The 57,671-nt window shown below is 31.7% G+C and carries 51 protein-coding genes, 1 tRNA gene, 1 other RNA gene and 1 pseudogene (1 of these 54 running past the window's edge); 30 read left to right on the top strand and 24 right to left on the bottom strand.

Features of this window, described 5'->3' with window-relative positions; translation table 11 throughout:
* Nucleotides 1-383 carry the 3' portion of a T9SS type A sorting domain-containing protein gene (locus H6578_11275; GenBank protein MCB9227732.1) on the top strand. Its footprint begins 103 nt before the window's first position, so only the last 383 of its 486 coding nucleotides appear in the window; the start codon falls outside the window, past its left edge; it ends in the stop codon at nucleotides 381-383.
* A 5-nt stretch (nucleotides 384-388) separates the two neighbouring features.
* Nucleotides 389-2,188 (top strand): DUF1566 domain-containing protein, encoded by a 1,800-nt coding sequence (locus H6578_11270; protein ID MCB9227731.1) that lies wholly within the window; start codon nucleotides 389-391, stop codon nucleotides 2,186-2,188.
* Between the two features lie 118 nt (nucleotides 2,189-2,306).
* Here the strand turns inward: H6578_11270 and H6578_11265 are convergent, their stop codons facing one another.
* Nucleotides 2,307-3,185, bottom strand: a complete 879-nt coding sequence (locus H6578_11265) for an NAD kinase (GenBank protein MCB9227730.1) — start codon at nucleotides 3,183-3,185, stop codon at nucleotides 2,307-2,309.
* Between the two features lie 78 nt (nucleotides 3,186-3,263).
* Nucleotides 3,264-4,619 (bottom strand): sigma-54-dependent Fis family transcriptional regulator, encoded by a 1,356-nt coding sequence (locus tag H6578_11260; protein ID MCB9227729.1) that lies wholly within the window; start codon nucleotides 4,617-4,619, stop codon nucleotides 3,264-3,266.
* Between the two features lie 368 nt (nucleotides 4,620-4,987).
* Here H6578_11260 and H6578_11255 point away from each other — a divergent pair, with 368 nt between their 5' ends.
* From H6578_11255 to H6578_11245, 3 genes are all read left to right on the top strand, one after another.
* Nucleotides 4,988-14,890 (top strand): T9SS type A sorting domain-containing protein, encoded by a 9,903-nt coding sequence (locus H6578_11255; GenBank protein MCB9227728.1) that lies wholly within the window; start codon nucleotides 4,988-4,990, stop codon nucleotides 14,888-14,890.
* 80 nt (nucleotides 14,891-14,970) lie between these two features.
* Complete coding sequence (locus H6578_11250; protein ID MCB9227727.1) at nucleotides 14,971-16,314, top strand: gliding motility-associated C-terminal domain-containing protein; 1,344 nt, start codon at nucleotides 14,971-14,973, stop codon at nucleotides 16,312-16,314.
* Nucleotides 16,315-16,321: 7 nt separating this feature from the next.
* Nucleotides 16,322-17,245 (top strand): type IX secretion system membrane protein PorP/SprF, encoded by a 924-nt coding sequence (locus H6578_11245; GenBank protein MCB9227726.1) that lies wholly within the window; start codon nucleotides 16,322-16,324, stop codon nucleotides 17,243-17,245.
* A gap of 15 nt (nucleotides 17,246-17,260) precedes the next feature.
* Here the strand turns inward: H6578_11245 and H6578_11240 are convergent, their stop codons facing one another.
* From H6578_11240 to H6578_11215, 6 genes are all read right to left on the bottom strand, one after another.
* Nucleotides 17,261-17,857, bottom strand: a complete 597-nt coding sequence (locus H6578_11240; GenBank protein MCB9227725.1) for a hypothetical protein — start codon at nucleotides 17,855-17,857, stop codon at nucleotides 17,261-17,263.
* Between the two features lie 144 nt (nucleotides 17,858-18,001).
* Nucleotides 18,002-18,369: RNase P RNA component class A (gene rnpB / locus H6578_11235), an RNA gene on the bottom strand.
* Between the two features lie 21 nt (nucleotides 18,370-18,390).
* Complete coding sequence (locus H6578_11230) at nucleotides 18,391-19,455, bottom strand: DUF4837 family protein (protein ID MCB9227724.1); 1,065 nt, start codon at nucleotides 19,453-19,455, stop codon at nucleotides 18,391-18,393.
* 110 nt (nucleotides 19,456-19,565) lie between these two features.
* Entirely contained in the window at nucleotides 19,566-20,972 is a 1,407-nt protein-coding gene (gatA, locus tag H6578_11225; protein MCB9227723.1) for an Asp-tRNA(Asn)/Glu-tRNA(Gln) amidotransferase subunit GatA, read from the bottom strand.
* A 19-nt stretch (nucleotides 20,973-20,991) separates the two neighbouring features.
* Nucleotides 20,992-21,216 carry a twin-arginine translocase TatA/TatE family subunit gene (locus H6578_11220; GenBank protein ID MCB9227722.1) on the bottom strand — a complete coding sequence of 75 codons (225 nt, stop codon included), beginning with the start codon at nucleotides 21,214-21,216 and terminating at the stop codon, nucleotides 20,992-20,994.
* A gap of 150 nt (nucleotides 21,217-21,366) precedes the next feature.
* Nucleotides 21,367-22,779: an HD domain-containing protein gene (locus H6578_11215; GenBank protein MCB9227721.1), complete on the bottom strand. Its 1,413-nt coding sequence runs from the start codon at nucleotides 22,777-22,779 to the stop codon at nucleotides 21,367-21,369.
* 103 nt (nucleotides 22,780-22,882) lie between these two features.
* Between H6578_11215 and H6578_11210 the strand changes: the two genes are divergently transcribed.
* From H6578_11210 to H6578_11175, 8 genes are all read left to right on the top strand, one after another.
* On the top strand, nucleotides 22,883-23,257 hold the full coding sequence (locus H6578_11210) for a DUF3127 domain-containing protein (protein ID MCB9227720.1): 375 nt from the start codon (nucleotides 22,883-22,885) through the stop codon (nucleotides 23,255-23,257).
* 21 nt (nucleotides 23,258-23,278) lie between these two features.
* Nucleotides 23,279-23,728, top strand: coding sequence for a cytochrome B (locus H6578_11205; GenBank protein MCB9227719.1), 450 nt, complete (start codon nucleotides 23,279-23,281; stop codon nucleotides 23,726-23,728).
* 20 nt (nucleotides 23,729-23,748) lie between these two features.
* Nucleotides 23,749-24,948, top strand: a complete 1,200-nt coding sequence (locus H6578_11200; GenBank protein MCB9227718.1) for a PHP domain-containing protein — start codon at nucleotides 23,749-23,751, stop codon at nucleotides 24,946-24,948.
* 6 nt (nucleotides 24,949-24,954) lie between these two features.
* A complete protein-coding gene (locus tag H6578_11195; GenBank protein MCB9227717.1) occupies nucleotides 24,955-25,716 on the top strand; it encodes an enoyl-CoA hydratase/isomerase family protein in 762 nt (253 codons plus the stop codon).
* Nucleotides 25,717-25,891: 175 nt separating this feature from the next.
* A complete protein-coding gene (locus tag H6578_11190) occupies nucleotides 25,892-28,423 on the top strand; it encodes an AAA family ATPase (GenBank protein MCB9227716.1) in 2,532 nt (843 codons plus the stop codon).
* Nucleotides 28,416-29,645, top strand: coding sequence for a restriction endonuclease (locus H6578_11185; protein ID MCB9227715.1), 1,230 nt, complete (start codon nucleotides 28,416-28,418; stop codon nucleotides 29,643-29,645). The genes H6578_11190 and H6578_11185 overlap by 8 nt, the downstream gene beginning before the upstream one ends.
* A gap of 48 nt (nucleotides 29,646-29,693) precedes the next feature.
* A complete protein-coding gene (locus tag H6578_11180; GenBank protein MCB9227714.1) occupies nucleotides 29,694-30,512 on the top strand; it encodes a DMT family transporter in 819 nt (272 codons plus the stop codon).
* Nucleotides 30,513-31,098: 586 nt separating this feature from the next.
* Nucleotides 31,099-32,607 carry an IS1634 family transposase gene (locus H6578_11175; GenBank protein MCB9227713.1) on the top strand — a complete coding sequence of 503 codons (1,509 nt, stop codon included), beginning with the start codon at nucleotides 31,099-31,101 and terminating at the stop codon, nucleotides 32,605-32,607.
* A gap of 512 nt (nucleotides 32,608-33,119) precedes the next feature.
* On the opposite strand, the gene H6578_11170 is transcribed toward H6578_11175, so the two are convergent.
* A complete protein-coding gene (locus H6578_11170) occupies nucleotides 33,120-34,118 on the bottom strand; it encodes a hypothetical protein (GenBank protein MCB9227712.1) in 999 nt (332 codons plus the stop codon).
* A gap of 6 nt (nucleotides 34,119-34,124) precedes the next feature.
* Between H6578_11170 and H6578_11165 the strand changes: the two genes are divergently transcribed.
* The 11 genes from H6578_11165 to H6578_11115 all read left to right on the top strand — a co-directional run bounded on the left by H6578_11165 (nucleotide 34,125) and on the right by H6578_11115 (nucleotide 41,308).
* On the top strand, nucleotides 34,125-34,790 hold the full coding sequence (locus tag H6578_11165; GenBank protein MCB9227711.1) for a CoA pyrophosphatase: 666 nt from the start codon (nucleotides 34,125-34,127) through the stop codon (nucleotides 34,788-34,790).
* Entirely contained in the window at nucleotides 34,787-35,407 is a 621-nt protein-coding gene (locus H6578_11160) for a threonylcarbamoyl-AMP synthase (protein MCB9227710.1), read from the top strand. The genes H6578_11165 and H6578_11160 overlap by 4 nt, the downstream gene beginning before the upstream one ends.
* A 153-nt stretch (nucleotides 35,408-35,560) precedes the next feature.
* Nucleotides 35,561-36,697, top strand: a complete 1,137-nt coding sequence (locus tag H6578_11155) for a hypothetical protein (protein MCB9227709.1) — start codon at nucleotides 35,561-35,563, stop codon at nucleotides 36,695-36,697.
* Between the two features lie 2 nt (nucleotides 36,698-36,699).
* The gene (locus tag H6578_11150; GenBank protein MCB9227708.1) at nucleotides 36,700-38,205 is read left to right on the top strand and encodes a glycoside hydrolase family 16 protein; all 1,506 of its coding nucleotides are present in this window, start codon (nucleotides 36,700-36,702) and stop codon (nucleotides 38,203-38,205) included.
* On the top strand, nucleotides 38,177-38,821 hold the full coding sequence (locus H6578_11145; protein ID MCB9227707.1) for a hypothetical protein: 645 nt from the start codon (nucleotides 38,177-38,179) through the stop codon (nucleotides 38,819-38,821). Before H6578_11150 ends, H6578_11145 begins: the two co-directional genes overlap by 29 nt.
* Nucleotides 38,808-39,083, top strand: a complete 276-nt coding sequence (locus H6578_11140) for a hypothetical protein (protein MCB9227706.1) — start codon at nucleotides 38,808-38,810, stop codon at nucleotides 39,081-39,083. The genes H6578_11145 and H6578_11140 overlap by 14 nt, the downstream gene beginning before the upstream one ends.
* Before the next feature lie 193 nt (nucleotides 39,084-39,276).
* Entirely contained in the window at nucleotides 39,277-39,621 is a 345-nt protein-coding gene (locus H6578_11135; protein ID MCB9227705.1) for a hypothetical protein, read from the top strand.
* A 238-nt stretch (nucleotides 39,622-39,859) separates the two neighbouring features.
* A complete protein-coding gene (locus H6578_11130; protein ID MCB9227704.1) occupies nucleotides 39,860-40,291 on the top strand; it encodes a hypothetical protein in 432 nt (143 codons plus the stop codon).
* A gap of 20 nt (nucleotides 40,292-40,311) precedes the next feature.
* Nucleotides 40,312-40,650, top strand: a complete 339-nt coding sequence (locus tag H6578_11125; protein ID MCB9227703.1) for a hypothetical protein — start codon at nucleotides 40,312-40,314, stop codon at nucleotides 40,648-40,650.
* Between the two features lie 111 nt (nucleotides 40,651-40,761).
* On the top strand, nucleotides 40,762-41,031 hold the full coding sequence (locus H6578_11120; protein MCB9227702.1) for a transposase: 270 nt from the start codon (nucleotides 40,762-40,764) through the stop codon (nucleotides 41,029-41,031).
* 133 nt (nucleotides 41,032-41,164) lie between these two features.
* The gene (locus tag H6578_11115) at nucleotides 41,165-41,308 is read left to right on the top strand and encodes a hypothetical protein (protein ID MCB9227701.1); all 144 of its coding nucleotides are present in this window, start codon (nucleotides 41,165-41,167) and stop codon (nucleotides 41,306-41,308) included.
* A gap of 152 nt (nucleotides 41,309-41,460) precedes the next feature.
* On the opposite strand, the gene H6578_11110 is transcribed toward H6578_11115, so the two are convergent.
* From H6578_11110 to H6578_11045, 14 genes and pseudogenes are all read right to left on the bottom strand, one after another.
* Nucleotides 41,461-42,477: an agmatinase family protein gene (locus H6578_11110; GenBank protein ID MCB9227700.1), complete on the bottom strand. Its 1,017-nt coding sequence runs from the start codon at nucleotides 42,475-42,477 to the stop codon at nucleotides 41,461-41,463.
* Nucleotides 42,470-43,864, bottom strand: a complete 1,395-nt coding sequence (locus H6578_11105; GenBank protein ID MCB9227699.1) for a dicarboxylate/amino acid:cation symporter — start codon at nucleotides 43,862-43,864, stop codon at nucleotides 42,470-42,472. The genes H6578_11110 and H6578_11105 overlap by 8 nt, the downstream gene beginning before the upstream one ends.
* Nucleotides 43,861-44,940: a chorismate synthase gene (aroC, locus tag H6578_11100; protein MCB9227698.1), complete on the bottom strand. Its 1,080-nt coding sequence runs from the start codon at nucleotides 44,938-44,940 to the stop codon at nucleotides 43,861-43,863. Before aroC ends, H6578_11105 begins: the two co-directional genes overlap by 4 nt.
* Nucleotides 44,941-45,211: 271 nt before the next feature.
* Nucleotides 45,212-45,520 (bottom strand): helix-turn-helix transcriptional regulator, encoded by a 309-nt coding sequence (locus tag H6578_11095; protein MCB9227697.1) that lies wholly within the window; start codon nucleotides 45,518-45,520, stop codon nucleotides 45,212-45,214.
* Nucleotides 45,517-45,866: pseudogene (locus tag H6578_11090) on the bottom strand (type II toxin-antitoxin system RelE/ParE family toxin). Before H6578_11090 ends, H6578_11095 begins: the two are co-directional and overlap by 4 nt.
* A gap of 140 nt (nucleotides 45,867-46,006) precedes the next feature.
* Nucleotides 46,007-47,185: an acyl-CoA dehydrogenase family protein gene (locus H6578_11085; protein ID MCB9227696.1), complete on the bottom strand. Its 1,179-nt coding sequence runs from the start codon at nucleotides 47,183-47,185 to the stop codon at nucleotides 46,007-46,009.
* A 72-nt stretch (nucleotides 47,186-47,257) separates the two neighbouring features.
* Entirely contained in the window at nucleotides 47,258-47,590 is a 333-nt protein-coding gene (locus H6578_11080; protein MCB9227695.1) for a T9SS type A sorting domain-containing protein, read from the bottom strand.
* 165 nt (nucleotides 47,591-47,755) lie between these two features.
* On the bottom strand, nucleotides 47,756-48,226 hold the full coding sequence (locus H6578_11075) for a hypothetical protein (GenBank protein MCB9227694.1): 471 nt from the start codon (nucleotides 48,224-48,226) through the stop codon (nucleotides 47,756-47,758).
* A gap of 27 nt (nucleotides 48,227-48,253) precedes the next feature.
* Nucleotides 48,254-48,739 (bottom strand): hypothetical protein, encoded by a 486-nt coding sequence (locus H6578_11070; GenBank protein ID MCB9227693.1) that lies wholly within the window; start codon nucleotides 48,737-48,739, stop codon nucleotides 48,254-48,256.
* Nucleotides 48,736-49,152: a hypothetical protein gene (locus H6578_11065; GenBank protein MCB9227692.1), complete on the bottom strand. Its 417-nt coding sequence runs from the start codon at nucleotides 49,150-49,152 to the stop codon at nucleotides 48,736-48,738. The genes H6578_11070 and H6578_11065 overlap by 4 nt, the downstream gene beginning before the upstream one ends.
* A 13-nt stretch (nucleotides 49,153-49,165) precedes the next feature.
* The gene (locus tag H6578_11060; GenBank protein ID MCB9227691.1) at nucleotides 49,166-49,375 is read right to left on the bottom strand and encodes a hypothetical protein; all 210 of its coding nucleotides are present in this window, start codon (nucleotides 49,373-49,375) and stop codon (nucleotides 49,166-49,168) included.
* 60 nt (nucleotides 49,376-49,435) lie between these two features.
* A complete protein-coding gene (locus H6578_11055; protein MCB9227690.1) occupies nucleotides 49,436-49,840 on the bottom strand; it encodes a hypothetical protein in 405 nt (134 codons plus the stop codon).
* Nucleotides 49,841-49,845: 5 nt separating this feature from the next.
* Nucleotides 49,846-50,265, bottom strand: coding sequence for a hypothetical protein (locus H6578_11050; GenBank protein MCB9227689.1), 420 nt, complete (start codon nucleotides 50,263-50,265; stop codon nucleotides 49,846-49,848).
* Nucleotides 50,266-50,277: 12 nt separating this feature from the next.
* The gene (locus H6578_11045; protein MCB9227688.1) at nucleotides 50,278-50,700 is read right to left on the bottom strand and encodes a hypothetical protein; all 423 of its coding nucleotides are present in this window, start codon (nucleotides 50,698-50,700) and stop codon (nucleotides 50,278-50,280) included.
* Between the two features lie 164 nt (nucleotides 50,701-50,864).
* Between H6578_11045 and folB the strand changes: the two genes are divergently transcribed.
* Nucleotides 50,865-51,224, top strand: a complete 360-nt coding sequence (gene folB / locus H6578_11040; protein MCB9227687.1) for a dihydroneopterin aldolase — start codon at nucleotides 50,865-50,867, stop codon at nucleotides 51,222-51,224.
* A gap of 348 nt (nucleotides 51,225-51,572) precedes the next feature.
* Here folB and H6578_11035 read toward each other — a convergent pair whose 3' ends face one another.
* Nucleotides 51,573-51,905, bottom strand: coding sequence for a hypothetical protein (locus tag H6578_11035; GenBank protein ID MCB9227686.1), 333 nt, complete (start codon nucleotides 51,903-51,905; stop codon nucleotides 51,573-51,575).
* A gap of 140 nt (nucleotides 51,906-52,045) precedes the next feature.
* Here H6578_11035 and H6578_11030 point away from each other — a divergent pair.
* The 5 genes from H6578_11030 (at nucleotide 52,046) to ychF (ending at nucleotide 57,121) form a co-directional block, all read left to right on the top strand.
* A tRNA-Cys gene (locus H6578_11030) sits at nucleotides 52,046-52,119 on the top strand.
* Between the two features lie 141 nt (nucleotides 52,120-52,260).
* On the top strand, nucleotides 52,261-54,408 hold the full coding sequence (gene rnr, locus H6578_11025) for a ribonuclease R (protein ID MCB9227685.1): 2,148 nt from the start codon (nucleotides 52,261-52,263) through the stop codon (nucleotides 54,406-54,408).
* 47 nt (nucleotides 54,409-54,455) lie between these two features.
* On the top strand, nucleotides 54,456-55,424 hold the full coding sequence (locus H6578_11020) for a polyprenyl synthetase family protein (GenBank protein MCB9227684.1): 969 nt from the start codon (nucleotides 54,456-54,458) through the stop codon (nucleotides 55,422-55,424).
* A 98-nt stretch (nucleotides 55,425-55,522) separates the two neighbouring features.
* Nucleotides 55,523-55,948 carry a DUF3276 family protein gene (locus tag H6578_11015; protein MCB9227683.1) on the top strand — a complete coding sequence of 142 codons (426 nt, stop codon included), beginning with the start codon at nucleotides 55,523-55,525 and terminating at the stop codon, nucleotides 55,946-55,948.
* Nucleotides 55,949-56,023: 75 nt separating this feature from the next.
* Entirely contained in the window at nucleotides 56,024-57,121 is a 1,098-nt protein-coding gene (gene ychF, locus H6578_11010; protein ID MCB9227682.1) for a redox-regulated ATPase YchF, read from the top strand.
* Nucleotides 57,122-57,671 lie beyond the last annotated feature (550 nt).

Below are 57,671 nucleotides of genomic sequence, written 5' to 3'. Positions count from 1 at the left end.
TTGGCAACGATGGTTCTGTTGCATATACTATAGGACAAGTAGTTTACACTACAAATACATCTACTACTGGTAATGTAAGCCAAGGAGTTCAACAGGCATACGAAGTTTATGTGATGAGAATTAATAACATTAAATCTAATATTGCTATTACAGTTTTTCCAAATCCTGTTACTGAAAATCTAACGTTACAGATTAATGATTACAAGAACGAAAAACTATTTTACTGGGTTAATGATATGCAAGAGAAAATATTAAACAAAAACCGAATTACAACATATCAAACACAAATAAATACTACAAATTTACCATCTGCAACATATATTATTAATGTTGTAAATCAAGAGAACAAGATAATAAAATCCTTTAAAATTATTAAAAAATAATAATCATGAGACAAATTGCTCTAATTTATACTGCATTATTTATAACTGTAAGTATGTTTGCTCAAACACCAGAAAAAATGAGTTATCAAGCGGTTGTCAGAGATGGAAACAATAATTTAGTCAGTAATAGAACTGTAGGGATGCAGATTTCTATACTACAAGGTGCTGTGAATGGAACAGCAGTGTATGTGGAAACACAAATTCCGAATACCAATGCCAATGGTTTAGTAAGTATAGAAATTGGTACAGGAACTATTTTAAGTGGCGATTTCACAGCCATAGACTGGTCAAACGGATCATATTTTATCAAAACAGAAACAGATCTAAGCGGTGGCACAACTTATACTATTACTGGGGTAAGCCAACTATTAAGTGTACCTTATGCTTTACATGCTAAAACTGCGGAAACAGTTACAGGAAGTATATCCGAAACAGATCCAATTTTTAGCGGTAGTCAAGCTACAAATATCACTGCTACGGATATTACTAACCTAAGTAATTTGTCCGGTATTAATACTGGCGACCAAGATTTAAGTGCTTTAGCTACTAAAACTGAATTAAGCGATTCAGTAGCTCAAATTCGTAGTGAAATTCCAGATGTAAGTAGTTTAATAGCTACTGAAACAGATCCAACATTTAGCAGTAGTCAAGCTGCAAATATCACTGCTACGGATATTACTAACCTAAGTAATTTGTCCGGTATTAATACTGGTGACCAAGATTTAAGTACTTTAGCTACTAAAACTGAATTAAGCGATTCAGTAGTTCAAATTCGTAGTGAAATTCCAGATGTAAGTAGTTTTATAGCTTCTGAAACAGATCCAACTTTTAGCAGTAGTCAAGCTGCAAATATCACTGCTACGGATATTACTAACCTAAGTAATTTGTCCGGTATTAATACTGGTGATCAAGATTTAAGTACTTTAGCTACTAAAACTGAATTAAGCGATTCAGTAGTTCAAATTCGTAGTGAAATTCCAGATGTAAGTGGTTTTATTTCAAGCGAAGTAGATCCAAATGTTCCAGAAGGTACACAAATTGGAGAAATGCAATATTGGGATGGTGTATCATGGGAAATAGTAGCTTCGGGTAATACTGGTCAAATACTTACTGTAAATACATCCGGTATTCCAGAATGGCAAAATCCATCGGCTTTAAAAACAGCATATACAACCCGACCAAATATTAATACGAATGGTGTAAAATTTAATGGGATAGTAAATGCCAATGGCTATTCTTCAACAATCTTATTTGAGTATGGGTTGAATACAAATTATGATAGTACTATTACCGCTATAACAAGCCCAGTAAGTGGAACTACTAATGAAACAGTGTCAAGTGTGAGAATAACAAATTTAACATTAGGTGCTGTATATCATGTTCGCATGGTGGTAATAAATATATTTGGGACATTTTATAGTAATGATTTTCAATTTACAAATTTATATTATGGTGCAGAATATGAAGGTGGATTTGTCTTTAATTTTGATGACTCTGGTCATGGGCGTGTATGTTATAACTCAGATGCACCTAATAGACTAATTTGGGATGATGCAATGAATTATTGTGCTAACCTAAGTGGTGGTATTAATGGCAGTATTTACAATGATTGGTTCTTGCCTGAAATTGAAGACCTAATTTTATTAGGGAGTAATTATCCTGCGGGCTTACCGAGTGTTAGCATATTAGGATATTGGTCATCTACTTTATATAATAATAATATAGCGTATTTCTTAAAAGGTTTGTCTAAACTATCAGAACCAAAAACACATGATAAATTTGTCAGAGCTGTTAGAACTTTCTAAGTTAATAGCTTCCAATTTACAATGCGTATAAATTTTTTTTCATCCTTTTTAGGAGGGGAACATTATGGAATGTGAAATTATTTTTCATACTTTATATAAGGAGGTATCTTGTATTTTTCTAATTTCTCAAATCTTCGCCCCAAAGAAGTTTTTCCCTTATAGCATTTACAAAATTGCTAGAACTTAAGCGAACTAAGTGAGCTTGAAATTTAGCTTTTCTTAAATACATAGTATAGCTACTGTCTATGGTTTTATTTCGGCTGTCTAAGGTTGTTAAAAACTGTGAGCCACGCCCTTCTACGGTTAGTTTTATTTCTACATCATCTGCTACTACCATAGGGCGTACATTTAAGTTGTGGGGGGCAACAGGCGTAATAATAAAGTTTTTGCTGTTAGGATAAATAACAGGACCACCACAACTTAGCGAATATCCTGTAGAGCCGGTAGCTGTAGCCACTATCAGTCCGTCTGCCCAATAGGAGTTGAGGTGTATGCCGTCTAAATAAGTATGTACAGTTATCATAGATGAAGTTAAAGTTCTTTGAACAGTAAACTCATTTAAGGCAAAAGGAGCTTTTCTAAATAATGGTTTGTTGGTTTCTAATGCTACCATATTCCTTTTGTCTATTACATGCTGATTGTTTAGTATGGCATTTATAGCATTTTCAATGTCATCTATAGGAATACTGGCTAAAAAACCTAAGCGACCAAAATTGATGCCTATTATCGGTATTTCTTTTTCTCCAATCCAGCTAACGGCATCTAATATGGTGCCATCGCCACCAAGGCTAATAACAAAATCTATATTTTTGGTTACATCATTTTGTTTTGAAAAAGTAGTTGCTTCAATATTTAGTTGCAAGTCTTTTTTAAGATGTCTGTAAAAAGGTTCGTAAGCAACTATAGCTACATTGTTTTTACCTAATAAGTCAAATAATTTTTGAGCATATTGAGCAACATTTTCTTTTAGTTTTCTACCGTATATAGCTACTTGCATATTTTTAGTATTTAGTCATTGGTCTATAGTTTTTAATGCTTTTATTTAATAATTAAACATTAATAACTAACCATTATTTTAAACTCTCTTCAAATCGTATTTTTCTATTTTGTTATACAAATGACTACGCTGTATATCTAAAATTTCAGCAGTTTTAGATACATTCCAGCTATTTTTCTTTAGTTTATCTTCTATGAATAAGCGTTCTATGTGCTCTTTAAAGTCTTGAAATTTTTCAAACTGATCAAATAAAGCAGTTGGCGATTTTGAACTTACAGAATTTGATACATAACTTTCTACATCTTCGTCTGTTATTTTAGTGCCACTTAGTATTACCAGTCTTTCAGTAATGTTTTTTAGCTCTCTGATATTTCCGGTGTAGTCAAATTCCATTAGTTTTTCTAATGCAGAAGGGGTTATGGTTTTAATGGGAATACCATAATCTTCACAAGTTTCTTTTACAAATTTTTCTGCCAATAATGGAATGTCGTTTTTTCTGTCATTTAAAGACGGAACATGAAGTAAAATAACACTCAAACGGTGGTACAAGTCCATTCTGAATTTTTTGGCATCTATTTCAGCAATCAAATCTTTGTTTGTAGCCGCCACCACTCTCACATCTACCTTTATTTCTTTATCGCCACCTACCCGGGTTATTTTATTTTCTTGCAAAGCACGTAGCACTTTTGCTTGAGCAGATAAATCCATATCGCCTATTTCATCTAAAAATAAAGTACCTCCATTAGCTTGCTCAAATTTTCCTACTCTTTGTTTTATAGCCGATGTAAAAGCTCCTTTTTCATGCCCAAAAAGTTCACTTTCTATTAATTCAGAAGGAATGGCTGCACAGTTTACTTCTACTAAAGGACCTTTTGCTCTATTGCTTTTTTCGTGTATCCAGCGAGCCACTAATTCTTTTCCGGTTCCGTTATCGCCTGTTACCAACACTCGGGCATCGGTAGGGGCTACACGTTCTATGGTTTCCATTATTTTTTTAATAGCGGGAGATTCGCCTATAATATCTCTGGTTTTACTTACTTTTCGTTTTAAAACTTTAGTTTCTACTATTAAGTTGCTTTTATCTAAAGCATTGCGTACTGTAATTAAAAGTCGGTTTAAATCTGGTGGTTTTTGCAGGTAATCGTAAGCACCTTTTTTAACGCATTCTACGGCAGTTTCTAAGTTCCCGTGTCCCGAAATCATAATAAAAGGTGTTTCGGGATTTTCTAACATGGCTTTTTCTAAAACCTCAATGCCGTCCATTTTTGGCATTTTTATGTCTAAAATAACCACATCGTAGTGGTTTTCTTGTATCATTTTTAAGCCTTTAGCTCCATCTTCCGCTTCATCTACTTTATATTTTTCATACTCTAAAATTTCTTTTAAGGTATTTCTGATGCTTCTTTCATCGTCAACTATCAATATTTTAGCCATAGTTTTATTTATTAAGTGTACAAAATTATATACAATTTATAACTGTACCAAATTTAAAAGTGTTATTTGTGTGTTAATGGGGAGTATAATTTGGAAATTAAACAGATAAAAATATAATTGTACGAGAAGTTTTTTTAGCCGTCCCTTTTCTTAAACCGTTGATATATTTTACATATTATGGTTATATGTGTATAATATCCATCTATTTGTTTATAAAAAAATGTCCATTATTATATACAAATCCCTTGTAAAAATGTCATTCACATACAAAACTCTACAGTTCACCACATTTTTTTAAAAATTAGTAAATAAAAAAATAGTTTTGTCGCAAGTATTAAAATATGTTTAAAATCTATAAAATGAAAACCATGAAAAACAAATTTACTTTAAATGGAAGAAATAATTCTTTAACAGCTTTTATTATTTCTTTTTTCACTATTATATTTTTTCATTCTAATGCTCAATTTGTAAATCAAGTCGAGTATGTAAGCTTATTTGGTCCTTGGAATTATGGATTTGGTAGTAATGTGGATTTTAGTAACTTTTTGAATAAAAGTAATAGGACAGTAACAAGTGATGTTTTAATTTTACATGGTAGCACAAGCGGAGACCATGATAACTTAATGGTGTTAGAATTTTATTTGAATGATGAAAAATTGTTTTCTCTAAGTGATGGCAGTAACCCTATTATTAGTAATCATGATGTTATTAGTACTCCTAATATCGGGAATCTCAATATGGGATTATCTCAATATTATAGTGGTTTAAATACGGGGGGAATATACAGAAGGGCACACAATGTAGATAGGGACCCTAATGGAAGCCTTATATGGTATGAAACAAGAGTGCCAATACCTAATGATTTGTTGTATTTAGAGGATTATAGTTTTGAGCCGGGATTTGTTCATTTTGAAGATGAAGGACCCGATTCAAATACGGGCAAAGGTGGTTGGGGATCTAATTTTCCTGTAGAAATGACAGGCTGGGGAGATATAAATTTAGGACAAAATTTATCTGCTACTGCCGGTTGTGGAAAAGTAACTTTATCTTGGAATATACAAAATACGGATGCTGTAGATGCTACATCAATGAGAGCAAGAATATATAAGGATGATAATCTTATAAAAACAGTAGCTTGTGTTTCTGGTAATAATAATGAGGACATACTAATTGCTGATTATAATAACCATAGGTATGAAGTAAGGGTGTCTTATGCTTTAGATACTTATGGTAATGTAACATTAAATAAAAGAGAGGAATCTACTAGCCAAGTATCAATATCAGCTATACCTCCTTTACCTGCTCCTTTTGGTTTTGAAGCTACAGATGATAGATGTGATGGTAAAATAAGATTGTCATGGTCATGGAATCAAGCGGCTCCGGCAAGTTATGAAATTGATGTTATTGATTATTCTTCTGGAAGTCCTGCTCAGGTTCAAACTATTAACTCAATTTCAGGATCAAGTAATTCTTATATATATGATGCACCTAATAGAAATTTAGGTTATACATTTGTGATATATGCTAATGGCACTCAATGTGTAGGAAGAGGGTATCCTTCATCAGATGTTGGAATAGCACTAGACAAACCATTAGCCCCTTCAAATTTAACAGTAACTCAATTGCCGGGTACTGCCCATATGGAATTAAATTGGACAGATAATTCACATGCACCTTCTAATGAAGATAACTTTAGGTTTATACGCTCTTCATCTACAGGAAATGCTGATTATATTATTCCCGCTGATGATGCTTCTTATATTGATGAATTTGGAGCAGTATGCGTACCTTATACGTATATATTGCGTTCAGAAAATGTTTGTGGTGTTAGTTCATCTGCAAGTATTAGTGCAGTAGTTGCTCCTCAAGCATTAGATAGTACTTTTAGAACACATCAGTTTTTAGCTTCAAAAGGTTATTTTTCTAATAAAGTAGAAATGTCTTGGAATTTGAATAATGAAAATCAACTTACCAATGTATTGCTATTAAGAAAAAGAATTACGGAGCAAGATAGTGCTTTTGTACAATTAGATTTATTAGATCCTGCTATTAAATTTTATATAGATCAAACATCAGATGCCAATGTTATTTATGAATATGCATTAGTGGGGCGTTCGCAGTGTAATACCAATACTTTTTATAGTGATACTATAAGATCTGTAGGTTTTAGAAGTGCTTTTGGTACAGTAGCAGGTCAGGTTAATTATACTGGAGGTATAGCTGTAAAAGACGTAAAAATTACAGCAGAAAGTACAGGTGGATATACAGGAAACTCTCTATTATTTGATGGAACATCTTCTTTGCAAGTTGCTAATAATTCTTCGCTTCAAGTACCTGATTCTTTTACAATAGAGTTGTGGTTTAACCCTATATCTCATGCCTCAAATTTTACTTTAGTTTATAAGTTAGAAAGCTACGAGATAGGCTTGGTAGGTAGTAATTATGAATTTAGTGTTTATAATTCTCCTACAAATAAATATACAGTTAGTGTTCCGGCATCTATGGTAAATTTGAATAATTATAATCAGCTAACTGCAACTCTATACAACGATACTATGCGATTATATGTTAATGGAGTAAGTACAAATTATACTGTTTTTAGTGGAAGTGTAAATAATAACACCATTCCAATAACTATTGGTAGTGCGTTTCAAGGTAATTTAGACGAGTTTAGATATTGGAATATAGGAAAGGATTCTATTACTGTTTTACAAGATTTTTCAAGACAACTTAGTGGTGCAGAAAGGGGCTTGAAACTATATTTAAAAATGAATGAAGGTGGAGGAAATTATGCTTATGATTTTTCACATACAGGAACAAGCTACAATAGGAATCATGCTGCTTTTAATGGTAGTGGTGTACAATGGAGTAGTACTATACCTACAGCTTCGCAGCTAACAACATCTTCATATACAAATGCTAGTGGAAACTATGTAATGATAGTACCATATAATGGTATTGGAGAAACATTTGTTTTAACCCCTAGTTATTCAATACATCAGTTTAACCCAAGTACAAGAGTATTGTTTATAGGAGAAGGGAATAGCATACATAATAATATAGATTTTGAAGATATTTCATCTTTTACAGTTACTGGAGATTTGTTTTATGCTAATACCTATTGTGCCGTAGAAGGGGCATCTTTGTTAATAGATGGAAATGCAGTGGTAGCTAATGGACTTCCTGTTACAACAGATGCAGTTGGAGCTTTTGAAATACAAGTGCCTATAGGTAACCATTTTATTACTATTGCCAAAAATGGGCATATTATGAATATAGGACGTTTTCCCACTTCAGGAACATATAATTTTCAAGATGATTTAGCCGGAATTCATTTTCAAGATTCTACATTAATAAAAGTAGTTGGTCGTGTAGTAGGAGGATTAAGAGAAGCTCAATACATACCGGGGTTAGGAAAAAGTACAAATAATATTGGTCAAGCACAAATAATTTTAACATCTCAGCAGGGTGGTGGTTGTTATACAGATACATTAATGACTGATATTAATTCTGGAGAATACCTTACTTATTTACCTCCTTTACGATACATACCTACAGTTACTATTCCAAGTAATCCTACTATAGATTTCGGTGTATTAGATTTACTAGATTTGAATACAGTACCTCAGTTTACAGTTGCTTATGATACTTTAGGATACGATTCTGTAAATGCAATTTATAGTGTAGATTCTTTTAGCTACCAAAAACAATTAGATTATATTTATAGACAAAATCCAGAGATAGTAGTTATGGATTTTGAACGACCTGATTTACCTCTAATTGGATTGAAAGAATATAATTATGTTCATCCAGTTACAAATGATACAATATCTGTAGATTTAACGAATCCTGCAAGTTCATTTAACTGGCCAGTATTTGATGCAAGAGGAGAGAATACTGAAATTAAAGCTTATATTTTAGTTTACGAACAGTATGAAAATCTTCAAACTGGAATTATTGATAGTGTTCCAACAACAGATGGTAAACTTGAGTTTAATAATGAGTTATCTCAACCGGGTGCTCATAGTGTTCAAATGAGTGATGTTAATACCTTAGACTCGCTAAAATACTTAGTTTACAAATTTCCTATTGGTAAACCTAATTTTACAGAAAACTTATCTATACCGGAATATAGTTTTACCAGGAAACTAGAAATTAATTTAATAAAAACAAACGGAACGGCTATTCCATGGAAACCATATAATTATAATGGGACACCTACAGGTATTTTTAATAGTGTTTATGATGGAATATATAGAGCTTATATATTAGGGACTAAATCAGACGGTCAGCAGTTTATTACTTCTGGACCTCAAATTCCAGAATATGTTTTAAGAGACCCTCCAGGCAGTAATAGTTTTGCAAGTAGAGAAGTTGGTAGTACAAAAACTACAGAAAACTCTTGGCAATGGAGCTTGGGTGGTACAACGGCTTCTACAGATAAAGTTTTTGTTGGAGCTAAGTTTTCAACAGGAATTGGAGTTGAGATAGAATCAGATATGAAAAATAATTTTAATTTTGGATTTAATACACTAGCTACGGGAGGTAATTCAGGAACAGAAACAACGGTTACAACCAATACACAAACATGGGAAACAAATTCAGTTGAATTTTTACCAGGGAGAGGTAGCGATATGTATATAGGAAAATCAAAAAATGTAACTTTTGGTATATCAGAAACATTGAATCTTGTGCCAGATTCATTGTGTAATAAGGTTGAGTGTGTAGGTAGTCCTTTTGCTAATTTTTCATTTGCTAAAACTTATGGTTTATCAGTAGTGCCGGGTGGGTATAGTACTCAATTTATGTATAGTGAAAATGATATAAAAGATATCATTATACCAGATTTAATAGAATTGAGAAATGTAATGTTACAATCTAATCCAAAATATACTTCACATTTACCTATATCAGATCCTAATTATGGTTTAAACAATGACGATTCAAGAGTAGATGCATCTTTACCTCAACTGACAAGTGACCAAGTGATTGGATATATGATGAGATTGACAGATTCTTTGGCTTATGACACTATTAATGGATTAAATTCTATACTATCTGTTGAAAAATTGGCTGTGCCATCTGGCGAGTTAAATGAAGTTTGGCAAAGGTTAAAAGATTTAGAAAATCCTTCATATCAAGTTATGGATGGACTTAGTTACACATATAATGCAACAAATCAACAGGACTCATTAACAGGAGATAGTGTACGTTGGATTAATAATCAAATTAGGCAATGGGAATTATCTATAATGCTTAATGAGTGGGAAAAAGTTAATATTAATGATGCAGGCATTAGAGAAAAATTAAAAGATAGAGAATTAACAAAATTGTATGATAAATACAAAACGAAATTAGATGCATATAAAGCTTTAGTAGCAATTTCAGGAATAGCACAAGGAGTTGGCGGAGCTGTAAGTGTTGTTCCTATTCCTGGAACAGGATTGATAGGAGGTTATAGTTTTGCCATAGGAAGTAGTACTGGAATAGCCGCAGCAGAAATTTATGATGATTATGCTAGTTATCAATTGCAAAAGCAACATATTGAAGATAAGTTTAACCAAACAAGTAATAATTATTCTATAAGTGGGGGAAATAGTTTTACATCATCAATTACTCACGAAAGTGCTTCTACTTTTACAAGAAATGTAGAATACGGTATGGAAGCAAGCTTAGGTGTAGAATTAGAAACTAAAGTAAGCAATACAGGTGTTGGAATGTCTAAAAGTATCGGTATGAATTTTTCTTCCGGGAAAGATTGGAGTACCACTAATAGTTCTACTGAAACAGTGGCTTTTACTTTGTATGACCAAGACCAAGCAGATTTATTTTCAGTAGATGTTTATCCTTCATTTTTAGGTTGGGGACCTGTTTTTAAACTAAGACCTGGAGGTAGAACAGCGTGTCCGCATGAAGATGCTTTATTAACGGAGTATTACTTAGATGAACCTTCTAATCAAAGTTCAAATCCTAATTATCCATCTTTTGAGCTAAGTGCTAGAACTCAGCAAATAGAGAAAGTAGATATTAGTGTAGCACCATCATTACTAACAAATATACCAATAAGTGATGCAGCTGTATTTAATTTAACGCTAACTAACTTATCAGAAACAAATGATGATGTTATTTATAGAGTAAAAATGGATCCTGCCAGTAATCCTTTTGGTGCGTATGTAAAAATAGATGGTAATGCTCCTTCAACAGATGTATTTATAAATGGTGGTTCATCTATCAATAAAGTATTAACTATAGAAAAAGGTCCAGGCCCCGTTTATGATTACGATAGTATATTGATTTTATTACATTCAATATGTCAGTATGACCCTAGTGCTGCTACAAATGATTTTCCAGATATTGTTGATAGCGTATATGTAAGTGCTCATTTTTTACCTACTTGTACCGATGTGAGTTTTATTGTTCCTTCAGACCAATGGGTATTAAACAATAGTTTTAATGATACATTGCCTATAGCAATAGATGATTATAACATTAATTTCTTTGACTTTAATAGCATTAGGTTAGATTATAAACCAACATCATCAGCACAATGGATAGGCTTGCAAACTTTCTATAAAGATACAACTGGCTTAAATAATCCTGCTGCACTTGAAATTCCTACTAATACTGCATTTACTTTATGGGATTGGGAAACAGACCAAATTGTAGATGGTAATTATGATTTGCGTTTAGTAACAGAATGTACCTTAGCCGATAAAGAATCAGCTACTCATACAGGTGTAATGGACAGAATAAATCCACATCCGTTTGGTACACCAAGTCCTGCAGATGGTATATTAGATCCTAATGACGATATACTTATTAGATTTAACGAACCTATAGATTTAGGCAGTTTAACTTCTTTAAATTTTGATGTAAGAGGTGTATTAAACGGTTCAGAAACCAGCCACGCCAGTAGCTTAGCTTTTAATGGTGTAAATGATAATGTAGAAATAACAGCCGGAGCACCATTGCAAAACAGAGATTTTACACTTGAGTTGTCTGTTAAACGAGATGCTTTAGGAGCTATGACTATACTTAGTCAAGGAACAGATGCCAATGAGCAAATAAAATTTGGCTTTAATACTAATAATGAGTTAGAATTTACCATTAACGGGATGAGTGTAACTAGTAATACTAGCTATACAGATAACGATTGGCATTATTTTGCCGTAGCGTATAATTACGATAATGAAACAGCCGAGTTGTATGAAGCTTCTCAAACTACAACGGCAAGTATAATTAATAGTGGTAATACTACTTTGTATCCTAAGTACACAGGTAGTGGAAAAATGCTAATAGGCAAAGATGCCACCAATAATACGGCAGCATTTAGTGGCAAAATAGATGATGTAAGAATATGGAATGAAACGAAAACGCTATCAGAATTTAGCTTAAAGAAAAGTAAATTATTAAGTAGTACGGAGTCAAACTTATTGTACAACTGGCGTTTTGATGAATCAGATGGAATTTTAATTGAAGACCATGTAAGAGCAAGAAATGGAATTATTAGTGGAGCCACATGGGCAATAGAGCCAAGCGGAAATGCTATAGAATTTGATGGTACAAATTATTTGAAAGTAGCTAAGGGAGATGTAAACATTACAGAAGAAATGGATTATACACTAAGTTTTTGGTTTAATTCTACCCAAACTACACCAGCTACCCTACTATCTACAGGAAAGGCAGATGGTATAGCCTCAGATAGTTTGTATGCCTGGAATATAGAAAAAGATGCCAATGGTATGCTACATGTATTACACAACGGTATGGATTTTCAAGCCAGCAACAGTAATTTATTTGATGGGGAATGGCATCATTTTGCTTTGGTTTTAAACAGATTGGGTAATTTAACAAGCTATATAGATGGAAATTTAGAAAACAGTGTGCAAGCTCTACCATATAATGATTTTGGTGGACCAACAATGTATGTAGGAGCTAGAGGATTCTTTACTGGCTCTGTAGAAACTGTTGATCAAAATTTTGAAGGTAAAATAGATGAAATTAGATTCTGGGATGCTTCCCGAAAATTTGAACAAATTAAACGTGATAAGCATAACAGAATGCAAGGCGATGAGTATGCCTTAAGATTGTACTTGCCTTTTGAAAACTATGCTTTAGATCCTACAGGTATTCCTTTATTATCTATTACAATTTCTGAGCAAATAGATTCAACAACGCATACGGTTCAAAATGTAGGTAGTGCCAATATAATAGCTGACGTGCCTAAATTAAAAATACCGCGTCCGGTAGAAAGTATAGCATTTACTTATAGTGTAAATAATGATGAAATTATAATAACACCAACTACTGCAAGTGGCATGATAGAAAATGTTACATTAGATATTACAGTTAAAGGAGTGAAAGATTTACATGGAAATAAAATGCAATCTCCTAAAACTTGGATAGCTTATGTAGATAAAAATCAAGTAATATGGCAAGATGATGTTTTAAGTTTTGACAAAGCTGTTGGAGAGCCATTAAGTTTTACATCAGCCGTAGTAAACCAAGGGGGAGCAGCCAAAGATTTTGATATAGAAAATATACCAAGTTGGTTGTCAGTAACACCGTTAACTGCCACAATAGCTCCTAATAGTATAATGCCGATAAACTTTACATTAGACCCGTACATGAATATAGGCGACTATACAAATGACGTACAATTGCTAACCGATTTTGGTTTCCCTGAAAATCTTACCATAAATGTAAAAGTAAGAGATGAAGAACCAAACTGGACAGTTGACCCAGCACAATATACTAACTCAATGAGTATAATAGGCTACTTAAAAATAAAAGATGTAGTAAGTAGCGATGAAGAAGATATGCTGGCAGCCTTTGTAAATGGTGAATGTAGAGGCGTAACCCACTTACAGTATGAACCATTAATGGACAGGTACTATGCCTACTTAGACATATACAGCAATTTGAATGCAGGAGAAGATATTACTTTTAAAATATGGGATGCAAGTTCAGGAACATTGTTTAGTGAAGTAAATCCAAATGTTATACCTTTCGTTTCAAATACCTTAATAGGTACTATTAATACCCCTCAGTTATTTGAAACAAATTATAGTATAGCAGTAGAAGTACCTTTAAATTCTGGTTGGAATTGGGTAGCAGACTTCCTTTTAAATAAAGACTCAATGGACTTAGATAAAACCTTAGAGAGTTTGGAAAGTGTAACAGGGGATGAAATAAAAGGACAAGAAGAATTTTCAAATTACTTAGAAGGAAATGGCTGGGTAGGTGCATTAAATAATGTAGGTATTAAGCCAGAAGAAGCTTATAAAATAAAGGTTAATCAAATTGATACTTTAGTACTTGTAGGCGATGTATTAGATCCTACAAATAGAACTATTGATTTAAAACAAGGCTGGAATTGGATAGGCTTTATATCCATTAGAAATCAAAGTGTAACAGACGCCTTAGGCAATCTAAACCCAACAGATGGCGATATTATAAAAGGTAAATCTCAATTTGCAGTATATAACCCACAACTGGGTTGGGTAGGTAGTTTGCAAGCTATGATACCAGGAAAAGGATATATGTATTATTCTAACACACCAACAAGTTTTGTGTATCCAATAGCAGGTATGTTTAAGTCTGGAGGAGTGATAGAAGAGAACTTGTATGTTAGTGATACATGGGTAGTAGAAAATGGGAAATATGCAAGCAATATGACTAATATTTTGGCATTAGATAATAATAGCTGTGAATATTTAATAGGAAATGAAAATCTTACAATAGGAGCTTTTGACCAATTAGATGAATGTAGGGGAGTTAATGAAATAAGCTTAAGCAAAGAGCAAGGCTATAGTTTCTTAACTATTGCAGGAAATCAAGAAGAAGTTTTAGGCTTACAATTGTTAGATGAAGCTACACAGCAAGTTTATCCAATACAAGAAAGTATTACTTATACAATCAACAAACACTTAGGTACATTGCAAAACCCAATAAAAATAAGTGTAAGTGAAGAAACCTGTATGAAAATGCAAGTGAATGCTGGTGAGATTAAAGAACTATTTAAAGTTTATCCAACGGTAATAGAAGGAAAAACAACGGTAGATTATATAGCACTAGAAAATGATACAAAAGCTAAGCTAACCCTTTATAATATATGGGGACAAGAGGCAGTAGTTCAGAATGTGAATTTAGAAGCAGGCTTTAACAGACTGAATATAGACTTAGGTCAGCTACATTTAGCCGGAGGGATGTATCATTTAGTATTGACTACGGGAGATTCATCAGAAACAGTAAAATTGATAAAAGAATAGTACTATAATAGTAAACAAATGGGGGAGAGGATTAAAAATTCTCCCCCTAATATTTGTTAGTTATTCTAAAATTGAAGATTATGAAAGCTACAAGATATAAAACCTTTATAAACAATAATAATATGAAAATATTTAAAATAGTGTTAACTATGTGTTTATTAGTTATAAACTATAGTGTAATAATAGCACAACCTCCCAATTGGAATATAAATTCTTCCGATTATCAATATACTATGACCATAACTGCACAAGCAATAATAGATTGTGAAGCAAGTATTGATACTAATAATATGTTAGGAGCATTTATAAACGATAGTTTAGCAGGTTTTGCCAAATTTAATATAGATGTAAACGGGAATAAATTAGCTTATGCTACAGTATATAGTAATGTAGCTATGGGAGAAACGGTAGAAATTAAATTATATAAAGCTGAAACAGACGAGTTAGTTAGCACCTTAGCATCTGCCATATTTGAAGAAAATGCATCTATAGGAAATGCAGCCACTCCTTTGCAAGTAAAAACTAATTATTACATTACAAGTTTATCATTAAGTAACGATACTGTGTATGAATATTTTTTAGCTGGCGATACTGTTGGAAATATGAGTATGATGCTTGAGAATGGACAAAACCAAGCAGGAATATATACTTTTGTAAATGATAATTTAGGAGCAGATAATGAAAGTTTTACCATTAGTGGCAATACGCTTAAATTGGCAGAAGATGTAGATTATTTAGCACAAGATGAATATAAAATTCATATAGGTGGAAAAGCAAATAATAGTAACTGTTCTATAACTCAATACTTTACAATTAGAGTTATTAATACCAATGTACCACCTACAGATATAATGGGTAATCCTGCGTATATAGATGAAAACGAACCCGTAGAAACTTTAATTATAGAATTAGTGGCTGAAGATAATTCTCCAAACGATAGCCATACTTTTGAATTTATAAATATTAATACATTGGATAATTCTTCATTTAAAATAGAAGGGAATAAACTGTTAAGTAATGAAATATTTGACTATGAAACCAAAAATGAATATCAGTTAGAAATACTTGTTACAGATAATTTAGATAACACTTTTGTAGATACATTTACCGTAAAAGTAAATGATATAATAGAGTATGATAATTTAAAATCAAATAATTATATAAGTCCTAATGGAGATGGTATAAATGATTATTTTGAAATAGAAAATGTAACTTTATATAAAGATTTTACCATACAGATATTTAATGATAATGGTAACGAAGTATTTAAACGTTCAGAAAGTTATAATAATAACTGGAATGGCTTAAGCCAAAATGGAAAAGAACTTCCTTCTGGAACTTATTTTTATTATTTCTCAAATAATCAGGATAGTAGCAAGAATTTTAAAGGGAAAATATATATAAACCGACCAAATAAATTTTAAACCCATGATGAAAACACATTATATAAGAATCAACTGCTTAATAATATTTTTTTTATTTATAAGCACGGCAGTAGCACAGCAAACCTTAACAGATAATGATATTAATTTTAAAAGAGTATCATATAACACTTCTTTAATACACTCCGATAGTAGCCAGCTAATGTTAAACTTTACAACTTCATTAGGCGGGGATGTACAAGAAACAAGCAGAATGCACTTTATGGCTTATGGAAATATTAAAAAAGTAGGCATAGGTATAGGAGCAAAGGTAAACAGTAGATTTAAAGATATATACAAAACCACTTCAGCAGAAATATTACTTTCAAAAAATATAAAGTTTAAAGAGAAAAACGATTTCAACTTTGGACTAAATTTTGGAGTATTATACAATAGTATAAGTGATAAATATTTTAATGAATATGTGGAATTAGAAGATGTAACTATAAGTCAGCAAGAAAATAAAGTTAGATTTATAGGCGGGTTTGGAGTGAGCTATATATGGAATAATTCGTTAGAGTTTGGATTTTCTATGCCGGAATTAGTGAAATCTAACAATGAATTTTATCCTACATTTTTTGGAAATGTAGCCTATAAGCAAAGATTTGGAGAACAAAAAGCTTTATATATAGAACCGACATTATTAATATATAGCACAGATTTAACAGGAGCTACTATAGAAGGAGCTTTAAAAGCAGGATATCATGAATACGTATGGGCAAAAATAGGAGGAAGAAACACAAAAACCATGTTATTTGGACTGGGAGGAGGTTACAACTTTATAAATGTAGGTTATGTTATGAATATGAATTTTGGAGATTATAGCAATATTCAGCAGATGCAACATAACATAAATCTCAGTTTAAATTTTTTGCAAGTAAGCAATAAGAAAAAGACTGAAAAGGAAAAGGAAATTGTAATTGAAGAGAATTAGTATGAACTTATTTAGCTATTCATTAAACCTAAAAACTAAAGCAAGTGTGCCGGCTAAGTTAGATAGGCTAAAGTTAAAATCATCTTCGTTACTTGTATTAATTCCCGATAAAATTTTAGAGTGGCTGTATCTAAACTGCGGGCTAATTTGAGCACTTACCAATATATTTTTATGAAATTGGTACATAAATCCCACGTTATATTTTAAAACAGCACTGTGTTGGTTGGTTTTTAAAGTTCTATTAGCAGGAGGAACACTGGGATTTTCAATATATCTTTTTGTATAATTATAGCGGTAGCCTAAGTTTGGGCCATGATAAAAGGAAAACTTCTTTTTAAACTCTCTTCTAAATTCATAACCTAACATTAATCCTGCACTTGCCGAGGTAGATATTGACGGATAATCTAAAGGATTATTAGATTTAGCTTTTTTGCGACTATAACTAACATTGGTTAATGATACCACAAAATATCCTTTTGGTTTTACCTGCTGTTTGTAGTCTATACCAATAGAAAAAGGAGAAAAATCTTGTATTCTTAAATGAAATTCTTTCCTGTTTAACTTGTTTTCTACAGTATCGGTTTGAGCTAAAGAAAGACTAATAATTGACATAAAAATGATTGTTAAATACGGTTTCATATATTTTTTTATTATGTAAACGCAGTTTGGTTTTCAGTATTGTATCTATAAAAGTTAAATTTTTCAGTAATCGGTTATCAGCTATCTGATTTCTGTAATATGTTATCTAAAAATCTAAAAAAAAGCAGGTCTGTAAGCCGGGTTCTGTATCAGCCGGTTGGGCTGATGCTCATTATTTATCTGCTACTGTTATTACTAACAGCATGTAGCTGCCTACCCTCAGAAATTAGACCAGCTGTCCTCAAGCTTCTGTATATTTGGCATTGCAACGCTATGGGTTTACTCCTTAAATATGTTGCCATAATTAAGCGTGAGCTCTTACCTCACGTTTTCACCTTTGTTCCGATTGTTTCGGAATAGTTATTTTCTGTAGCACTTTCCTTCCAATTTTTTATTGGAACTGGCTATTTACCAGATAGCTGCTGTATGTTGCCCGGACTTTCCTTTCCATTTTCAAGAAATAGAACAATGAGCCGACCTGCATAGCAAAGATATGTCTTATTTATCTATTTTACTTTTAAAGAATTGAAAATGGCTTCAATTTGCCTCATGTATTTTTTCTTATTATTCTCGCCAGGAGCATAAATAAAACCGTCTAAATAAATAACCCGATTGTTTTTGTGGTCTATAATGTATTGATTAATAAACGGTCCGCCCATAAAATCATTTTCCATACGCCACAGTCCATTTGTTTCATATATGGTTAAATCGCCTTTTATTTTTTTTGTTTCTAAAAAACCTAAAGTACTGTCGGTTTTAGTATAGCTATTGTACGAATTGCTACTAACATATTTGCCTCTTTCATCTCTTAATTTTATGCCATAGTTTGCATCGGGTACGTTGTCGCTGTAGTTTATAAAATCTACAGACAAGAATATCATTCCTTTTTTAATTTCTTTTCTTAGCAGTACAAAATTGTCTTCATTTTCTGCCAGTTTATAATCCGTTGGAATGTCTAAACTAACACCTTGAAATTCTAACCATTGTTCTTTTAATTTTTGATTGCTACCATTTATGTACGCTATTTTTTTATATACTTCTAAATCGCTTTTAACTATAGTGTTTCTTATAGTTTTGGCATTTTCAGCTACATTATCTTGTAGGTTTTTGGTAGAAGTGCCAAAAACAAAAAATACTTGTTGCGGTTCACTCCAAACATTAGAAACATGAAAAAAATATTGTTTGCCTTCTTCTAAAGCTTTAAAATCATTAGCAGGAAGTACTTGTTTTGCCACTCCTAATATTTCAGATTTTTGACTTACATCTGCCACTAAAATAATATTTCTATAGCGGTACATTAAGTTGTTCATTATACTATATTGTACTTGGCTAATTTTAAAAATAGCTTCGGGAGAAGGTAAAATTTTATAGCTTTCATTTATAGTATGCCCCATAAAATACTGCATAGTACTATCCATTATATTGTCGGGTAGTATTATCATTACTTCATCTGCACCTCCTGTAGATGAAGGCAAAACTGTACCAAATTTTGCAGGAGAATTATGCTCTTTTTTTTTGCAAGAAAACAAGATAAAAGTAAGAGAAAGTATTATTGCAATATAGTTTTTCATTGTAATTTGTATTTAGTTTATTAAATGCTGTTTACCTAAAACTCTTAACAATATTACGAAATTAAACAGCTTTTATTTTGATTTTGACAAATATTACAAAAGTCTTACAATTAGCAACCCAATTGTTGAGCTATTGAAAGTAAATCGGCTTCTTTATTATTATTTGCCATAAACTGCATACCTATAGGCAATTCTTTTTCTGTTTTGTATAAAGGTAATGATATAGCCGGATTTCCAACTAAATTAGCCAAAACAGTAAAGATGTCTTCAAGATACATAGCCACAGGGTCATCTGTTTTTTCGCCTATTTTAAAAGCTGGCTCGGGAGCTGTGGGCGATAAAATAAAATCATAGTTTTTGTACAACTCATTTACACCATTTTTAAGCAAACGCCTTACTTTTTGAGCTTTAGTATAGTAAGCATCATAATATCCCGCACTTAAAACAAAAGTACCTAACATTATTCTGTTTTTTACTTCTTTACCAAAACCTTCGGTTCTTGATTTTGTATAAACTTCCTCCATGTTTTTGGCTTCTTTACTTCGGTAGCCAAAATGTACGCCATCATATCTTGAAAGATTAGAAGATGCTTCGGCAGTAGTTAAAACGTAGTAAGTAGGCACTACATAATCTAACAAAGGAAACTCTACGGCTTCCACTTCATGACCTTGTTGTTTAAGCTGTGCAATTAAATGCTCAAAATTTTTTTCTACTTCAGCGTTTAAACCTTCGCCCTTAAAACACTCTTTAAAATAAGCTATTTTATATTTTTTAGAAGAATTTATCTTAAACTCGCTTACTTTATCTTGTATTACAGTTGAATCGTAATTATCAATACCATTAATTACTTCTAAAATTATTTTAGCATCTTCTGCCGAGTGAGTTATGGGGCCTATTTGGTCAAAAGAAGAAGCAAAAGCAATTAAACCATGGCGAGAAACTCTCCCATAAGTAGGTTTTAAGCCTACGGTACCGGTAAAAGATGCCGGCTGGCGTATAGAACCACCCGTATCTGAACCTAAAGTGGCGTGGCATAAATTAGCTTGTACAGCCACGGCACTTCCTCCCGATGAACCACCGGAAACTCTAGTGTTGTCAGCTTCGTTAAGTACATTTCCAAAGGCAGAATTTTCATTAGAACCACCCATTGCAAATTCATCGCAGTTTAGCCTGCCTATTATTATAGCATCTTCTGCTATTAAATTTTCTACGGCTGTGGCAGAGTATAAAGATTCAAAGTTTTCAAGCATTTTTGAAGATGCTGAAACGGTATGATTTTTATAGCAAATATTATCTTTTATGCCTATTACTAAGCCAAAAAGTTTACCTTTTTTACCCTTTTTAGTATCTAATTCTTTAGCACGGGCAATAGCTTCTTGTTCAAAAACTTCTAAAAAAGCATTTAGATGTTTTTTCTTTTCTATATTGTCTAAGTAATGATTTACTAGTTGCGAACAAGTAATAGTTTTACTATCAAGATCGGTTTGTATTTCCGATAATGTGCGGTATTGTTTCATTAATGGTAGTTAAAATGGCTTATTTTTCTACAGCTGTTTTTTCTTTTTCAGTAGTTTTTGGTTCTTTCATTCCCTCTTCTATCTCGTTTTTGATAGAGTTTTTGGCTGAATTAAATTCTCTAACGCCACTTCCTAACCCTCTCATTAACTCAGGAATTTTTTTACCACCAAAAAGTAATAACACAACTAAGGCTATTAAAACAATTTCGCCTACGCCTGGTGTCCATAAAAATAAAGTATTCATACTTATATAAGTTTAAGCTACAAAATTAATAGGATTTATGCAGAAAAGTGAATAATGTTAGTTAAAAAAGATTTTTGGGTGTTAGTATTTAGTGTTGAGATTTTTTTTACTTGAAGTGGCGACAAATAATTAAACATTAACCGCTGATAATTAAGCATTAGCCGAAAGTCCTATTTCTTTGGCAATTTTATACATTAATTGTTCTGCTGCTTTAAAGTTATTTTCTATTTCGCCTTCTAAAATAGCTTCTTTTATTTGATTTTTAATAATACCTATTTCTCTGCCAGGTTTAATATTGAAAGTACTCATAATAAAATCGCCACTAATGGGTGGTTCAAAATTGCGTACATGGTCTTTTTCCTCTATTTCTACCAACTTTTCCCTTACTATTTTAAAATTATTTAAAATACGTTGCACTTTTTGTTCGTTTTTTGAGGTAATATCCGCTTCGCAAAGCAACATTAAATCATCTATATCATCGCCAGCGTCAAAAAGTAGCCTGCGTACTGCCGAATCTGAAATTTCATCTTTGGCTATAGGAATAGGTCGCAAGTGCATACGCACCAATTTTTGCACATATTTTAGTTCTTTTCCTAGTGGCAATTTAAGTTTGGTAAAAATAGATTTTGCCATGCGTTCGCCTATGACTTCATGTCCGTGAAAAGTCCAACCGCTGTCTTTATCAAAACGCTTAGATTTTGGTTTACCTATATCATGCAAAATAGCCGACCAACGTAGCCATAAATCATCGGTGTTTTCACTTAAATTATCTAACACTTGCAGGGTATGATAAAAATTATCTTTATGACCTTGATTATCAATAATATCAACACCTTTTAATAGGCTTAATTCCGGAAAAATTAAAGCTAACAAACCCGTGTTTTCTAACAATTTAAAACCCAAAGAAGGTTTTTTTGCCAAAATAATTTTATTAAGTTCAGTTGTTATTCTTTCTTGTGAAATAATTTCAATTCTATCTTTATTCTCACAAATGGCGTTGTAGGTATTTTCTTCTATGTTAAAGTTAAGTTGCGTAGCAAAACGTATAGCACGCAACATTCTTAAAGGGTCGTCAGAAAAAGTAATATCGGGATTTAAAGGCGTTTTTATAATTTTATTTTTCAAATCCTCTAAACCACCAAAAGGGTCTATTATTTCTCCAAATTTATCCTTGTTTAAAGAAGCTGCTAAAGCATTTATTGTAAAATCTCTTCGGTTTTGGTCGTCTTCCAGCGTGCCTTCTTCTACTATTGGGTTTCTTGAATCTCGGTTGTACGATTCTTTTCTTGCTCCTACAAATTCAAATTCCCAATCATTCCAAACAAACTGTGCCGTACCAAAATTTTTAAAATAGTTTACTTTTATTTTTGGCGAAATCAATTCGGCAGTTTTTTTGGCTAAATCAATTCCATTACCTACACATACAAAATCAATATCTTTTGATGGTCTTTTTAAAATACTATCTCGTACAAAACCGCCTACCACATAGCTGTCAATATTTAATATTGCCGCAGCTTCACTTACTTTTTTAAAAATAGGATGTTCTAATTTTAGTTTGTCCATTGAGGTGCAAATGTACGTATTTAGCTAAAAGCTTTTAAAAAAATAAGTTATTTTAGCTTCTATTTATAGAGAACCAATACCTTTGCAACAAAATTTATAAATTATGGCATTAGAAGTAGTAGGAAAACTACATAAAGTATTTGATACAGAACAAAAAACAGAAACATTTAGAACACGCGAGTTTGTAATAGAAACTATTGAAAATTATCCTCAGTTTGTTAAATTTCAAGCTACGCAAGATAGATGTAATATTATAGACGGATATAATGAGGGCGAAGAAATAAAAGTTTCTTTTAACCTAAGAGGAAGAGAATGGCAAGGTAAGTTTTTTACTAATTTAGATGCTTGGAGAGTTGAAAAAAATAGTGGAACTTCAAACCAAACACAAGGAGAAGTAGATGAATTTAACCAAGATACTCCTGCCGGCAATGAACCGCCAATAGACAGCAGAGAAGATTTAGACGATTTACCATTTTAAATAAATAAAAAACAAAATATTATGTACAAAGGATTTATACATTTACACAGTTCATTGCGTTATGTACTGCTTATATTTTTAGTAGTAACAATTATTAATTCAATTTTAAAATTGAAAAAAGAATACAATAGAACTGATGATAAATTGAGTTTACTCACTTTTATTTTTGCACATACTCAGCTACTTATTGGCTTAGGACTTTATTTTATGGGATCTAAAGGAATGAGTTATTTTTCAATGGGAATGGGTGAAGTAATGGGCAATAGTGTTTTTCGTTTTTTTGCGGTAGAGCACCTTGTAGGTATGCTGGTAGCCATAGTTTTAATAACTGTAGGCAGAATAAAAATGAAAAAATTAACCGATGGTGCAGCTAAGCACAAAACAACATTAATTTATTATGCCATAGCATTAATTCTTATATTAGTTTCTATTCCTTGGCCTTTTAGGCATTTTGGTAATGCTTGGATATAAAACCAATTAAAATCACAATTATGAAAAACATTTTTAAGCTAACACTTATTTTATTAGTATTATCATCTTGCAAAAAAGATAAAAATATAGTTGTCTGTGCTGAAGATTGGGAAGCTGATATACCGGGTGTGTGGCTTAAAGGCGATTTTCACGTGCATTCTACCGGTGCCAGCAATGACACAGGAGGAGATTCTTGGCCAATAGACATAAAAAATAAAGCTATAGAAAGAGGATTAGATTTTGTGGTGCTTACAGACCATAGCAATAGTACAGGAAGCGACCATACTACAACTTATGAAGATCCGGCTTTGTTTAATCAAGGTCCTGAATTTCCATACTGGGATACAGCAGCGGCTTACACTGATGCTAATTTTATTATGATAAATGGAAATGAAATAAGCCCCGTAAATCCAGATAACTCTGTTCCTACTGGACATATAGGTTGTATTCCTGTAAATCTTAGCACTTTTGATAAAGATTATGTTTTTATAGATAGACCCAAAGGAGCAGTAAATGGAGCACAATCACTACAACAAGCTACAGCAGCAGGTTGTTTTAAAATTATAAACCATCCTTATGCCATAACACGCTGGTTAGCCTATGATTGGACAAGTTTTGATTATGACGCTATTGAAATTTGGAATGGAACATTGGGTTTTGACGATTTTGATTATTACGGTTATAGTGCGTGGATTTGCGATTTGCTAAAAGGAGTAAATACCATAGCTATAGGCGGTAGCGATAATCATAGAGTTCATACAGTGCCACCGGGCGATATTTTAAACCCACCGTTAGCATTTCCATATACAGCAGTTTATGCCACAGGTTTTTCTTGGAATGAAATAATGGATGCCGTAAAAAATAGAGATACCTACGTGGCTGAAGGAGAAAGTGTATTAATTTTAAATGATTATACCGAAGGTAAATGCCATGCCAATGGAGAAAATGTTTATTGGGTAAGATTAAGAGGAAAAGCAGATGCTAATATAGAAAATCCTAAATTAACATTATACAATTATACAAGTTGCAACGACCCAAGACCTTCTACTACGGAATATCCGGAACTAACGGAAGCCATTTTGTACGAAAAAGAACTAACACCTAATGAGGAGTTTGATATAGCAGTAGCTGTAGGAGGAAAAAAAGGAGTAATAAATGCTATGATAAAAGGAGGAACTACGCATTACGGAGCTATTAGCAAAGCTGTAGTTTTAAAATAAACAACTATGAATACTATACAAATTAAATATAACGAAAATTACGCCATTGTTCAGTTAGACAGAGGAACTTCAAATCCTATTAACTTAGAAATGCTTTACGATTTGCAAAAGGCATTTAAAGAACTGCAAGAAAACCAAGATATAAAAGGTGTAATGCTTACGGGCAAAACCAATTTCTTTTCGGCAGGATTAGACGTAATAGAACTTTATGGCTATGATAAAGAAACCATAGAAACGCTATTTGTAGAGTTATTTAATACACTTAAAGCTTTATTATCTTTTAATAAGCCTTTGGTAAGTGCCATTACGGGGCATTCGCCAGCGGGTGGCTGTGTGCTGGCTATTTGTAGCGATTATAGAGTGATGGCAAACGGCAAATATAGAATAGGACTAAATGAAATACCTGTAGGCATAATTATGCCTAATTTTATTTACCAAATATATGCTTATTGGTTAGGTGGAGGTAGAGCTTCGCAGTATATTTTAGAGGGAAAATTGCTACTGGCAGAGGAAGCCTTAAAAGCCGGTGTAGTAGATGAAGTAGTAGATGCCGAAAAAGTAGAAGAGCAAGCTCTTGCACAACTACAAAAATACATGCAGTTTAGTGCCAATACTTGGCAACAAAGCAAAGCCAATATGCGAAAAGATTTATTAGCTCACTATCAAACTTTAGATAGAAAGCAGCTTGACGTACTATTAGCACAATGGTGGAGCAATGACACCAGAACCGTATTAGGTGGCTTAGTAGCAAAATTGACGGGGAGGTAATCTTTTTCCTTATTAAATATCAAAGAGATTGCTTCAATTTTATTCATTCTTCATAAAATTTCGCAAAGACGTATTAATTTTAAATGTATTGCAATTTATAATACATCAAACACACGTTAAATATGTTTTATCTTTCTGAAAAATTATTTAATATGTTTATTATCTTTGGCATCTTATGGATGTTAGTATATTACAGCAGTTTTCAAAAATAAATAATAAAGAAGTTCTTCAAGAATTTTTTAATTGGATTAAATATTTAATTGAGAAACTAAATTTAAACCCCAATGATGAACGTTTAGGTTTAACTGTAAGGAAAGATAAACACCGTATTTTTTCAGTTAATATAAATAGTCGCTTAGTACTTTCTTTAGAAAATAATACTGATTTCAGATTATGTATTAATAATGAATATTTAACTCAACTATCAGCATATTTTAATGGTAGTAAAATAGAAAATTTTGAAGGAGAACCTCCTGCTACTTTAGTATTTTTTGATTATAACAGCATTGTTGCCAATAAGGATAAAATTTTAAACTTGTGGATTCAATCTTGTCAAGAATATTTGCCTAAACAAGAAAAATCACAGTACAGAATACACCATAATAATGAGTTATATACAATTGCTACCGATAGTGAATTATTTGAAAGATATTGGGAAGAAAGGCATGATTTTATAGAAATAGATATTGAAATCATACAAAAATACTGGACTGAATATAAATTATTTTTTAGGTTATCTGAACAAGAACACGATGAAAAATATAAATGGAGAGTATTAAAACAGGTTTATGAGACTTGGGATTGGGAGGTAGATGATAAAGCTAAAATGTTTAGAGATACTTTTATGGTTGATGGAAGTACAAATTTATGGGAAAGTGGAAACTTTTGGCCTATTTCTCATGCCAATTGGATGTTTGAAAATTTTGAAAAAGAAACAATAGAAATTTTCAATTTATTATTTGATGAAACAAAAATATTGGAAGAAAGAATAACTCATTTTATAACTTTTTTTGATAGTAAAATTCCCGAATTAAAAAAGTTAATTAATAATGATAAGATTAATAATCACTATCACAAAGATTTACGTGCAATTGCTCTTTATTTATCTTTGCAGTATCCCCCAAAATACTTTCTTTATAAATTTTCAATGGTAAATTCCTTTGCTGAAAAAATTGGATTGACGAAATTGAAAAGAGGGAAAATTGAAAACTTAAAAAGGTATTTGGCTATTGCTAATCAAATACATGATTATATAATTGAAGACAGCACTTTTTTAAATGAGTATTCTGATTACACCCAATTAGAAGAAAATTATATAGACCCATATAAGCATTTGTTAACGCAAGATTTTATTTATTCTGTTTCTAAATATTTGAATATAGAAGAAGTTAAACAAAGTATAAAAACGGATGTTATGACAAAACATTTTAATCAAAACTACCCCCTAAACCAAATACTTTACGGGCCTCCTGGTACAGGAAAAACATATAAAACTAAGCAGCTTGCAGTCAATATTATTTTAGGTGAAAAGGAAAGAAGCAGAAAAGAAATAATAGAGGCGTATAATAAATTAGTTGAAGCTAATCAAATTCATTTTACAACATTCCACCAAAGCATGAGTTATGAAGATTTTGTAGAAGGAATAAAACCTGTAATGGATAATAATGAAGATGAGGAACAAATTCAATATGAAATTCAAGAAGGAATTTTTAAGAGGATATGTACTGAAGCTTTAAAAAAAGAAAAAAATAATTTTGATGCAGCGTATGATTCCTTTATAAAAGACTTATCAGAAATAGAGTTTAAGGAACTAAAAACTCCAAAAGGAAATATTTTTCAAGTATCACTAAATAAGAATAATAATTTAACACTATATACTGGAAAAGAAAAAAATAAAAATGGTACGCTTACTAAGGAGAATATTCAAAAACAAATTAATGGCGAGCCTAAATTTGTGGGGTGGGAAGGATATTTTACAGGTGTATTTAATTTATTAAAAAAGGATTACAATTTACAAATTTCAAAAGAAGACAATGAGAACAAAAACTTCGTTCTCATAATAGATGAAATAAATCGTGGTAATGTTTCTTCAATTTTTGGCGAGTTAATAACACTTATAGAAAAAGATAAAAGATTAGGCAAGAGTGAAGCTATTACACTTACTTTGCCTTACAGTAAAAAACCATTTGGCGTACCTCCTAATGTGTATATTATTGGCACTATGAATACTGCCGATAGAAGTGTGGAAGCATTGGACACAGCTTTAAGAAGAAGGTTTTCTTTTCAAGAAATTGTGCCTAATTCTGTGTTGCTGGAAGAAGTAAATTATAAAGAAATAAATTTGTCTCTACTTCTAAGCACAATAAATGATAGAATAGAATTTTTAATAGATAAAGATCATCAAATTGGTCATTCATATTTTTTAAACATACAATCATTTTATGATTTAGTTGAAACTTTTAAGGACAGAATTATTCCTTTACTTGAAGAATATTTTTATGGTGATTTTGGGAAAATAGGTTTAGTGTTAGGCTCAAGTTTTGTTAAGCAAAAGCAATCTAAAAACAATAAAATACTTGCTCAAAATTTTACTTACGATAGAGATTTTATAGAAGAAAAAGAGCTTTATGAGTTTATAGCTTCTGAAAATTGGACGGTACAGTCTTTTCAATCTATTTACAAAGCTGTAGAAATAGAAAATGTCTAATAATAAACCCATACAAGTTTTTGAGCATGATAAACTGAGATATGATGAGCATTCTGAGTTTCAAAAACATCATTTTGAAGCTATGGTAAAATTTAATGAAAACAACAATAACAAGTATTTTACCATTATACATAAAGGCATTTTGTTTAATAGCTACGTTGGTGTTATTCAAATTGGAGGGTTAACTATTGAAATTTTACCTAAAGCAGATAATTCTAATAATAAAACACTTTGGAGAGATGTATTGTTAAACATGCTGAGAGTATGTAAAAAAATACAGATTGACAATGTTTCTGAAACACAATTAAAAAAGAGATATAATTCTATTTTAGAAGCTTATTTTGAACTTTATCTAAGTGAAATTGAATATTTAATAAAACGTGGGTTGATAAAAAAGTATGGAAAGAAACGGGAAAATCAGTTGGCTTTAAAAGGAAAACTACTCTTTTCGCAAAACATACAGTACAATGTGGTTCATAAAGAAAGATTTTATTGTGAACATCAAGTGTATGATAAAGATCATTTATTGCATAAAATATTACAGGAAGGTCTTAAAGTTATAGATAATTTAACTGGACATAATTTAAAAGATAGAATTAAACGCTTACAATTCTCTTTTGATGGTATTACTCCAATGACTATTACCCAATCTGATTTTAAAAAAATAAAATTAACCCGAAAATCTAATGCCTATCATAAGGCAATAGATATAGCAAAAATGCTTATTCTAAATTATTCGCCTAATATAAATTCTGGTAATGAAAATATGCTGACATTGCTATTTGATATGAATAAGCTTTGGGAAGAATATATTTTTAGAATATTGCACAAGCATAAACCTACAAATTATAATGTTTCTTTCCAAAATTCAGATATTTTTTGGGAGAACAAAAAAATTAGGCCGGATATTGTAATAAGTTCCGAAACAGCGGTATTTGTAATTGATACTAAATGGAAAATAATTAATAATATATCTCAACCCGATGATGCAGACCTAAAGCAAATGTTTGTTTATAACCTACATTGGGAATCATCAAAAAGTATGTTGCTTTATCCTCAAACAAATCAAAGAGATACTCAATTTGGGAATTATAAATACAAACATTCTAATCAAAGTTTGAACCAATGTAAGTTGGGTTTTGTTAGTGTATTGAAAAACGGAAGAATTAAAGAAAGCAGGCTGTTAAGCGAAGAAATTTTTGAAAAGCTTCAAGTTTATTAATCATTAAAATTAGAACTCTAATCATTGTTAAGTAAAGGAATTTTACACATGTTGGTTGCGGGCGTTTTTTTCTCGCTTATGAATGTAGGGGTTAAATATTTGGATAATATTCCTGCCATACAAATAGTGTTTTTTAGAAGTTTAGTAACCTTAATTATTAGCTTTGTTATGATTAAAAGGTTAAAACTTTCTTTGTGGGGCAATAACAAATCTGTTTTATTTCTTAGGGGGCTTTTTGGAGCAATAGCCTTATCGTTGTATTTTTATAGTTTACAAACATTGCCTTTGGCTTCTGCGGTTACTTTAATGCAGTTGTCGCCTATTTTTACGGCTATTTTCGCCATTTTTATTCTACACGAAAAAATAAAACTCCCTCAGTGGGTATTTTTTGTAGTATCGTTTTTAGGTGTTGCCATTATTAAAGGATTTGATAAAAATATTAGCCTATTAGATTTTGTAATAGCCATAGCCGCAGCAGCATTTTCGGCACTGGCATACAATATGGTTCGCAAACTTAAAGATACCGACCACCCATTAGTAGTGGTATTTTATTTTCCATTAATAGCACTGCCTATTGCAGGTGTAGCGAGTATGTTTGTTTGGGTGCAACCCACATTTGTAGAACTTCTAATTTTATTAGGTATAGGCGTTTGCACTCAAATAGCACAAGTTAATATGACAAAAGCCATGCAAATGGAAGAACTTTCTAAAGTGAGTATAGTTCAGTATTTAACCATTATTTATGCCATAGCTATAGGTTTTGTATTTTATAGAGAATCATATACGCTATATACTTTGTTTGGTATAGCCATGGTTATAGGTGGAGTGGTGGCTAATTTGTGGTATAGTAAAAGAGTGAAAAAGTAATACCAATTGTTAACACAAAATAGTCTAATTTATTTTGTGTTTTACAATGGTAAATGCCGATAGAGCAATATATTTAGTACAATAAGGCGAAGCCGATATTGGACTATTATATATTCTTAATCGGTATAAATTGCCAACCATTTTGGAATCATTATCGTCAAGACAGTTTCTTTGACGAACCAATGCTATCTTGATGGAAATTCGCAACAGAGTAGAAAATTGTCCGCTATCTTTTATTAAAAAACTGATATAACTATCCGTAAAGATACCAAAGGCATATTTTACATTAACTTTTCTATAGAAGAAAAGTTACAAAAGAATCGCACTAAGTTTTCAGCGACCCATTACAACCTCAACTCCTAAAAATCAAAAACTCATCACTCCGTTCTTCAAACAGTTTAATTTTTTACGGAGTTTTCGGTCAATGGGTGCCCCGCTTGCAAACTTAAGGTGCACTTTTTCCTGTTTTCCGCAGTTTTTTCAAAAACGGCAATCTGTTTGTTATAGTTGATACATTATCAATATTTTAGGTTGTTTTTAATTTTAATTTTGGGTGTCCCAGGGTGTTTATTTTTACTTTTGTTGAATGTTTGTGCGGCAAAAGAAAAATAAAAGTGGTGTAATTAGTATCCAAGTTATTGATAAGAGTTCTGGAAAATACAAAGTCCTAAAAACGATAGGAAGTAGTTCTAATCCTTCTGAAGTTAAGACCTTGCTTGAAAAGGGAAAAGATTATATAAATAAGCGCATTGGTTATAGAGAATTAGATTTTAGCAATACAGACGAAATTATACTATCTGTTTTAAACAATATCACTTCCCACAAATTGGCTGGAATTGAATTGGTCTTGGGTAAAATTTTTGATGAAATAGGTTTTTGTCAAATCAAGGATGAATTATTCAGGGATTTGGTTTTATATAGGTTGGTCTATCCGAGGAGCAAACTCAAAACAACCCAATATTTGTATCGTTATGCAGGGAAAACATACAGTGAAGACGAAGTTTACCGTTATTTGGACAAGCTCTACAACTCCCATAAAGAACAGGTTCAGCAAATTAGTTTTCGTCATACACAAATGGTTTTGGATGGTAAGATTAGCATCGTTTTCTATGATGTGACGACAGTGTATTTTGAGATTGACGATGAAGACACATTGCGTAAGACTGGTTTTTCTAAAGAGGGGAAACACCAAAACCCGCAGATTGTTTTGGGTTTATTAGTAAGCAAAGGAGGCTATCCGTTAGCTTACGATATCTTTGAGGGCAATCAATTTGAAGGGGAAACTATGCTACCTATTATTGATTCGTTCAAGAGCAAATACGGATTGAAACAGCTTATTATCGTTGCCGATTCCGGACTGCTTTCCAAGAAGAATATAGAAAGACTTCAAAAAAATAATTACGAATTTATCTTGGGAGCAAGAATCAAAAATGAAACACTTGCTGTCAAAAAAGAAATCCTTTCTTTATCGCTGAAGAATGGAGAAAGCAAAATTATAGATAAAGGCAAATTAAAGCTGATTATCTCCTATTCTGACAACAGAGCTAAGAAAGACCAATACAACAGGGAAAGAGGATTGGTAAAGCTTGAAAAACGGATTAAATCGGGAAAACTGACGAAAGCTAATATCAACAACAGAGGTTATAACAAATACCTGAAATTGGATGGAGAAGTGAGTATTACTATTGACAAAGAAAAATTTTGGGCTGATACAAAATGGGATGGACTAAAAGGTTACATTACCAACGCAAAACTCAGCAAAGATGAAATTTTAGAAAACTATGCTCATTTATGGCAGATAGAAAAGGCGTTTAGAATAGCCAAAACGGACTTAAAAATCAGACCCATTTATCATCGAAAACAGCAACGCATTGAAGCGCACATTTGTCTAAACTTTGTTGCCTACAAAGTTTACAAGGAGTTAGAACGCCAACTAAAAGAAAAGGAGTCCGATTTATCTGTAGAAAAAGTAATAGATATACTGCAAAGTATTTATCAGATTGAAATCAAAAATCCAGTAAATGATGAAACTTTACAAAAAACTATTTTACTTACAGACGAACACAAATATCTTCAAAAATTATTTGACTTTTAATTTTGGGTGTCCCAGAGCGGAAAACAGGAGTTACAAAAGAATCGCACTAAGTTTTCAGCGACCCATTACAACCTCAACTCCTAAAAATCAAAAACTCATCACTCCGTTCTTCAAACAGTTTAATTTTTTACGGAGTTTTCGGTCAATGGGTGCCCCGCTTGCAAACTTAAGGTGCACTTTTTATCTGACCTTAATCAAAAATACGTTAAGAAATGATGTAAAACAGACATCCAAAATGAATGAAATTATAAAACAGTAAACAGACAAATTAGTATGCTCCTACAAGTGAAACCACTATGGCAAAACTAAAATTGAGCATACATTAATTTGTCATCGTCTGTTTTATAGCATTTTAGTGTTTTTGATTACAGTCTTGATTTTTTGTTACTTTTGTATCAAGACAAAAGTAAAAGAATACAAACTGCAACTAAAATTACCTAAACGTTCCGAACTGTTATCTTAAAGCATAAATTATTAGCATAATAACGGATAGGCATAAAAACTAAGTAATCTTATTCTGTTCCAGCTTTCTTTTTTAGCGTATTAAGTGTAGCGTTTATGTTTTTTAGTTTGTCTGTTTTTTCAGCTATTCGGCTTTCTATTAATGCTATTTTTGTTTCTATAAGTTTAAGTTGAAACTTCTGATTGGAGTATTGTTTGTTTTTTTCCTCTTGTTCTAATTGGCGTTTATCCCAGTCTATACTCTTCTGCATTTTTTCCGAAATATCTTCTAAATCTGTTATTCTTTTATCGTATTTAGCAGCAGTTTTTTCGGCTCTATCTTCGCTCATGCGTTCAAAAAAAGAGTTTATTTTTTCATCTATTTGAGCGTATTCTTTATTTTTTAATCCCGAGTGGTTCAGTTGCTTGCGTACTTCTTTAAGTCTATCGCTTATAAATTTAAAGTTGGCTTTTTCTTCCAGCTTATTTTCTATAAGCTCTAATTTTAAAAGTAAATCTGCTTTTATTTCTTTCGCTTTTTCGCTTAGTTCTTTTCTTTGGTCTTTTCGCAGTTCTTTTAATGCTTCAAAAAGCACATCAATTTCACTTTTGTAAACATCTATTTTAGCATTATCAATACTGGCATTTTCTTGCTTAAATTTTACAACTCTATCCCAAAAATCTGAAGCTTCGTCAAAAACTTTTTGGTCAAAATCATCTAATGCCATAATCTTATCTTTAATTATAGCAAGTTCATTATCAAAGCTTTGTAGCATTCTGGTATGAAAAAGCGTATTAGCCCACGCTATTTCTATAGAGCGTACTTTTCCTACATTTTTAACTTTTATTTCTTCGGGTAGTAAATTTTCATCGTGTGTAGTTCTTACATAAGTAGCTATAGTTGTGGGCATTTCGGCTTTGCCTTCAAGCCAACTGTTTAGTTTTTCCTTATCACAAGTTTTTTTGTCAATAACACTTAAATCTATATGCACTTGCTCTTCATTAAAAACAATGGCAATAAAAACCGGTTTTTCATTATAATCACCTTCTAACAAAAATCTATTTCTCATTAAATAATGCTTAATTTTGCATCAAAACTAATAGCTTTAATGCAGTTTTTTGAAATTTATAGCAAAATTAAGCAAATAAATGCTGAAAATCTACCTGGATTTGAAGCACAAGCAAAATTAAGTCCACCTTATAGGCAAAAATTAAGTTTAGAAGAATTAAAAATATATAAGCCCAAAATGAGTGCAGTGATGCTATTGGTTTATAATAAAAACAATATTCCGCATATAGTTTTAACCCAAAGGCAAGAGTATAAAGGTGTACACAGTAGGCAAATAAGTTTTCCCGGTGGGCAAACCGAAAAACAGGATAAAAACCTACTACAAACAGCATTAAGAGAAACTTATGAAGAAATAGGCGTAAGCATAGCAGAAGATAAAGTTTTAAAAGAAATAACTTGGCTTTATGTGCCGCCCAGCAATTTTTTAATTTATCCTTATGTGGCATTGGTAGATAAAACTTTAAATTTTAATAAAGATGATGTAGAGGTTAAATCTATTTTAGAAATACCGCTTACTGATTTTATGAATAAAAACAATTTGACAAATTTTGATTATTATATAAAAAGTCAAGATATTTCAATAAACTGCCCTTGCTTTAATATAAACGGACATATTATTTGGGGAGCAACGGCAATGATATTAAACGAATTTTTAACAATATTAGAACAATGATACTACGTATAGATGCCGAAAATCCTGATGAAAGACGACTTAAAATAGTTGTAGATATGCTACAGCAAGGAGGCGTTATTATTTATCCTACCGATACGGTTTATACTTTAGGCTGCGATATAAGCAACAAAAAAGCTTATGAAAAAATATGTGAGCTTAAAGGAGTAAAACCAAATAAAGCTAATTTTTCAATAGTGTGTAAAGATTTAAGTCATATTTCTGAATACACCACTAATTTGCCTACGCCCACTTATAAGCTTATGCACCGCTTGCTTCCCGGACCTTATACTTTTATTTTAAATGCCAATAAAACCATTCAAAAAATATTTGGGTATAAAAAGAAAGAAGTAGGAATAAGAGTGCCCAATCATGCCATACCTAAGGCTATTATTGAGTTGTTGGGGTCGCCTATTTTATCGGCATCTATAAAAAATGATGATGAAGTGCTTGAGTACGTAACCGACCCTGAAGAAATTTATGAGCAATATAAAGATACAGTAGATATAGTAATAGACGGAGGCATAGGAAACAACCAACCTTCTACTATAATAGACTATACTGAAAGCCAAGCCTATTTGGTAAGGCAAGGTATAGGCGAAATTAGCTTGATAGAATAAAAACTATGTATAAATACTTATTTTTAAAATATTTTTGTTAAAAAGTTGTAATTCTAAATTTTTATAATTAGTTTTACATTAAACAAAACAAAATATTATGATTTACAAGACACAAGACACATAGTCAACTATAGATTATACACATTAATACTAATGCTTTTAGTATTTGGTACTATTATGTCTCAATCTAGACCTATACCTTCTGGAAGTTCTGATTATAACGGTGATTTATACCATAGAAATGGGGATTTAGGAGTTGGAATTATTTCTCCGTCAGCAAAACTGCATATTGTTCATCCTTCTTTAACTGGGCCATCTTCATATTGGTCCAATGATTATCTTAAAATTGAAAAAGAAATTTTTCATGTTGGACTTCCTCCCATATATACCTATGAATCAAAACTTATACTTAAGCAAAATGGAAATTTAGGAATAAATACAAATAATCCTTTAGAAAAACTTCACATAAATGGGAATGGAATATTTAATGGTAATTTAACCATAGGGGATAATAACTGGACATCTTTAACATTAGATGGTACTGGAGATAACAATTGGATGATAAATGCACATAGCGACCAAGAGTCTTTGCATTTTAGAGGGAAAAGGACTGGTTCTTCTAGTTTTGATTATTTGTTTACAGTTAAGCGAACTGATAGACGTATAGGTATAAATAATGCAAATCCTTCAGCTACTATTCATGCCGTTGGAGGTGCAAATACATTCTTGTATTTAGAAAACAAAAATACTAGCTATGGTACTCTTGTGAAATTAGGTGCTGTTAGTAGTAATAATAGAAAAGAATGTCAATTACAGTTTGAAGAACGATTTGGTTTATATGACCATAGTGCAGGTAGCTGGCGTTTTCAAATAGAACCTAATGGTAATGTTAAGATAGGAAGTAATGTTAATATTGCATATAATGGCAAAGTACAAATAGGCAACCAAACAATTACCTCCGGCACACACAATACTGCCGATGTAAAACTAACCGTAGATGGGCATGCCATATTTAAAAAAATAATAGTAACCCAAAGCAACTGGGCAGATTTTGTATTTAAAAAAGACTACCAGCTAAAACCTCTGGCAGAAGTAGAGCAGTTTATAACAGAAAACAAACACCTACCCGATGTGCCAAATGAAAAAGAAGTAATAGACAATGGCATAAGCTTAGGCGATATGGATGCCATACTGCTACAAAAAATAGAAGAACTAACCTTGTATATGATACAGCTTGAAAAGAAAAACCAAGTTTTAGAGCAAGAAATTACTAAGCTTAAAAATAAATAATTATGAAAAGGTTAGTATTAATAATTATCAATTTCATCTTTGTTTTTAGTTCTTATACACAATTCTCATGCAACATAGTTAGTAATAGGTCAGATTGGCCATTAATTATGGCTTATGACCTTTGGGATGATGTATATCCCGACCAAGAGGTATACGCTCCAAGTGGATGGAATGAATATGGTCAGTGGGCGTTGATTTTTGAAGAGGAATTTAATCAAGATATTGATCCAGAAATATGGTTAAAAAGGTTTAGTTGGGGGAGGTATTTAGATGATGCAGCAGAATATATGCTTGATGATAATGTAATTGTATCTAATGGTACCCTAAAACTTAGAGCAGAACAGGAACAGATAACAGATCCCTCATCTTCTCAAACCTTTAATTATTCCTCAGGTATAATATGGTCTAAAAAACATACTGGTTATGGTATTTATGAAATAAAATGTAAATTTCCAGATAAAATAGGAAAAGCTAATCATGGTCTTCAGCCAGCTTTTTGGTTATGGAGTAATAATATATGTCCTATTACTAATTCAAATACAAACAATGAAATTGATATTTTTGAGTTCTTTGGAAGTAATAGTAGAATTGATTTTGCTACACATGCAGACTGTTTTGATTGTGGAACTGAAGTGGATTATCCAAACAATTATTTCAATAATGACATTTTTCATATAATTACTCTGCACTATACACCTCTTTATATAAAGTGGTATGTTGATGGTGTACTTAAATATTCATTTTATAGATATTATAATACTTTTAGTGGAGATGCAGCGGTAGAGCAAATTTCAACAAACCCTGCCGTTGTTTATGCATTTAGGGTAAATTATCCTGATCCTATATTGGATCTTATTATAAGTTTAGGTGTTCCTTTTGGTGTTGATAACACAATATTACCTAATCAACAGTTTGAAATAGAATATGTACGTTATTATAATAAAATAGATTGTAGTTCAAAAAAAGTAATTAATCAAGATTACATAACTAATGGGTATCTTGACCCTAATTATAATAATTTGATTATGGGGGATACCATTATATTGGATGGACTTGATTTTAATATTAGCTCATTAAAATTAGAAGTGATAGCTACTAAAGAAATTATTTTTCAAAATGATTTTATTAATAATTTTAATGGAGAGTTTGAATATAGAATAGATGAACATGCTTGTGATGAAGTTGATATACCATTAATTTCTGCTAAAAACGAAATACAAGAATTAGACTATTTGGATGAATATATTATCAATGAACATAGTAATTTACTATTTGATTTTAATTACAACAATAATCAAATTTATATACAAAAATTACCATCAGAAGAGTTGCTCAACTATAATTTCAGCATTATCATTTATGATATTTTAGGTAGAATTTACTATGAAAGTAGTAATGATTTTAGTATTAATAAAGTTATTAATGTAGAAAACTACAATTTACCTCAACGATTTTTTATTAATTTGCACAATAATTATTATGAAAAAACTCATTTATATAATAAATAGTATTTTATTTTTTTTAGCCTTTAGTAATTGTTATACTCAAAATTTCTCTTTAAGGTATTCAGTTCATTATATTCAAACAAATATTGACTATAGTAACAAATATAGATTTATAAGAGATTACAATTCATATAATATCGGTGTGGAGTTTGTAAATAAAATCAATAAAAGAATACCTGTTTATTTTTCTACCGGTATCAATCATAATATTATAAAAGAGAAATATTATAGTGTTGCTACACTTCAAATACCTCTTTTTGTAAATGCTGAGTTTGGCAAAAAAGTTAAAGGGGATATAGGTATAGGTATAGCTTACTCTTACGGTAAAGTTTTAAATGATAAAACAGCTACAGATTTGTATAAAAGTTTAATAATTAAACATACTGCAAATATTATTTATAGAGCGGGTATTAAATATAATATAAAGAATGGTCATTACTTAGGCGTTAGTATAAAAATGAATCAAAGTTTATCTCCAATATATAAGATGCAAAGAGGAAGTATTCAAGGTTCTTATAGAGGGGAACTTGTTTTTAAGTCTTATAGTACTGGATTTGGAGTATTTTATGAAATGCCCCTAAATTTCATAAAAGAAAAACATAATAATGAAGATAATTAGTTTAGTATTACTGTGTACATTAGTAATTTTTGGTTGTCAAGATCAGTGTTATTTGTGTTCGGTAGATTGTACAAGTTTTTTATTCTATAATGAAGATAATATTTGTCAAGATGAATTTGAGAGTAGGGAAGCGTATATAGCTTTCGTAGATTCTTTAAAGCAGTATTATCCTATGAATAACCCTTTTAGAAATTCTACAGAATTTTGTGGAAGTAAAGAAGAATTAAATAATTTAGAAGAAGGCTGGGAGTGCATAAAATAGTAGTTTACACCTTGCCAATAAAGGTGTTACTGCCTTGAATTTAACACTCCAAATCGTGGCACGAGTAGCAGAAATAACAAAAACATCAAAAATATTCCTTACATTTGAGTTGTGGGTTTTTTTAAAAGAGAAATGGAAAATCAGCAAGGATGCCGACTATGTGGGGAAATTAATGAACTTAAAAAATAGGACTATGAAAAGGGTATATCTAATGATAATATTTTTACTATCTGTTGCGTTGGTTTTGCAATCTTGCTCACAAGATAAAATAGATAAAAGAAATTTGAAAGGGGATTGGCAAAGGAATATTGCAGATTTTAGTTCAGTAATGATAGATACAGTAAGTTTTGATAGAAAGCATTATTATTCAAAAGAAGGTACGTTTAAGTATTATTTAGAGGATAATTATTTAATTCTTGAAAAAAATAATGGAGAAGAATGGACTAGATTTGAATATACTTTTGAAACAAAAGAGCGTGTTCACTTACAACCAATGTTTACACTAAATCAGAATATCACACTTTTTAAAATTGATTAGAGATGAAGAAGATAATAATATTGGTATTTATTGTAATAGTTGCAATAAACACTTTAGAGACTAAAGATGGGTATTTGCCATTCAAGGTGTTATTACCTTGAATAATTCCCTGCAAATACAGCATCAATAGTAAAAAAATGCTTATATTTGGTTTATCGGTTTAATAAAGAAATGGAAAATCGGCAGGGATGCCGACTATGGGGAGAAATTATAAAGAAACCAAAAAAATTGTAAAACAATGAAAAAGATAATGAAATATAGCTTAATTGCATTTTTAGGAATTGCAACTTTATTGGCTTGCAAAAAAAAAGATGAACCTATACGAGATAGCAACTTAATTGGAAATTGGAAATTTGAGCATATAAAAACCATCAATTCTTCGCAAGTAATTACTGACACAGGAACGGTTGCTACTTATATGGTTTTAACAATGAAAGAAGATTTTACACTTAATTCGGGAATTAAATATTTAGGAAATTATTGTATTTTGAGTAATAATGGTAATATTTCTATCAATATTGCAAGAGAAGATAGATCATTAGTTCCAACACCATGGTGGGCTCAAGTAATGATGGATGCCCTAAATGATGCAGAAAGATATTCAATAAAAGAAGATACACTTAGAATGTACTATCAAGATTCTTGGCAGGCAGATTTCACTAAACTTTAATATTTAATTTGTAGTAACCAATGAAACAGATACTAAAATACATCATAGTTGCATTTATAGGAATTATTTCTTTATTAGCATGTAATGAGCCTGAGGAAGAGGTTTATTACAAAGGGACTTTTTACCCTGTAACAACAAGTGCTAATGATTGCGGTTTAACTTTTGTTATTGAAACTGGAGATAATACTGGTCTAAGAACAAAGCCTATTAATCCTCCTGACTCTATTTATCATTGGTTGGAATTAGAGGTGCAGTACAAAATTTTGACAGATAGTTTTCATTGTACTATTGCTGGTCCTTCGGTTGGTGGTGCTAATAAATCATTTGTTAAAATAGAAATACTAAAGATTAAAGAGTAGTTAGTAATAAATGAGCAAGTAAATAGACTTCGCCATTCAAGGTGTTATTACCTTTCCGTGCTGTCGGGAGTTTCCTCCCGACATTTCTAATAGAATGTTTATTTTTAAACCATGGGATTAAGAAACAGAGCAAATTTTAATGAGTTCAATATCTTTTTTATAACTACAACTTGCAACAAATGGTTGCATTTACTTAGCTTAGGCAATAGTATGAGAATAGTTGTAGAAAGTTTATCGTTTTGTTGTAACAAGTATCAGGCAAGCATTATGGCTTATATTTTAATGCCTAATCATATCCATTTGTTAATTCATTTTGAAGATGGGAAAAACAGGATAAGTTTTATGAGAGATTTTAAAAAAAATTACATCTACACAAATTAGAAAAGAAATTGAAAGAACAGAAGCTAATCTTCTTGAAAAAATTAGGTATTCAAAAGGAAAGCAATTATTTAAAATTTGGCAAGACAGGTTTGATGAATTGTATATAGAATCTAAAGAGTTGTTTGAACAAAAAATGGATTACATACACAACAATCCGTTGCAAGAACATTGGAAATTAGCCAATGAACCAAAGTTATACCAATATAGCAGTGCATTATTTTATGAAGAAAATATACAAAGAGAATTGATTGTAAAACATTATGCTTATTTTTTTTAATTTTGATAATTGGTGTATCAAAGTGTCGGGAGGAAACTCCCGACAGCACAAAAAATTGGTGTATCAAAGTGTCGGGAGGAAACTCCCGACAGCACAAAAAAATACTAATAGAAGTTTAGAACTTTGAATATGAAAATTTGGGTAAAATTCGCCTATATAAAACAACACAACTGATACAATACTCTTGCTCCTACATTTGCGTCCCAGGTGTTGTTTCCTACTTCGTTTAAATCGCAGCCAATAATTGTTCTGCCACTTTCTTTTACTTTTTTCATCAAATAAATAGCTTCTTGAAATTCAAAACCTCCGGCTACGGGCGTGCCTGTATTGGGGCAAAGTTTAGGATCTAAACCATCAATATCAAAAGAAATATATACTTTTTGTGGCAGTGTAGCTACTATTTGTTCCACTTGGTCTTTCCATGTTGTGCCACTATATTGCTCTTCTTTCAGTTTTTCATCATAAAAGCAATGAATAGTATTATTGTTGTTAATAAAATCAACTTCTTCGGCACATATATCTCTAATACCTACTTGCGTTAAACTTTTTATTTGTTCTATTTGCACGGCATTGTAAATTATTGAAGCGTGAGAATAAGTAAAACCTTCATAAGCTTTTCGCAAATCTGCATGGGCGTCTATTTGCAAAATACCAAACTCACTGTGCTTTTGAGCTAAAGCCTGCATATAGCCTAAAGGCGTGCTATGGTCGCCACCTAAAAGAATTACTTTTTTATTTCTGTTAAGCAGGGTAGTAGCTTGTTCAAAAACCCATTTTCTAAGTTGATTACACACTTCATTAATTTCATTAATGGTTTCTTGCAGTTCTGATATAGCTTTACCTTTTTCTAATAGCAAAATAACTTCTTGAGCTTTTACTTTGTATTTGTTGTTAAGTTGTAGTATTTCTTCCGAAACATCTAACATATATATTCCTTGTTTCCAAGCGTTAGGGTAGGTGTGATGAAATAAATCTAACTGAGGCGATGCTTCTAATATTTTAGCGGGAGCTTTTGATGTTCCATTGCCAAAACTGGTGGTTACTTCCCACGGCACAGGTAATATTATAATGTTAGAATCTTCAAAACTAAAGGGCAAGCCAAATATATTTCCATTGTCAACGCCTACACCCGAGGGATTGTAATTTTTTATTTTTTCTTCTTTACTCATTGTCTATTTCTCCATTTATTATTGATGCCACAGTGGTATCTCCGGTTACGTTTACCATAGTTCGGCACATATCTAATATTCTATCTACGGGCAAAATTATAGCTATCCATGCAGGGTTTAAACCTACGGAGCTTAAAACTATCATTAGCATTACTAAGCCGGCACTGGGCACGGCAGCAGAACCTATGGAAGCTAAAGTGGCTGTTACTACTATAGTTAGCTGTTGCCCAAGGCTTAAATCTATTAAGTGTATTTGAGCTAAAAAAATGGCAGCTACCGCTTGATATAAACTAGTGCCGTCCATATTTACCGTAGCACCTATAGGTAGAACAAAACCACTTATATTTTTATCTACTTTAAGATTTTCTTCTACTACTTCAATAGTTACGGGCAGTGTTGCCGCACTTGAACTTGTAGTGAAAGCTAACATTTGAGCAGGAGCTATTTTCCTAAAAAATGGAATGTATTTAAAGCCTTTAACCAGTAGTTTTAGTAAAATAGGGTAAAAAATAAAAACCATGAAAGCTAAGCCTAAAACAACAACAATAGCATAAAAACCTAAGCCTTTAAATATGTCTAACATTTTGCCTAAATCATCGCCTGCCATTTCGGTTAAAATGCCTGCCATTAGAGCAAACACAAAAAACGGTGTTGCCATCATAATGAAATCTATCATTTTTAAGAAAACTTCATTGGTAGCATTAATAAAATTTTCCAGAGTTTCTCTTTTATCTTTGGGAATATATAATACTGCTAAACCAAAAAACAGTGCAAAAAAGATAATTTGAAGCATAGAATTTTCTATTAAGGCCTCAAAAATATTGGTAGGAACTACATCTACTAAAGCTTGAAGTGGACCACTGTTTAAAGTTTTGTTAGCTGTATTTATTTTGTCTAATACTTCTTGGCTAACTTCTTCATTAGCTAAAGCTGTTTTAGCTATTTCCAGCAGTTCTGTATTTTCCGATTTACAGCTAAAACATTGCCCATCTTTTATGGGTATTTGGTTACTTTGAGCCCATATTTCATATTTAAGGCGGTTTTCTAATCGGGTATCTTGCTCTAAAATTTTGCCGGGAGAAAGGAGATTAACTAAAATTAAGCCTACACTAACGGCTATTACCGTAGAAAAAAGATAAAAACCTAAGGTTTTAACACCTATTTTACCTAAATTTTGAGGAGTACCTATACTTATAATGCCACTCATTACAGAAAAAAGTACCAAAGGAATAGCTATTAATTTTAAGACATTTATAAATATTTTGCCAAAAGGAGCAATCCAATTTATAGTAAACAAACTTAGTCCAAACTGTGTAGAAGCTACTGCCCAAATAATGCCCAATATCATTCCAATAATGATTTTCCAGTGTAGTGCCAGTTTTTTCATAGCTTGTTAGTTTTAGCTTGCAAATATAAATCTGCCAAAACTAAATTTGTCATAGCCTCTACAATGGGCACAGCACGGGGCAAAACACAGGGGTCGTGCCTGCCTTCCATTTTTAGGTCTATTTTATTGCCTTGTTTATCTACCGTTTTTTGATTTTGCATTATGGTGGCGGTGGGTTTAAAAGCCACTTTAAATATTATGTCCATACCATTGCTTATGCCACCTTGCACACCTCCTGAGTTATTTGTAGTTGTTTTTATTACTCCATTTTCGGTAGTAAATTCATCATTGTGTTCAGAGCCAAAGAGTTTAGTGCCTTCAAACCCACTACCTATTTCAAAACCTTTTACCGCAGGAATAGAAAGCATAGCTTTAGCTAATTGTGCTTCTAATTTGTCAAAAACGGGTTCGCCTAAACCGATAGGGCAGTTTTTAACTACGCAAGTAATTATTCCACCTAATGAATTGCCTTGTTCTTTGGTTTTTTCAATCAGTGCAATCATTTTATCAGCCGTTTCACTATCTGGACATCTAACTATGTTTTTTTCTATTAAATTAAAATCTAATTGCTTGAGGTTTTTATTTAAGACAATATTTTTAATAGAAGAAACAAAAGCTGTAGTTTTAATATCTTGTTTTTGCAGTAATTTTTTGGCAATAGCACCTGCGGCTACACGCATAGTAGTTTCCCTTGCCGAGGCTCTTCCGCCTCCTCTATAATCTCTTATGCCATATTTTTTTTCGTAAGTAAAATCGGCATGGCTGGGGCGAAAAGTATCTTTTAAATTGGTGTAGTCTTTGCTTTTAGCATCTGTGTTTTCAATAAGCAAAGCAATAGGTGTACCTAATGTTTTTCCTTCAAAAATTCCCGATAAAATTTGAATGTTATCATTTTCATTTCGTTGGGTTGTTATTTTAGATTGTCCTGGTTTTCTTCTGTTTAGTTCATTTTGAATGTCGGCAATTTCTATTTCTAAATTAGCAGGACATCCGTCTATAACAACACCCATAGCTTTACCATGGCTTTCGCCAAAAGTGCTTATTTTAAAAAGATTTCCAAAGGAATTTCCGGACATAAAATTAGTTTGTTCTCCATTTAGAAAAATGTTTCCTATTTTCTATAAAAAGATTATATTGTTTATCTGACATTATAGAACCTTTTATTAGTAAATTAGTTATATTATTAGATTCTTTATTGTTTTTTTGCTATTCAAATCGTTTTTTAGCTTAATAATTTTTAGAAGTTCTAAATACACTATGTTAAATCTTAGTTCCATAAATTAAAGATAAGAATTTTTTCTTAGCGATAGCTTACGCACAATTTTTTTGTGTACATTCGGCATTTTTTCAATACGCAATACTTTGGTTGTTCAGTTCTACATTAAAATTTACTTTTGCTCCCAAAGCTTTAAATACTTTCAAAATAGTTGTAAATCTTGCATCGGTAGTACTATTTTCTATTTTAGAAATCTGAGCTTTTTTCACACCAACAAGTTCACCTAATTGTTCTTGTGTTAGGTTTCTTTCTTGTCGGGCTTGTTTAATGGCGTATCCTAATAAGTCAAGTCTAAGTTCGTTTTCAAATTCGTCTCGCTTTTTAGTTCCTTTTTTGCCGATATACTCGTCAGTCAATTTTTCTAAAATATATGTTTTCATTTCTTTTTATTTTTCTCATTAAAATACTTTTGTCTTGCTCTTTCAGCTCGTTCAATTTCACTTTTCGGAGTTTTATCTGTTTTCTTGACTAATCCGTGAGTTGAAATAACAACTGTATCTGATTTATCGGTTTTGTCCCAAAAAGCGAACAATCTGTAATAAGTTTTGTTGAATTTTGTCCTAAAGTACCAAATTTCCTCTTGAAGTTTTTTGAAAAGCTCTTTATCGTTTGTACTTCTTGCTTTTCAAATATTGTAAACTATCTTAGTTCTTGTTTTTTATCAAGTTTATCTAAAAACTCTTTGGCTTCTTCCAAAAATTCAACTCTAAACTTGTAGTTGTCCATTCCATTTTTTACAAAGATAAGGGTTTCTTAATTAGGAAACAAATAAAGTGCTTAAATTCTGTTCTTTTTGGTGGTATATTTTGGTTTTCTGACAATTATACCGTTTTGGAATATATATTATAATTAATTACTACTCACATCTACTTAAACGCATTCACGCCTGTTACATCCATGCCTGTTATTAGCAAATGAATATCGTGTGTGCCTTCGTAGGTTATTACGCTTTCAAGGTTCATTGAGTGTCGCATAATGCTATAATCGCCACTAATGCCCATACCACCAAGCATTTGCCTTGCTTCTCGGGCTATGTTAATGGCTATCTCGCAGCTATTGCGTTTTGCCATAGAAATTTGTGCCGGAGTGGCTTTGTCTTCATTTTTAAGTGTTCCTAATCGCCATACTAAAAGCTGTCCTTTGGTTATTTCGGTTATCATTTCTGCCAGTTTCTTTTGCTGTAGCTGAAAACCTGCCAAGGGTTTATCAAACTGGTGGCGTTCTAAACTGTATTTCAATGCCGTATCGTAGCAGTCCATAGCAGCACCCAAAGCTCCCCACGCTATACCGTAGCGTGCACTGCTTAAGCAAGTTAATGGACCTTTTAAACCTTCGGCATGAGGCAATAAATTTTCTTTAGGCACTTTTACATTGTCAAAAACCAACTCGCCCGTAATGGAAGCACGCAAACTCCATTTGTTTTTTATTTCCGGAGCAGAAAATCCTTCCATGCCTTTTTCTACAATTAAGCCTTTTATTTTGCCTTGTTCGTTTTTTGCCCACACTACGGCAATATCAGCAAGAGGGGAGTTGCTTATCCACATTTTAGCTCCGTTTAATAGATAATGGTCGCCTTTGTCTATTATAGTGGTTTCCATGCCGGCAGGGTTGCTGCCGTGGTTAGGTTCTGTTAAACCAAAGCAACCAAACATTTCGCCACTGGCCAATTTAGGCAAGTATTTCATTTTTTGTTCTTCGCTACCAAATTTATATATGGGATACATAACCAAACTACCTTGCACACTTGCGGTGCTTCTTATGCCGCTATCGCATCTTTCTAATTCTTGCATAATAATGCCGTAGGCTATATCATCTAAACCACCGCCACCGTACTTGGCAGGAATACTGGGACCAAAAGCACCTATATCGCCCAATTCTTTAACTACCCACTTAGGAAATTCCGCTTTTTGGGCATAATCATTAATAACGGGGCTTAGCTTTTTCTTTACCCAATCTCTAATAGATTCGCGTATTACCTTGTGTTCTTCTGTAAGCAGTTCATCTACTAAATAATAATCGGGGTGCGTGTAAGTATCTTGTTTCATGTACTTTGTTTGGTTTAATTATTTAACTACAAAAATACATGAAATGTTTTGATAGTAAAGTATGACTTTATATTATTCTACCGAAATAGTCCAATCAAAATACTGACCATTAGGGCAATATAGAGCCATTACATATTTACCTACTGCTAAATTGGTATTATTTATTGTATTTTCTTTCTCATTAAGCTGAGTTTGATAAACTGTTTTGCCATCTAACGAATAAATATATAAATCTATATTTTCCGTAACCGTTTCAAATTTTATGGTGAAAGTGCCAGAGTTAGGTATAGGGTAAACAGAAATTTGTTCTTTATTTAAACAAGTTTTAGTAATTTCTTGAATTTGCTCTTGTTCTTCCTCAAAAGCCGTTTTTCCGCTATTGCCACCACCCGGATTATAAGGCACATCTATATCTGTTAATGAAATAGGTTTCCTACACGTTCTATTACCCGCCTCATCATAGCAAAATTGACGAGCATTGTATATGTATAAAGTAGTTTGGCTAAAAATGTATTGTAACCCAAAAATTAAAACTGATGTAATTAGTATTTTTTTTCATAATGATTATGTTTAAAAACGGTTATAAATGTGCTGCCACGCCTTAGAATTTAATTTTTCAATAGTTAGTTCAACTTTATATTCTTCTCTTTCGTATTCATATCTTTCTTTCCAGCTCATACCAGTATTAGATCTATTATACCAATAACCAGTCATAATTTGTACAGGAATCATATATAAATAAAGTTTTTCACACTTATTTTGTCTATAAAAGTCTTCAAAATTTGCATATCCTTCTTGGTTATATTTCAGCATTATAGTATCATCACCTGCTGCCGTTACATAAATTGCATCATCATATATTTCTTTATCAGGAATAAAATTATTGCCTTCTTTAGATATTAGAACAAAAAAATTAATGCCATAATTAATAACCCCGACAGTAAGTTCCTCTTTAAAATCCATATTTCGGTTGCATTTGTTTTTGCATGAAGTAGCCAACAGCATAAAAGCTATAATAGTTATTAGTGAAATTCTTTTCATAGTGATATTTTTTTAAGTTTAATATTGTTATTCATAAGTGTATTTCCAAGCATTAGAATTTAATGATTCTATATTTAACTCTATTCTTTTCTTTAAGTCTTTTTTTATACTATCAAGCCTTGTAGTATTATTATTGTTTCCCCAATAATGATTACCATCAGAATAATCAATATTGTATAAATATAAACTGCTACACTCATTTTTTCTAAAAAAATCTTCAAAATTTCTAAAGCCTTCATAATCGTATTTTAGCAAAAGTGTAGTATCATGCCCGTCACTATACAGGTGTATATCTTCTATACGAGAGCTGGGCACAAAATTATCATGCCTTGAAATATAAAAATAGCTCCTTTTGGTATAAGCCGTTGTTATATCTGACCGAGTATCATATACGGTAACATACTCTTTAAAATTCATATTTTCATTGCATTTTTCTTTACAGCCTACTATTAAAAAAAGTAGGGCACTTGCTATAATTAATTTCTTTATTTGTTTCATTTTTTTGATTTTCATTCTATTACTTTTACTTCCCAGTTTCTGGCATCTAAGCTATCTATTGTAAATGTATATCTGCCGACTACTCTTCCTACTTCCGGCTGTGAGGAACAACATACAGAATCAGTCTCAGAGGTACAATAGAGACTATCAACAAATACAAAGCTAAAATAAGGCGAATTTAATTTATCATCATCTAAACATTCATCATTACCTAAATCTTGATAAGTGTACGCAGAATTTGGATTTAAAGTCGTACCGGCAAAACCACTTTCGCATTGAAAGTAAACTGAATCAAAATTAGCCCATCTAACATAAATTTTACTGCTGGTATTGTTAATAAAATTTATTTCTAAAGGTTTTTCACATTTATCGCAAGAAAATATGGTAAGTGCTATAAGGTATAGTATTAATATTATTGTATTTTTCATTTCATATTATTTATTAAGGTCCTTGATTATATCTGTTTGTATTTCCCATCCCTCTATTAAAAAATGATGTAAATCCTCCAAAGAATAAGCTTCCATAATCCCAAAAACTTGCACTTACATTAGTCAGCAAAGCCATTTGTTCTGGATTATTAAAATCAATATTAATTGCGTTTTCGCCATTCAAGGTGTTGTCACCTTGAATTATTTTCCTAATACTCTGCATTGTGATTTACCATTTTTTGGTATTTATATTTAGTTTTTGTTTCATTTTTTTTTGATTTATTTAAGGATAATAAACTTTAAAATCGTTTTGTTCTAATAGATCAATAGTTATAAAAATTCTATCCAATACTAAATCATTTTCACGTATTGTTACCCAAGAACTATCTCTGAATATTTCATTATCAATTATAAATATGCATAGAGAATCATTAGGGGAACGTTCTATTAGTTCATTCCATGGGAATATGGATGTTTCTTCATTACAATCATTACTCACTAATAATTCAGCAAAATGATCTTCTGAAGGTAATGAGTAATAAGGATATGTGCTACTACTAGTATTACCTCCTATCACATAGTATATTGATTCTTGAGAATTATTGCATATAACAATATTATACTCCTCATCACACGATGTGACAAAAAGAGTAATTATTAAACAAAGATAAATTAAATAATTATTCATGTTTTTTAGTTGGGTCTTGTTGGGAATCTCCATTCATAATCCAATTCCCAATTAATTCCATAATTGGTTTCAAAATAACGTTTAGCATGCCTATTGGCACGTAGTTCAGTTTCTTCATCTCCTGTGGCACTTCTTATACCAATTTTGCCTAGATAAAAAGGTCCAAATCGGTGGCTGTCAAATGTGTGTCCGTATTCATGCATATATAATCCATTTGCTCTTAAATGTATTTGTTGATTAAAATCAACATTCCTGTCTATATTTATAAAGTTACTTAATGATACTCCATCCCATTCTTCTCTTAAATCAGGGCTTGTAGAATAGGTTGCACCTGCAAAATGACTAAAGAGTTCCGAACTTTTAAAAAGTTCGGAACTCTTCAAATTGCTGCCGTACCATTTTTTAGTATTTAGTTTTTGTTTCATTTTTTTTGTTTTTTAAGGGTAAGTAATTGTCCAATTTAAGCTATCTAAAATTTCAAGCGTTAAATCATATCTTTTTTCTATTAGGTTTTCTGCCTCTATTCTTTCCCAACTTACTTGCTCTATAGTGTCTTTATTGAAAAAATATAACATTAATATTTGGGGGCTTTTTTCTTCAAACCAATAAATCCATGCTCCTGGAATATCTAATACACTATTTGAGGTTATTAACAAATGATTTGTGTTATTATTTGGAATTAATGGAAAAGGCAAGTTTGAAACTAAAGTATCAGTGGGATTTTGAAAATCAAGAGTATATATGATATCTATAGGGGAATTGTTCTTTATAACTATTGCAGAATCATCAGGATCTTCCCTATCTGGACAAGCCAATAAAAATAAACTTACTAATAACAAAGGAAAAAGTGATTTATTCATAATTATTATTTTTAAAAGCCAAGTAAACCTATCCCGCCATTTTTCTTGTGGTCGGCATCCCTGCCGATTTCCCACTTTTTTATTAAACTCATAAACCAAATGTAAGGAATATTTTTGATGTTTTTATAATTGGTATAATAGTAATATTTTTGCAAAAAACAACCATGTTAAAAATAGGCTTAAGCAATATAGAAACACACGGGCATCACGGAGTATTTAAAGAAGAGCAAGAAAAAGGCAATACTTTTTATACCGATGTAGAGGTTTGGTATAAAAGTGAAAAATCAGTTGAAACAGATGAACTGGAAGATACTTTTGATTATCAAATAATATATGATGTGGTAAAAGAAGAAATGGCAAAACCTTCAAAACTGATAGAACACCTTGCCGGGCGTATAGTTAAATCATTGGCTAAAAAAGATAAGCGTATTAAAAAAGTATATGTACGCATTGCTAAAAGCAATCCACCTATAAAAGGCGTAGCCGAACAATCAATAGTTAGTTTAAAGGAAAAAGTAAACTAATACCAATTGTAAACACAAAATAGTCTAAACTATTTTTTATTTTTACAATGGTAAATGCCGATAGAGCAGTACAATAAGGCGTAGCCGAGATTGGACTATTATATATTCCTAATCGGTATTATTTTTTGTTCGGGATTACCGTCTTCACGGCAATGACGTTTTGAGGAGAATTTTTTTCTGTCTCGTTCGTCATTCCTGTGGAGGCAGGAATCTCAAAGTCAAAATATAAGTATAACCAAATAGATTAAGTAGCCGATATTGGACTATTATATATTCATAATCGGTATAAAACTGCTTCTTAAAGATCAAAAAATCATCAACTAAAGACCAAAGTCTATAGACTAAAAACTAATCTTTTAAAAGTTTTAAAGCTTCATAAAGAGCTTTTTCGCTGGCGTCAAATTTGCCATCTACTAAAAATACCTCTTTAGCTATATGTAGTAAATTTTCTTTGCTAAATTCTTCGTTTAAATGAACTCTGCGTTGTTCTTCTATAAACTCTAAGGCTTCTATATCGTTGTGGGTTTCAAATAAATCTAACATTTCAAAGTAGGTAGCATCTCCTACCATTTTTTTAATATGTTTTTCTTCTTTATCTCTTATTTCAAAATCTGCTGTGGCAGCATATATCATTATATAAGCTATAAACTCTTCTAGGGTATATACATCATTCTGTTGCATAGTTCATTAAATTTATACTTCTAAGTTAAGCATAAATATTTTAACAAAATGCAAAAACTGAGAAATAAAATCAAATAAAAATATCTTAGCTTCCATTATTAGAAAAGTTATTTTATATTTGCACTCCATTTAAAGGAAATGGTCGGGTGGCCGAGAGGCTAGGCAGTGGTCTGCAACACCATCTACACCGGTTCGAATCCGGTCCCGACCTCCAAAAAAAGCTCAACAATGGTTGGGCTTTTTTTTAATACCATGTTTATTTACCTCTTATTAATTGATTAATAACACTTATTAATTACTAATCATAAACAATAGTATTACATTTACACTTAAATTAATTTGAAGAGAAGATTATATGTCAAAAAAAAATAAAAAGAAAAGCTCAAAAAGTAAAGGAAATTCAGGAATAGACGGAGCTATACTAAAATATATAGAAAACAAAAGCAAAACGGGCTTAAAAATTAATAGAATATTTACCCACTTTGGCAAAAAATATACTAATGAAAAAATAGAAACAGCTTTAGTACGCTTAGAAACAAGAAATTTAGTAGAATTTAGCGAAAATGGTAAAGTATCTAAAAAAAGATTTTTAGAGAAACCTAATGAAGTAATAATAGGAAAAGTAGATTTAGCTAAAAGTGGTATTGCTTATATAATAGTAGAAGGTTGGGATAATGATATAAAAATCCCAAGAAAATATACTATGAATGCCTTAAATAACGATATTGTAGAAGTAGAGCTTACCAAATTTAACAAGCAGAATCCCGAAGGTAAAATTTCTAAAATAGTAAAACGGTCGCAGAGTGAGTTTATCTGCAAATTTCAGCCTACCGATGGTTTTGGCTTTGCATTGCCTATAAATGACAACGTACCTTTTGATTTTTTTATACCCGAAAGCTATACTAAAGGTGCTCAAAAAGGCGATTTAGTAATAGTGCATGTTATAAACTGGGAAGATACTGCCGGCAAAAATCCGGTAGGAAAAGTAGTAGATAAATTATCCGGTTTATCGCCCAACGAAATAGAAATGCGTTCTATTTTAATGGAGCAAGGCTTTAATCTTGTTTTTCCAAACGAAGTAATACAGGAAACTGAAAAAATAAAAGATTTTATTTCTAAAAAAGAAATAGCAGAGCGTTTAGATTATAGAAATGAACTTACTTTTACTATAGACCCACAAGATGCCAAAGATTTTGATGATGCTTTATCGGTAAAAGAATTAGAAAACGGAAATTATGAAATAGGCATACATATAGCCGATGTTTCGCATTATGTACGCCCTGGCAGTGCTATAGATAAAGAAGCACAGCTAAGAGCCACTTCGGTTTATTTGCCCGATAGAGTTTGCCCTATGTTGCCCGAAAAATTGTCTAACAAAGTGTGTTCTTTACGCCCCGATGAAGAAAAATGCACTTTTAGCGTATTGTTTGAATTTGACAATAAGAAAAAGATAGTTAACTACACTTTTGCTAAAACCATAACAAAATCGGACAGGAGATTTACTTATGAAGAAGTACAGGAAATACTTGAAAACAAAGAAGGACAATATTATGCCGAATTAAGCTACTTAGACAGTTTAGCCAAAAGTATTAGAGCTGAGAGAACTAAAAATGGAGCTATAAATTTTGAGAGCGATGAAGTGCGATTTAAACTTGACGAAAACGCTGTTCCTGTAGAGGTTTATTTAAAAGAAAGAAAAGATGCTCATTTGCTGGTAGAAGATTTTATGCTATTGGCAAATACCACCGTAGCAAAATATTTTAGCAAATTGGATACTCAAAAATCAAACCAAGGAGCAGTATATAGAGTGCATGATAAACCCGATATGCAACGCCTGCAACAGCTGGCTAACATAGCTAAAAACATGGGATATTCACTTACGTTTAAGGATGAAGAACAAGCCAGAGATGTACTGAATAATTTAATGGAAATGGTAGAAAAAAATCCTAAATTAGATGTACTCGGTCGTTTAGGAATACGCTCTATGGCTAAGGCTGAATATACCATAAAAAATATAGGTCATTACGGTTTGGGCTTTGAGTATTACACCCATTTCACTTCGCCTATTAGAAGATACCCCGATGTATTAGTACACCGTATTTTATTGCAAATGCTACTAAAAGAAAGACCTTTTTATAGTAAAAACGAGCTGGATGAATTATGTAAATCATCAAGTTTAATGGAACGACAAGCCCAAAAAGCAGAAAGAGAAGCCATAAAATACAAACAAGTAGAATATTTATCTAAATATGTAGGAGAGGAGTTTGAGGGCGTTATAAGCGGTGTTATTTCAAGAGGTTTCTTTGTAGAGTTAAGTGCTAACAAATGTGAAGGTTTTGTTTCGTTAAATGAAATGAAAGAAGATTTTGTATTTGATGAAGAGCATTTGAAATTAATAGGAATGAGAACTAAAACCGTTTTCCAAATAGGAAACGATGTAAAAGTAAAAGTGGTAAGCACCAATCTAAAAGAAAAACAAGTAGATTTTGATATAGTAAAATAATGCTAAACGCAAGTTTGTAATCAATAAAAAAAAGGAAAATATAAATAATGAAATTTAATAAAGAGATAAACGAAGCATTTGCCCAATATAATAATACTTATTTTAAGTATATGAATGAAGCTTTAAAAGCTCCAATATTGTATGCAATGGAAAGCGGAGGTAAATATTTTAGACCTTTATTAATGGCTTATAGTGCTGAAATGTTTGGTTGTAGTTATAAAAAAGTATTGACCAATGCTTATGGAGTTGAGTTGTTTCACAATTTTACCTTACTGCACGATGATATTATGGATAATGCCGAACTGCGAAGAGGCAAAAACTCTGTTTTTAAGCAATATGGGCAAAGTGCAGCCATATTAAGTGGCGATGTAATGCTAATTCAATCGTTAAAAATTACCGCAGAAACCAATGGGCAAATTGATAATAAAATATACAATTTAATGCACCAAACTGCAATAGAAATACACATGGGGCAGCAGATGGATATTGATTTTGAAGAGATGCCAAAGGTAACAGAGTCGGACTATTTAGTAATGATTACCTACAAAACTGCTGTATTATTGGCTTGTAGTTTAAAAATAGGAGCCATTATAGCTGAAACATCTATACAAAATACAGAATTGGCTTATGAATTTGGTAGATTAATAGGCATAGCATTTCAAATACAAGACGATTATTTAGACACTTTTGGTACGGCAAAAGTAGGCAAAAGAATAGGCGGAGATATTTTGAACAATAAAAAAACTATTCTTTATATTTCAGCATTAGAAAGAGCCAATAATATTCAAAAACAAAGATTATCAGAACTTTACAGCACAAAAGATGTAGAAAATGAGCAAGCTAAAATAGATGAAGTAGTGCAGCTTTTTAAAGAAACAGGAGCTAAACAATACTGCCAAAATAAGATTAAAGAGCTACATGAAGAAGCATTGAGTGTGTTAAATAAAATAGAAACAGATTTTTCTAAATCGGAACTTCAAAAAATAGCAGATAAAATAATAAGTAGGGAAGAATAGAGAACGTTTACTATTAATAGAACAATTTTATTTTTGAATCTAAAAAAATGATTAAATTTGCTATCCGAAATAATATTGTTAATTAAAATTTATATGTAGTGGAAAATCAACATGGATTCTTTTCAAGAAAATTGAGAGCAGGAAAAAGAAGAACGTATTTTTTTGATGTGCGTTCTACAAAGCAAGGTGACTATTTTGTTACCATAACAGAGAGTAAAAGAAAGTTTGATCGTTCGGGATATGATAGCCATAAAATCTTTTTGTATAAAGAAGATTTCCAAAGTTTTAAAGATTCTTTAGATGAAACAATTAATCATATTAAAACGGAGTTAAACCCCGATTTTGATTATGATGCATATAATAGAGAAGTATATCAAGAGCAGGCAGAAGAAAATAGAAACGAAGATGAAGAAGTTTCTGTAGAAGATAATTTTAAAAATGATGCAGCTTTAAAACAAAATAATAATAAGCCACTTGTAGATTCATCTGACCAAGAGTTGAATGACGAAGCAATGTCGTGGTAATTTTTTTAAAAAGAAGTAATTAATTATTGAAAGGGTGCTTTTTAGTGCCCTTTTTCATTCATAAAATAGAAATAAGTGAGTTTAAAATGCGGAATTGTAGGTTTGCCAAACGTAGGGAAATCTACTTTATTTAATACCCTTACCAAAGCCATAAATGCTCAAGCAGCTAATTTTCCATTTTGTACCATTGAGCCTAATGTAGGTATTATTACCGTTCCTGACGAACGATTGAAAGTATTGGAAAAATTAGTAAATCCACAAAGAGTATTGCCTACTACGGTTGAATTGGTGGATATAGCAGGTTTAGTAAAAGGAGCAAGCAAAGGAGAGGGTTTAGGAAATCAGTTTTTAGGAAACATTAGAACGGTAGATGCCATTGTGCATGTTATTAGATGTTTTGAAGATACTAACGTAATACACGTAGATGGAAGCGTTAATCCTGTTAGAGATAAAGAAGTAATAGATACCGAGTTGCAGTTGAAAGATTTAGAATCTGTAGAGAAAAAGCTGGAAAAAAATAAACGTGCAGCAAAAAGCAATGATAAAGAAATATTGCGAATGGTAGAGGTACTTCAAAAATATAAAGAACATATAGAACAAGGTTTGCCAGCCAGAACATTGGAAATAGATAAAGAAGACAAAAAGTATATTGAAGACTTAAATTTGCTGACTGATAAACCTGTGCTATATGCCTGTAATGTGAGCGAAGAAGATGCTAAAGACGGCAATGCTTTTGTAGAGCAAATAAAAAAGATAGCGGAAGAAGAAGGAGCAGAAGTATTGGTCATTTCTGCCAAAATAGAATCGGAAATAGTACAGTTAGAACCAGATGAGCAAGAAATGTTTTTAGAAGATTTAGGCTTAACGCAAAGTGGAATGGATAGATTGATAGCTGCATCGTATAAATTATTGAGTTTAGATACTTATTTTACTGCCGGAGAAAAAGAAGTACGTGCGTGGACAATACATAAAGGCACTAAAGCTCCGCAGGCAGCAGGCGTTATTCACTCCGATTTTGAAAAAGGATTTATACGTGCCGAAGTTATAGCATTTGAAGATTTTAAAGAGCTGGGAAGCGAAGCTGCTTGCCGAGAAAAGGGAAAGCTAAGGGTAGAAGGGAAAGAGTATATTGTTAAAGATGGCGATATTTTACATTTTAGATTTAATGTGTAAATAAGACCATATTTTAATCTACATTGAGTTTCGGTTCTCCCTTTCATGGTCTTTTGACCCTAAAAGGGGAGAAGTGAGGGACAAACATAACCTGACATGTTACTATCAACTATAGTTATTAAACCTGTCAGGGCAAGAAGCCAATATTGGACTATTATATATTCCTAAACGTTATAAAGATTTTTTATGACTGCCTATAAAGATACCAAGAAGTGTTTTCTATTGATTTTTCTTTAGAAAAAAGATACAAACTTAAGGTGCACTTTTACCCGACCTTAATCAAAAATACGTTAAGAAATGGTATAAAAAAGACATCCACTATGAATGAAATTATAAAACGGTAAACAGACAAATTAGTATGCTCCAAAAAGTGAAAATACTTTAGGAAAATTGAAGTTGAGCATACATTAATTTGTCCTCGTCTGTTTTATAGCATTTTAGTATTTTTGATTACAGTCTTGACTTTTTGTTACTTTTGTGTCAAGACAAAAGTAAAAGAATACAAACGGCAACTCAAATTACTTAAACTTCCAAAAAATATATTTCAGAA

This window comes from Chitinophagales bacterium, assembly GCA_020635995.1.
Taxonomy (GTDB): Bacteria; Bacteroidota; Bacteroidia; order Chitinophagales; family UBA8649; genus JAFMKE01.
The sequence above is the reverse complement of the archived record's forward strand: the minus strand, read 5'-3'. Positions and strand labels throughout refer to the sequence as shown.

Bases quoted from the DNA above. Each gene is read 5' to 3' on its own strand.
- H6578_11270 (MCB9227731.1), top strand. From the start codon at position 389: ATGAGACAAATTGCTCTAATTTATACTGCATTATTTATAACTGTAAGT.
- H6578_11265 (MCB9227730.1), bottom strand. From the start codon at position 3,185: ATGCAAGTAGCTATATACGGTAGAAAACTAAAAGAAAATGTTGCTCAA.
- H6578_11260 (MCB9227729.1), bottom strand. From the start codon at position 4,619: ATGGCTAAAATATTGATAGTTGACGATGAAAGAAGCATCAGAAATACC.
- H6578_11255 (MCB9227728.1), top strand. From the start codon at position 4,988: ATGAAAAACAAATTTACTTTAAATGGAAGAAATAATTCTTTAACAGCT.
- H6578_11250 (MCB9227727.1), top strand. From the start codon at position 14,971: ATGAAAGCTACAAGATATAAAACCTTTATAAACAATAATAATATGAAA.
- H6578_11245 (MCB9227726.1), top strand. From the start codon at position 16,322: ATGAAAACACATTATATAAGAATCAACTGCTTAATAATATTTTTTTTA.
- H6578_11240 (MCB9227725.1), bottom strand. From the start codon at position 17,857: ATGTCAATTATTAGTCTTTCTTTAGCTCAAACCGATACTGTAGAAAAC.
- H6578_11230 (MCB9227724.1), bottom strand. From the start codon at position 19,455: ATGAAAAACTATATTGCAATAATACTTTCTCTTACTTTTATCTTGTTT.
- gatA (MCB9227723.1), bottom strand. From the start codon at position 20,972: ATGAAACAATACCGCACATTATCGGAAATACAAACCGATCTTGATAGT.
- H6578_11220 (MCB9227722.1), bottom strand. From the start codon at position 21,216: ATGAATACTTTATTTTTATGGACACCAGGCGTAGGCGAAATTGTTTTA.
- H6578_11215 (MCB9227721.1), bottom strand. From the start codon at position 22,779: ATGGACAAACTAAAATTAGAACATCCTATTTTTAAAAAAGTAAGTGAA.
- H6578_11210 (MCB9227720.1), top strand. From the start codon at position 22,883: ATGGCATTAGAAGTAGTAGGAAAACTACATAAAGTATTTGATACAGAA.
- H6578_11205 (MCB9227719.1), top strand. From the start codon at position 23,279: ATGTACAAAGGATTTATACATTTACACAGTTCATTGCGTTATGTACTG.
- H6578_11200 (MCB9227718.1), top strand. From the start codon at position 23,749: ATGAAAAACATTTTTAAGCTAACACTTATTTTATTAGTATTATCATCT.
- H6578_11195 (MCB9227717.1), top strand. From the start codon at position 24,955: ATGAATACTATACAAATTAAATATAACGAAAATTACGCCATTGTTCAG.
- H6578_11190 (MCB9227716.1), top strand. From the start codon at position 25,892: ATGGATGTTAGTATATTACAGCAGTTTTCAAAAATAAATAATAAAGAA.
- H6578_11185 (MCB9227715.1), top strand. From the start codon at position 28,416: ATGTCTAATAATAAACCCATACAAGTTTTTGAGCATGATAAACTGAGA.
- H6578_11180 (MCB9227714.1), top strand. From the start codon at position 29,694: ATGTTGGTTGCGGGCGTTTTTTTCTCGCTTATGAATGTAGGGGTTAAA.
- H6578_11175 (MCB9227713.1), top strand. From the start codon at position 31,099: ATGTTTGTGCGGCAAAAGAAAAATAAAAGTGGTGTAATTAGTATCCAA.
- H6578_11170 (MCB9227712.1), bottom strand. From the start codon at position 34,118: ATGAGAAATAGATTTTTGTTAGAAGGTGATTATAATGAAAAACCGGTT.
- H6578_11165 (MCB9227711.1), top strand. From the start codon at position 34,125: ATGCTTAATTTTGCATCAAAACTAATAGCTTTAATGCAGTTTTTTGAA.
- H6578_11160 (MCB9227710.1), top strand. From the start codon at position 34,787: ATGATACTACGTATAGATGCCGAAAATCCTGATGAAAGACGACTTAAA.
- H6578_11155 (MCB9227709.1), top strand. From the start codon at position 35,561: ATGCTTTTAGTATTTGGTACTATTATGTCTCAATCTAGACCTATACCT.
- H6578_11150 (MCB9227708.1), top strand. From the start codon at position 36,700: ATGAAAAGGTTAGTATTAATAATTATCAATTTCATCTTTGTTTTTAGT.
- H6578_11145 (MCB9227707.1), top strand. From the start codon at position 38,177: ATGAAAAAACTCATTTATATAATAAATAGTATTTTATTTTTTTTAGCC.
- H6578_11140 (MCB9227706.1), top strand. From the start codon at position 38,808: ATGAAGATAATTAGTTTAGTATTACTGTGTACATTAGTAATTTTTGGT.
- H6578_11135 (MCB9227705.1), top strand. From the start codon at position 39,277: ATGAAAAGGGTATATCTAATGATAATATTTTTACTATCTGTTGCGTTG.
- H6578_11130 (MCB9227704.1), top strand. From the start codon at position 39,860: ATGAAAAAGATAATGAAATATAGCTTAATTGCATTTTTAGGAATTGCA.
- H6578_11125 (MCB9227703.1), top strand. From the start codon at position 40,312: ATGAAACAGATACTAAAATACATCATAGTTGCATTTATAGGAATTATT.
- H6578_11120 (MCB9227702.1), top strand. From the start codon at position 40,762: ATGGGATTAAGAAACAGAGCAAATTTTAATGAGTTCAATATCTTTTTT.
- H6578_11115 (MCB9227701.1), top strand. From the start codon at position 41,165: ATGGATTACATACACAACAATCCGTTGCAAGAACATTGGAAATTAGCC.
- H6578_11110 (MCB9227700.1), bottom strand. From the start codon at position 42,477: ATGAGTAAAGAAGAAAAAATAAAAAATTACAATCCCTCGGGTGTAGGC.
- H6578_11105 (MCB9227699.1), bottom strand. From the start codon at position 43,864: ATGAAAAAACTGGCACTACACTGGAAAATCATTATTGGAATGATATTG.
- aroC (MCB9227698.1), bottom strand. From the start codon at position 44,940: ATGTCCGGAAATTCCTTTGGAAATCTTTTTAAAATAAGCACTTTTGGC.
- H6578_11095 (MCB9227697.1), bottom strand. From the start codon at position 45,520: ATGAAAACATATATTTTAGAAAAATTGACTGACGAGTATATCGGCAAA.
- H6578_11085 (MCB9227696.1), bottom strand. From the start codon at position 47,185: ATGAAACAAGATACTTACACGCACCCCGATTATTATTTAGTAGATGAA.
- H6578_11075 (MCB9227694.1), bottom strand. From the start codon at position 48,226: ATGAAAAGAATTTCACTAATAACTATTATAGCTTTTATGCTGTTGGCT.
- H6578_11070 (MCB9227693.1), bottom strand. From the start codon at position 48,739: ATGAAAATCAAAAAAATGAAACAAATAAAGAAATTAATTATAGCAAGT.
- H6578_11065 (MCB9227692.1), bottom strand. From the start codon at position 49,152: ATGAAAAATACAATAATATTAATACTATACCTTATAGCACTTACCATA.
- H6578_11060 (MCB9227691.1), bottom strand. From the start codon at position 49,375: ATGCAGAGTATTAGGAAAATAATTCAAGGTGACAACACCTTGAATGGC.
- H6578_11055 (MCB9227690.1), bottom strand. From the start codon at position 49,840: ATGAATAATTATTTAATTTATCTTTGTTTAATAATTACTCTTTTTGTC.
- H6578_11050 (MCB9227689.1), bottom strand. From the start codon at position 50,265: ATGAAACAAAAACTAAATACTAAAAAATGGTACGGCAGCAATTTGAAG.
- H6578_11045 (MCB9227688.1), bottom strand. From the start codon at position 50,700: ATGAATAAATCACTTTTTCCTTTGTTATTAGTAAGTTTATTTTTATTG.
- folB (MCB9227687.1), top strand. From the start codon at position 50,865: ATGTTAAAAATAGGCTTAAGCAATATAGAAACACACGGGCATCACGGA.
- H6578_11035 (MCB9227686.1), bottom strand. From the start codon at position 51,905: ATGCAACAGAATGATGTATATACCCTAGAAGAGTTTATAGCTTATATA.
- rnr (MCB9227685.1), top strand. From the start codon at position 52,261: ATGTCAAAAAAAAATAAAAAGAAAAGCTCAAAAAGTAAAGGAAATTCA.
- H6578_11020 (MCB9227684.1), top strand. From the start codon at position 54,456: ATGAAATTTAATAAAGAGATAAACGAAGCATTTGCCCAATATAATAAT.